The sequence below is a fragment of the Streptomyces lydicamycinicus genome (assembly GCF_000829715.2).
Taxonomy (GTDB): domain Bacteria; phylum Actinomycetota; class Actinomycetes; order Streptomycetales; family Streptomycetaceae; genus Streptomyces; species Streptomyces lydicamycinicus.
The window spans coordinates 313224-370478 of the sequence record NZ_BBNO01000005.1; the positions used below are offsets into that span (position 1 = coordinate 313224).

General features: G+C 71.2%; 49 protein-coding genes and 1 tRNA gene (1 of these 50 cut by a window edge). 24 read left to right on the forward strand and 26 right to left on the reverse strand.

Annotation, left to right across the window (positions count from 1 at the left end):
• Positions 1 to 80: 80 nt before the first annotated feature.
• The 5 genes from lanKC to TU31_RS39185 form a co-directional block, all read right to left on the reverse strand.
• Positions 81 to 2699 carry a class III lanthionine synthetase LanKC gene (gene lanKC, locus TU31_RS19095; protein ID WP_078885854.1) on the reverse strand — a complete coding sequence of 873 codons (2619 nt, stop codon included), beginning with the start codon at positions 2697 to 2699 and terminating at the stop codon, positions 81 to 83.
• Positions 2700 to 2742: 43 nt separating this feature from the next.
• Positions 2743 to 3801 carry an ArsR/SmtB family transcription factor gene (locus TU31_RS35985; protein WP_052718984.1) on the reverse strand — a complete coding sequence of 353 codons (1059 nt, stop codon included), beginning with the start codon at positions 3799 to 3801 and terminating at the stop codon, positions 2743 to 2745.
• 1496 nt (positions 3802 to 5297) lie between these two features.
• A tRNA-Arg gene (locus TU31_RS19105) sits at positions 5298 to 5373 on the reverse strand.
• Positions 5374 to 5492: 119 nt separating this feature from the next.
• Positions 5493 to 5825 carry a hypothetical protein gene (locus TU31_RS19110; protein WP_042156145.1) on the reverse strand — a complete coding sequence of 111 codons (333 nt, stop codon included), beginning with the start codon at positions 5823 to 5825 and terminating at the stop codon, positions 5493 to 5495.
• On the reverse strand, positions 5822 to 5986 hold the full coding sequence (locus tag TU31_RS39185) for a small hydrophobic membrane protein (protein ID WP_042156147.1): 165 nt from the start codon (positions 5984 to 5986) through the stop codon (positions 5822 to 5824). The genes TU31_RS19110 and TU31_RS39185 overlap by 4 nt, the downstream gene beginning before the upstream one ends.
• Before the next feature lie 103 nt (positions 5987 to 6089).
• Here TU31_RS39185 and TU31_RS19120 point away from each other — a divergent pair, with 103 nt between their 5' ends.
• Positions 6090 to 6746 carry a TetR family transcriptional regulator gene (locus TU31_RS19120; protein ID WP_042156648.1) on the forward strand — a complete coding sequence of 219 codons (657 nt, stop codon included), beginning with the start codon at positions 6090 to 6092 and terminating at the stop codon, positions 6744 to 6746.
• On the opposite strand, the gene TU31_RS19125 is transcribed toward TU31_RS19120, so the two are convergent.
• The gene (locus TU31_RS19125) at positions 6743 to 7990 is read right to left on the reverse strand and encodes a M6 family metalloprotease domain-containing protein (protein ID WP_042156149.1); all 1248 of its coding nucleotides are present in this window, start codon (positions 7988 to 7990) and stop codon (positions 6743 to 6745) included. The genes TU31_RS19120 and TU31_RS19125 overlap by 4 nt on opposite strands.
• 260 nt (positions 7991 to 8250) lie before the next feature.
• Between TU31_RS19125 and TU31_RS19130 the strand changes: the two genes are divergently transcribed.
• A complete protein-coding gene (locus tag TU31_RS19130) occupies positions 8251 to 8910 on the forward strand; it encodes a TetR/AcrR family transcriptional regulator (protein WP_078885855.1) in 660 nt (219 codons plus the stop codon).
• An 85-nt stretch (positions 8911 to 8995) separates the two neighbouring features.
• Positions 8996 to 10534 (forward strand): MFS transporter, encoded by a 1539-nt coding sequence (locus tag TU31_RS19135; protein WP_042156152.1) that lies wholly within the window; start codon positions 8996 to 8998, stop codon positions 10532 to 10534.
• 161 nt (positions 10535 to 10695) lie between these two features.
• Here the strand turns inward: TU31_RS19135 and TU31_RS19140 are convergent, their stop codons facing one another.
• Together TU31_RS19140 and TU31_RS19145 are read right to left on the reverse strand one after the other, a co-directional pair.
• Positions 10696 to 11193, reverse strand: a complete 498-nt coding sequence (locus tag TU31_RS19140) for a MarR family winged helix-turn-helix transcriptional regulator (RefSeq protein ID WP_042156153.1) — start codon at positions 11191 to 11193, stop codon at positions 10696 to 10698.
• 203 nt (positions 11194 to 11396) lie between these two features.
• Entirely contained in the window at positions 11397 to 12446 is a 1050-nt protein-coding gene (locus TU31_RS19145) for a questin oxidase family protein (RefSeq protein WP_042156155.1), read from the reverse strand.
• A 259-nt stretch (positions 12447 to 12705) separates the two neighbouring features.
• Between TU31_RS19145 and TU31_RS19150 the strand changes: the two genes are divergently transcribed.
• On the forward strand, positions 12706 to 13260 hold the full coding sequence (locus TU31_RS19150; RefSeq protein ID WP_078885856.1) for a pyridoxamine 5'-phosphate oxidase family protein: 555 nt from the start codon (positions 12706 to 12708) through the stop codon (positions 13258 to 13260).
• Between the two features lie 19 nt (positions 13261 to 13279).
• Here the strand turns inward: TU31_RS19150 and TU31_RS19155 are convergent, their stop codons facing one another.
• The 3 genes from TU31_RS19155 to TU31_RS19165 all read right to left on the reverse strand — a co-directional run bounded on the left by TU31_RS19155 (position 13280) and on the right by TU31_RS19165 (position 15143).
• Positions 13280 to 13801 carry a PPOX class F420-dependent oxidoreductase gene (locus TU31_RS19155; protein WP_078885857.1) on the reverse strand — a complete coding sequence of 174 codons (522 nt, stop codon included), beginning with the start codon at positions 13799 to 13801 and terminating at the stop codon, positions 13280 to 13282.
• A 50-nt stretch (positions 13802 to 13851) separates the two neighbouring features.
• Positions 13852 to 14418, reverse strand: coding sequence for a hypothetical protein (locus TU31_RS19160; RefSeq protein ID WP_042156156.1), 567 nt, complete (start codon positions 14416 to 14418; stop codon positions 13852 to 13854).
• Positions 14419 to 14543: 125 nt separating this feature from the next.
• A complete protein-coding gene (locus TU31_RS19165; RefSeq protein ID WP_042156160.1) occupies positions 14544 to 15143 on the reverse strand; it encodes a GNAT family N-acetyltransferase in 600 nt (199 codons plus the stop codon).
• Between the two features lie 182 nt (positions 15144 to 15325).
• Between TU31_RS19165 and TU31_RS19170 the strand changes: the two genes are divergently transcribed.
• The 7 genes from TU31_RS19170 (at position 15326) to TU31_RS19200 (ending at position 23009) form a co-directional block, all read left to right on the forward strand.
• Positions 15326 to 16327: a sigma-70 family RNA polymerase sigma factor gene (locus TU31_RS19170; protein WP_042156162.1), complete on the forward strand. Its 1002-nt coding sequence runs from the start codon at positions 15326 to 15328 to the stop codon at positions 16325 to 16327.
• A gap of 236 nt (positions 16328 to 16563) precedes the next feature.
• Positions 16564 to 17346 (forward strand): DeoR/GlpR family DNA-binding transcription regulator, encoded by a 783-nt coding sequence (locus tag TU31_RS19175; protein ID WP_042156164.1) that lies wholly within the window; start codon positions 16564 to 16566, stop codon positions 17344 to 17346.
• Positions 17343 to 18290, forward strand: a complete 948-nt coding sequence (gene pfkB / locus TU31_RS19180; RefSeq protein WP_042156166.1) for a 1-phosphofructokinase — start codon at positions 17343 to 17345, stop codon at positions 18288 to 18290. The genes TU31_RS19175 and pfkB overlap by 4 nt, the downstream gene beginning before the upstream one ends.
• Positions 18291 to 18467: 177 nt before the next feature.
• The gene (locus tag TU31_RS19185; protein WP_042156168.1) at positions 18468 to 20663 is read left to right on the forward strand and encodes a PTS fructose transporter subunit IIABC; all 2196 of its coding nucleotides are present in this window, start codon (positions 18468 to 18470) and stop codon (positions 20661 to 20663) included.
• Positions 20664 to 20834: 171 nt separating this feature from the next.
• Positions 20835 to 21686 (forward strand): helix-turn-helix domain-containing protein, encoded by an 852-nt coding sequence (locus TU31_RS19190; protein ID WP_042156170.1) that lies wholly within the window; start codon positions 20835 to 20837, stop codon positions 21684 to 21686.
• On the forward strand, positions 21662 to 21880 hold the full coding sequence (locus TU31_RS19195) for a DUF397 domain-containing protein (RefSeq protein WP_042156172.1): 219 nt from the start codon (positions 21662 to 21664) through the stop codon (positions 21878 to 21880). Before TU31_RS19190 ends, TU31_RS19195 begins: the two co-directional genes overlap by 25 nt.
• Before the next feature lie 220 nt (positions 21881 to 22100).
• The gene (locus tag TU31_RS19200; protein ID WP_042156175.1) at positions 22101 to 23009 is read left to right on the forward strand and encodes an NAD(P)-dependent oxidoreductase; all 909 of its coding nucleotides are present in this window, start codon (positions 22101 to 22103) and stop codon (positions 23007 to 23009) included.
• A gap of 162 nt (positions 23010 to 23171) precedes the next feature.
• Here TU31_RS19200 and TU31_RS19205 read toward each other — a convergent pair whose 3' ends face one another.
• On the reverse strand, positions 23172 to 23954 hold the full coding sequence (locus TU31_RS19205; RefSeq protein WP_052718985.1) for a TetR/AcrR family transcriptional regulator: 783 nt from the start codon (positions 23952 to 23954) through the stop codon (positions 23172 to 23174).
• A gap of 295 nt (positions 23955 to 24249) precedes the next feature.
• Here TU31_RS19205 and TU31_RS19210 point away from each other — a divergent pair, with 295 nt between their 5' ends.
• Complete coding sequence (locus TU31_RS19210; protein WP_042156178.1) at positions 24250 to 24843, forward strand: NADPH-dependent FMN reductase; 594 nt, start codon at positions 24250 to 24252, stop codon at positions 24841 to 24843.
• Between the two features lie 48 nt (positions 24844 to 24891).
• A complete protein-coding gene (locus TU31_RS19215) occupies positions 24892 to 26472 on the forward strand; it encodes an MDR family MFS transporter (RefSeq protein WP_042156656.1) in 1581 nt (526 codons plus the stop codon).
• A 227-nt stretch (positions 26473 to 26699) separates the two neighbouring features.
• Here TU31_RS19215 and TU31_RS19220 read toward each other — a convergent pair whose 3' ends face one another.
• Together TU31_RS19220 and TU31_RS19225 are read right to left on the reverse strand one after the other, a co-directional pair.
• Positions 26700 to 28043, reverse strand: a complete 1344-nt coding sequence (locus tag TU31_RS19220) for a L,D-transpeptidase (protein WP_078885859.1) — start codon at positions 28041 to 28043, stop codon at positions 26700 to 26702.
• An 81-nt stretch (positions 28044 to 28124) separates the two neighbouring features.
• Positions 28125 to 29462, reverse strand: coding sequence for a CaiB/BaiF CoA transferase family protein (locus TU31_RS19225; protein WP_078885860.1), 1338 nt, complete (start codon positions 29460 to 29462; stop codon positions 28125 to 28127).
• Between the two features lie 326 nt (positions 29463 to 29788).
• On the opposite strand from TU31_RS19225, the gene TU31_RS19230 reads away from it, so the two are divergent.
• Positions 29789 to 30154: a hypothetical protein gene (locus tag TU31_RS19230; protein ID WP_042156662.1), complete on the forward strand. Its 366-nt coding sequence runs from the start codon at positions 29789 to 29791 to the stop codon at positions 30152 to 30154.
• 41 nt (positions 30155 to 30195) lie between these two features.
• On the opposite strand, the gene TU31_RS19235 is transcribed toward TU31_RS19230, so the two are convergent.
• On the reverse strand, positions 30196 to 30819 hold the full coding sequence (locus TU31_RS19235) for a YIP1 family protein (RefSeq protein WP_245698602.1): 624 nt from the start codon (positions 30817 to 30819) through the stop codon (positions 30196 to 30198).
• Positions 30820 to 30902: 83 nt separating this feature from the next.
• Here TU31_RS19235 and TU31_RS19240 point away from each other — a divergent pair, with 83 nt between their 5' ends.
• The 3 genes from TU31_RS19240 (at position 30903) to TU31_RS19250 (ending at position 35842) form a co-directional block, all read left to right on the forward strand.
• Positions 30903 to 31619 (forward strand): VIT1/CCC1 transporter family protein, encoded by a 717-nt coding sequence (locus TU31_RS19240; protein ID WP_042156183.1) that lies wholly within the window; start codon positions 30903 to 30905, stop codon positions 31617 to 31619.
• A gap of 746 nt (positions 31620 to 32365) precedes the next feature.
• The gene (locus tag TU31_RS19245; RefSeq protein WP_042156664.1) at positions 32366 to 34849 is read left to right on the forward strand and encodes an SdrD B-like domain-containing protein; all 2484 of its coding nucleotides are present in this window, start codon (positions 32366 to 32368) and stop codon (positions 34847 to 34849) included.
• A gap of 312 nt (positions 34850 to 35161) precedes the next feature.
• Positions 35162 to 35842: a hypothetical protein gene (locus TU31_RS19250; RefSeq protein WP_042156185.1), complete on the forward strand. Its 681-nt coding sequence runs from the start codon at positions 35162 to 35164 to the stop codon at positions 35840 to 35842.
• A 7-nt stretch (positions 35843 to 35849) separates the two neighbouring features.
• On the opposite strand, the gene TU31_RS19255 is transcribed toward TU31_RS19250, so the two are convergent.
• Positions 35850 to 37061 (reverse strand): right-handed parallel beta-helix repeat-containing protein, encoded by a 1212-nt coding sequence (locus tag TU31_RS19255; protein ID WP_042156187.1) that lies wholly within the window; start codon positions 37059 to 37061, stop codon positions 35850 to 35852.
• Between the two features lie 215 nt (positions 37062 to 37276).
• Here TU31_RS19255 and TU31_RS19260 point away from each other — a divergent pair, with 215 nt between their 5' ends.
• Positions 37277 to 38422 (forward strand): Dyp-type peroxidase, encoded by a 1146-nt coding sequence (locus tag TU31_RS19260; protein ID WP_042156190.1) that lies wholly within the window; start codon positions 37277 to 37279, stop codon positions 38420 to 38422.
• A gap of 119 nt (positions 38423 to 38541) precedes the next feature.
• Here the strand turns inward: TU31_RS19260 and TU31_RS19265 are convergent, their stop codons facing one another.
• The 4 genes from TU31_RS19265 to TU31_RS19280 form a co-directional block, all read right to left on the reverse strand.
• A complete protein-coding gene (locus TU31_RS19265; RefSeq protein WP_042156193.1) occupies positions 38542 to 39663 on the reverse strand; it encodes a P1 family peptidase in 1122 nt (373 codons plus the stop codon).
• Positions 39656 to 40492, reverse strand: coding sequence for a L,D-transpeptidase family protein (locus TU31_RS19270; protein WP_042156196.1), 837 nt, complete (start codon positions 40490 to 40492; stop codon positions 39656 to 39658). Before TU31_RS19270 ends, TU31_RS19265 begins: the two co-directional genes overlap by 8 nt.
• 431 nt (positions 40493 to 40923) lie before the next feature.
• Positions 40924 to 42081, reverse strand: coding sequence for a low temperature requirement protein A (locus TU31_RS19275; RefSeq protein ID WP_042156199.1), 1158 nt, complete (start codon positions 42079 to 42081; stop codon positions 40924 to 40926).
• Between the two features lie 106 nt (positions 42082 to 42187).
• Entirely contained in the window at positions 42188 to 43219 is a 1032-nt protein-coding gene (locus TU31_RS19280) for a methyltransferase (RefSeq protein WP_042156200.1), read from the reverse strand.
• A gap of 209 nt (positions 43220 to 43428) precedes the next feature.
• On the opposite strand from TU31_RS19280, the gene TU31_RS19285 reads away from it, so the two are divergent.
• The gene (locus TU31_RS19285; RefSeq protein WP_042156202.1) at positions 43429 to 44727 is read left to right on the forward strand and encodes an amidohydrolase; all 1299 of its coding nucleotides are present in this window, start codon (positions 43429 to 43431) and stop codon (positions 44725 to 44727) included.
• A gap of 175 nt (positions 44728 to 44902) precedes the next feature.
• Complete coding sequence (locus TU31_RS19290; RefSeq protein WP_042156203.1) at positions 44903 to 46033, forward strand: MerR family transcriptional regulator; 1131 nt, start codon at positions 44903 to 44905, stop codon at positions 46031 to 46033.
• Positions 46034 to 46105: 72 nt separating this feature from the next.
• Here TU31_RS19290 and TU31_RS19295 read toward each other — a convergent pair whose 3' ends face one another.
• The 3 genes from TU31_RS19295 to TU31_RS19305 are packed head-to-tail and all read right to left on the reverse strand — an operon-like array spanning position 46106 to position 49296.
• Positions 46106 to 47320 (reverse strand): NAD(P)/FAD-dependent oxidoreductase, encoded by a 1215-nt coding sequence (locus tag TU31_RS19295; protein ID WP_042156205.1) that lies wholly within the window; start codon positions 47318 to 47320, stop codon positions 46106 to 46108.
• 60 nt (positions 47321 to 47380) lie between these two features.
• The gene (locus TU31_RS19300) at positions 47381 to 48511 is read right to left on the reverse strand and encodes a TSUP family transporter (protein WP_042156666.1); all 1131 of its coding nucleotides are present in this window, start codon (positions 48509 to 48511) and stop codon (positions 47381 to 47383) included.
• Positions 48496 to 49296, reverse strand: coding sequence for a GntR family transcriptional regulator (locus tag TU31_RS19305; RefSeq protein ID WP_042156207.1), 801 nt, complete (start codon positions 49294 to 49296; stop codon positions 48496 to 48498). The genes TU31_RS19300 and TU31_RS19305 overlap by 16 nt, the downstream gene beginning before the upstream one ends.
• A gap of 263 nt (positions 49297 to 49559) precedes the next feature.
• Here TU31_RS19305 and TU31_RS19310 point away from each other — a divergent pair, with 263 nt between their 5' ends.
• The 4 genes from TU31_RS19310 to TU31_RS19325 all read left to right on the forward strand — a co-directional run bounded on the left by TU31_RS19310 (position 49560) and on the right by TU31_RS19325 (position 54850).
• Complete coding sequence (locus TU31_RS19310; RefSeq protein WP_042156211.1) at positions 49560 to 51071, forward strand: rhodanese-like domain-containing protein; 1512 nt, start codon at positions 49560 to 49562, stop codon at positions 51069 to 51071.
• A gap of 496 nt (positions 51072 to 51567) precedes the next feature.
• Positions 51568 to 52101, forward strand: coding sequence for an AMP-binding protein (locus TU31_RS19315; RefSeq protein WP_245698603.1), 534 nt, complete (start codon positions 51568 to 51570; stop codon positions 52099 to 52101).
• 1698 nt (positions 52102 to 53799) lie between these two features.
• Positions 53800 to 54330: a MepB family protein gene (locus TU31_RS19320; protein WP_042156669.1), complete on the forward strand. Its 531-nt coding sequence runs from the start codon at positions 53800 to 53802 to the stop codon at positions 54328 to 54330.
• A 337-nt stretch (positions 54331 to 54667) separates the two neighbouring features.
• Positions 54668 to 54850: a hypothetical protein gene (locus tag TU31_RS19325; RefSeq protein ID WP_042156671.1), complete on the forward strand. Its 183-nt coding sequence runs from the start codon at positions 54668 to 54670 to the stop codon at positions 54848 to 54850.
• Positions 54851 to 54890: 40 nt separating this feature from the next.
• Here TU31_RS19325 and mscL read toward each other — a convergent pair whose 3' ends face one another.
• From mscL to TU31_RS19340, 3 genes are all read right to left on the reverse strand, one after another.
• On the reverse strand, positions 54891 to 55397 hold the full coding sequence (gene mscL, locus TU31_RS19330) for a large conductance mechanosensitive channel protein MscL (RefSeq protein WP_181018632.1): 507 nt from the start codon (positions 55395 to 55397) through the stop codon (positions 54891 to 54893).
• A gap of 825 nt (positions 55398 to 56222) precedes the next feature.
• Positions 56223 to 57056, reverse strand: a complete 834-nt coding sequence (locus TU31_RS19335; protein ID WP_042156216.1) for an S-methyl-5'-thioadenosine phosphorylase — start codon at positions 57054 to 57056, stop codon at positions 56223 to 56225.
• Between the two features lie 115 nt (positions 57057 to 57171).
• On the reverse strand, positions 57172 to 57255 hold the 3' end of the coding sequence (locus tag TU31_RS19340; protein ID WP_042156218.1) for an FmdB family zinc ribbon protein. It continues 255 nt past the right edge of the window; 84 of the gene's 339 nt are visible here — the last part of the coding sequence; its start codon lies beyond the right edge, outside the window — the gene reads right to left on this strand; its stop codon occupies positions 57172 to 57174.

The following is a 57255-nucleotide window of genomic DNA, read 5'->3' on the forward strand; positions in this document are numbered from 1 at the left end:
CGCGAGAACGTTCGTCATGGTCGGTCACCTCCTTTCAGACAGTCGGTGATTGGGGGCCGGCGGGCCGCTCCGGCCGGGGCTCACCCCTGGTCAGGGTGAGCCCCGGGGAGCAGGCGGGCGCCGGGGGTCTTGGCTGCCTCCATTGCCAGCAGGACACCAGCGGATCCGGTGGCCAAGTCTATTGACAGGCGCAGGAGTTGGTCACCGAAAAGAGCTTGTCCCCCGTCGTGATCAGCCACATGCAGTGACAGGAGGCGTAGCTGGTTCTCGGCCCACGAGCGCGCTTGCCGGATGTGAGCCGCGGCGTGGGAGAGGAAGTAGATGTTCCCGGCTCGGCCGTTGAACAGACCGCCTTGGGACACGGTGTGGACCGCTGTGGCGTGCGCCGCCCCTGCCACGATGTCGTAGGCGCCGATCGCGGCAGCCTGGGTCTCGGGTAGCGCCATGGCCGCCAGGGCGACTCCGCCCGAGCCCTCGGCCAGGTAGGGGAGCAGCCGATGGGAACTGCTCATCTGGAGTGTTCCGTCCAACTGCCGTGCGTGCTTGAGGTCGGCTCGTACGGCGGTCGCGGCGGCCTCGGCCCACTCCTCGTCGCCGGTCAGCCGGGCGCAGCGGGCGAGCAGAACGGCCGGCCCGGACCAGCCGTACATCAGTCCGGGGCGGTCCAGCACTCCGTCGTCGCCAATGCGTGCACGGATGGCCGCGGCCAGCTTGAGTGCTTCGTCGCGCATGCCGGCGTCCAAGAGGAGGTGGGCGATGCCGGTCAGGCCATTGAACAGCCCGGGAGAGGAGGGAAGTCGGCTGGAGAGGATGCGGTCGATGAGCTCCTCGCCCAGTGGGTTGCCGAGGCGGTGCAGCAGCCATGCCGTGCCGGCCAGCCCGTCGTACAGCCCGAGCGGGGTGCGGGCCGGGGCCCGGCGGGCTGCGTGCTCCAACCACGTGAGGTGTTCGGGGTCCACGGAGGATCCTGCGCTCAGCTGGGCCAGGAGGACCCCAGGAGTTCCGTACGCAAGTCCCAGCGTCGCGCCTTCCCGATGCCCGGCGATGTCGCCGGGGAAGAGGCGGTCGATGCGAGTGGTGTCGGCGGACTTGCTGATACCTCGCAGCAGGGGGGCGGCGCGCGGAGGCGCGAGCGGGGGCACCGCGTCGGCCCGGTGTCCGGGAAGGTGGGGACGCACGTTCGGGGACAGCGCCAGGCGCTTTGCCGTCCGCTCGACGTACGCCGCAGGCAGTGTCGGGAAGGCGGTGGTGGCCATCTCGATCAGGTGGCCGATGACCTCTGGAGTGCGCTGCACCAGGCCGGTGAGCGGCATGAACACGGTGAGTTGGCAACAGCCCAGGGAGTAGAGATCACTGTCGCGGGCGTTGGTGAGCGACAGGTCGATGAAACCGGGGGCGCCGAGCACGGTGGTGCGCTTGGTGTCAACAGCCGTGGCGATCTCGAAGTCCACCAGGGCGACGGTGCCGTCGTCACGGATGAGGATGTTGTGCGGGTGAAGGTCACCGAAGGCCATCCCTGCCTTGTGCAGGGTCTCGATGGCGGCCTCCGCCTGCCCGAGGTAGTCAAGGGCCCGTGCGGTGTACTCGGCGCGTGCCCGCTCGTCCGGTGCGTGGCGGGTGAGGGGATAGTCACGGCCCATCCACGTGCTGAGGGAGTGCCCCTGGATGTGCTCCATGGCCAGGTAGTGATGCTCCCACGCGGCGAAGTACTCGATGGGGCGCGGGACGAATGGCAGGTGGCCGACGGTTTTCAGGGCCGACCATTCGTTGCGCAGCCGGTCCACCGCGTCGGCGCCGGCCGCGTCCAGGCCCGCGTGCGGCCGCGCCTCTTTCAGGACGACCTGAGTGCCGTCGGGGGCCTTGGCCAGGTACACACCTCCACCGTTGGAGAAGTGCAGGGCCTTGAGGACCGTGTAGCCCTTGAGTGTGGCGGCAGGGTCCTCGGCTGCTGCTGCGGCGAGGCTGGTGGTGAGGAAGCCCGGGGTCTCGGCCCACTCCGGAACGGTGAAAGCGGGCCGTCGCCGGTCGGGAACGGCGTTGCCCTGCGGATCGTGCAGTGCCGGCACCCGGGAGCCGTCGGGTAGTTCGCACCACATGAGCGCGAACGCCCCGTACCGGACCGACACCGGCCCCTTGTTCCAGCGGTGGTCGGAGAGGATGTACGGGCCGGGGCGGCCACCGAGTACCGCATCGAGTTCGGTGAGGGCGGTGTGCAGCTCTTCCGCGTCGCGCGGGTAGACCGTGACGACCTTGCCACTGGCGGCGCGGTTGGCGTACTTGCTGTTGAGTACGGTCATGATGCGGCGGCTGCGCAGGAACTTCCAGGGCAGGTTCAACCGTCGGCACACTGCCCAGGTCTGCTCGATAACTTCCTCGGCAGTATCGGGCGTGGCAGTGATATGAATCTTCCAGCCCTGTTGGGGTAACCGTTGCCCACCAACCGGAGCGAGGACTTCCCAGACGCCTTGCCGGCTCCGCTTCCATTCAACGGGGAATTCCCGCTTGGTCAAAGAGAACCGCGAGGCGGCATCGTCACAGCGCTCCAATGGCTCGTACCAGTTGGAATCGGCAACGATATACGGCCCATAATTCGGGTCCACTTCCCCCCCATTTTCCCTTGCCCGTGGGGAGTCCTCGTTCAATGGCGCGCTGGGCGCCAAGTGAGCTCGGACTCCCGTGCCCCTATCGACATAGCTCATGATTTGGGTCGGTCGTGAGGATGACAACCTTTTTAGGGTCAGCTTAAGCGGAACGTCGAATTACGGGTGGTGGCGCACGCAAGGCATCCGGGGTGCGAGGGCGCAAGCCACCACACGCGGGAGCGAAGTCTGCCGTTCGAGGACCGGGTGCCACGTGGCCGCACAGCTCGCCGGAATCCGATCCGTCGCGAAGCAGGTGGCGGCCGAGCGTGGTGACGGTGTGCACGACCTGGCTGCCGCTACGGCGGGTCGATATCAGTCCGGCATTCCGCAGCGTGGCGGTGTGCTGGCTTACCGCTGCGGGGGAGACCCCCAGCTTCTGGGCGAGATCGCCGTTGCTGCAGCCGTCGCGCAAGGCATGGAGGACCGCTGCCCGGGTCCTGCCCACCAGGCCGGCCAGGCTCTCCTGCGGTCGGCGGGCGGCGGCAGGCACGGACGACAGGCCCTCGTCCGGGAATAGACCGCACTGGTCACTGGGACGGTCGGGGAAGATCAGGACTGGACTGCCGTCCGCAATCCCCGGAGGCGACGGGAGCACCGCGCCGGAGTCTTGCAGGAAGAGTGAAGGAGACAGCAGCAGCCCCCGGCCGTTCGGCTTCAGATGCGCGGTGCTTTCGGAGTCGATTTCCAGTACGGGCGCGGCCCACCGTATTCCCGGACCAAGGCTGTTCAGCAGTACCTCGATTCCGTCCCCACACATGATGTCCCGGCGGAAATCCTGGGTCGAGGCGAGATGCTCGTAAATGCGATTCCAATACGGCTGCACGGCCACCTGGCGCATGTCTTCAACGGCGGCTAATAACTGCGATTGCTGCACCCCGAGGATACCGGAGTGGTTCGTATCCGACGTGTCCGCGCCGCCTAACCAGTCGGACAGAATCTCCCGGGACCCACCGCGCACCCTGGCCAGTCTTCGAACCCCATCAAGCCGCTGACCTGCATGCAGGATTCTCGCATTGACCCTTCGGCGCCAGGTCCGGAAGAATTCACTCTTCGTGTTGCGCAAGGCATCCACGGCGAAAATCGCCTCAACTTGCTGCCCGATCGGGTAGGTGATTCTGATACGTGCCAGGTCGTCGGCGCAAAGGGTTATGTGTTGCATGAGTGGCGACTCCGTCCTTCCTTGTGGGAATGAAGTGGAAAAAAGGCGGGAAAAGGTTTTCTTTAACTCCGCCGAAGGGGCGCGGGTGGCGCGCCACTAGTCTTTGTGTCATGTCGCTGAGGTCAAGGCGGAAAGGCTCCATGTGGACGCGAACCTGCACCTGATGTGTTTTCTCGCCGCATGTTGGCCGCGAGAAAGCCGAAAAGGGGAGGTCGCTATCGCGGCTGGCCGGGCTCGGCTGAATCTGCCAGAAAGGTTGCCTCGGGCGTCGCGTTGGTTCCCCGTAATGCGCGTAGCTCTATCCCGTTTGCCCCCGTGCCCTCCTGTTCGGAAGAGCTTTACCTGAGTCTTGAATGCTTCCACAGGAGCAATGTGGTGGTCGGCGCCATGAGGAAAGAAGAGCCTGATCTGATGTGACCTAAAATGGCGTGTGTCAAGGATGCCTGAAAGATGCTTGCAAGCCCATGAGGCGGAGCGGAATGCTCCAGTTCAGTCACTGCTTGCCCGCATTACCCAGAGTGATCAAACCGTTTCGAAGTCTTTCTTTCGTGCCCTCTTGGGCTGGGGTGCGTTCAAGCCACGCGTTCAGGGGGTGTCATTGGGTGTGTGCGGTCAAGGTGGCTCGAAATTCGTTTCAGCCGCATGGATCATGCCTGCGTTGGCTTGAAGGTGCACATTCGCTGGGCGTGTGGGCTGGCTTGCCGTAAGCTCCGCCGTTTGGATCTGCCGCGGACTGGAATGGACTGGCCCTTGGCTGTACTTGGACCTGGGGCTGGACACCCTCGACCCTTCCCAGACCCGATGCCACTCGTGACTGGCCCCGGTCCGGGCTGCGGGAAAACCGCCGTACAGCGTGCGAAGTAATCTCCCGGCGGCAAACCGGTGTTGAGGCTGCATGCCGACGGTTCATGGTCCCGTACCCGCCGAGCCCGGCGAACGCTCCGCCACCGTGCACCAGGGCGGCTCTCGTCGCCTGTGGGCCACGCTCGACGAGATGGTGGCGTTGGCTCGAGCACGGCGAACTACCCGTCTACGGGCCGAGGGTGAGCATCACGATGGTGAACGGATGGGAGGTATGCGAGGACGACCCCAAGGCGTACGGGGAGATCGGGTTTCCACCGGTTCAGCTCCACGATCTGCGCCACAGTGCCGCGACGCTGGCCCACGCCGCCGGGGCCGAGCTGAAGGTCATTCAGCAATGCTCGGCCACGCCTCGATCGCCATCACGGTTCACCACCTACACGAGCCTGCTGCCCGAGGCGGATCTGGTGATCGCCGAGGCTGCGGTCCGGTCGTGCCGCGCGCACGCGCCACCTCCGAGAACACCGCACCCGAAGCGGAGTCTGAACCCGGATGGTGCTGATATCCATCGGGAGAAATATCGGGGTCTGGCGACCCGTCCGCTCATGCACCGCTCACGCAAACGGCCCCGGACGAGGAGTCCGAGGCCGACTAGAGCGCCTCCCTGGGAGAACCCAGGTCAGAGCGGTAATGCATGGTGCCCCCGGCAGGATTCGAACCTGCGACACCCGCTTTAGGAGAGCGGTGCTCTATCCCCTGAGCTACGGAGGCATGGGATGGGACCCCTGACAGGGTAGCTGATGCCTTCGCTGGAGATTGCTTGTGTGGGGGAGAGCGGGGTGGTGGGCGTGGCCCGGGGGCGGTGGTGGTGGGGGCACCGCCGTCGGGGGTCAGCCGCCGATGTGCCAGCTGACTGTGCCGTCCGTGGTGGCGAGGAGGGCGAGGATGAGGAGGTCGGTGGCGCCGAGGGTGAGGCCGAGGAGGGCGCGGCCGCGGCGGGTGGTGCCGCGGGTCAGGGCCAGGGTGCCGAGGACCAGGGCGCAGGGGCCGAGGAGGAGGTTGAGGACCAGGGTGCCGAGCAGGCCGAGGACGAAGGAGGCCACGGCCATGCCGTCCGCGTGGCGGCGGAGGCGGGAGGTGGCCGGGTCGTCGGCCTGGGTCGGTTCGGTGGTCCGGGCCGGCTTGGCCGGAGTGGTCCGTATGGCTTCGCTGAGCGTGGTCATCGGGAGGTCACCTCGTCGTTGTGGCGGCGTTCGCGGAGGAAGAAGACGAGCAGCCAGCCGGCGATGACGGCGGCCGCGACGAGGGTGACCGGGACGGGGAGGTGTGCCGCGGTGCCCAGCAGGATCCCCATCAGGAGGAGGGCTGCGACGAGGAAGAGCATGATCTTCCTTTCCGATTCCAGAGGACAGTTGTTCACTCAGTTCCTTCAGTCTACGACTGCCACCGGGTGGAGTAGTTCAGAGAACGGTTGTTTACTGGATGACATGAGTCACAGTCTTGGGGTCCGGCAGGCCCAGAAACAGAAGACCCGTCAGGCGTTGCTCGACGCGGCGCTCGGGCTGCTGGAGGAGCAGAGCCTGAGCAGCCTGGGGCTGCGGGAGGTCACGCGGTCGGTGGGGGTCGCCCCGACCGCGTTCTACCGGCACTTCCGGGACATGGGGGAGCTGGGCGTCGCCCTGGTCGAGGAGGCGTTGGGGAGTCTGCATGTGATGGTGCGGGCGATCCTCGCCGAGCAGGACGGGGCCGAGGAGCGGATCGACCGTACGGTCGCGGTCGTCCAGCAGCATGTGCGCCACCATCCGCTGCACATCCGGTTCGTGGCGCGCGAGCGGCATGGCGGGGTGCGGGATGTGCGGCTGGCCATCGCGGGGGAGCTGGACCGGTTCGCGGAGGAGGTCGCGGCGGCGCTCAAGTCCCAGCCGGTGTCGGAGGGGTGGCGCGATGACGATGTGCGGATGCTGGCCGAGTTGTATGTGGACCGGTTGGTGACGACGGCCGCGGCGCTGCTCGATGCCGAGGCGGACGGTGCGGAGGGGGCGGCCGAGCAGGTCGTACGGGTGGCGCGGCGTCAGCTGCGGCTGATCAGCGTCGGACGGCGGCACTGGCTGGCGGAGGGGAGGGGGAAGGGGGACACCCCCTAGGCGCGTGCCGGGGTCACCCGTACGCGATAGGTGCCGTCCGGGTTTTCCGTCAGGACCGTGACGGCCGCGCCGGTGGTGCGGTCGGTGTAGGTGTCGCCGGGGCGGAAGGTGGCGTCGGTCAGTTCCGGGTCGACGTATTTGTTGTCCCGGTAGCAGCCGCCGCTGTGCGGGGTGGCGTCCACGATGCGGAGGGGGCCGCGGCCCGAGGGGACGTGGGTGGCGACGCGGTAGATGAGGATGCCGGGGCGGCAGACCGTCGGGTCCAGCAGGCCGCGGGTGCGGGCCTCGGCCACCAGGGCGGTGTGCGGGGAGGTCGGGATGACGACGATCTTTGTGCCGCCGCGGGCGGAGACCGGGGTGAGGGTGTGTTCGCCGGGTGTCCCGCGGTGAGGGACGCAGTGCACCTGATCGGCGGAGAGCCAGCCGAGTTTCCACTTGTGCCAGCCGACGAAGTCATTGCTCGGCCCCCAGTCCTCGTCCATCGGATCCCAGTGCCCTGCGGGGGGCGGGGCGTCGCGGCCGTCCGTGAAGTAGAGGTCGGGCAGGCCGAAGCTGTGGGCGTTCTCGTGGTTGAGGACGCGGAAGGCGCTCGCCCCGGTTTGCCGGCTCCAGATGAACGATGCATTCCGGAACGGCACCCCGTCGGCGGTCCGCAGTCCCATGTCGCCACCGCTGAAGGTGACCGAAAGGACCGTACGGGTGGCGGGCGGCCCCGCGTTGGGGGTCGCGATGATGTTGATGACGTCGTAGTCGCGGAAGTCGACGAGGGGGTCGACGGCGCGTACGACTTCCCGGGAGAGGGCGTGGTAGCCGCCGTCCGAGGCCGGGTCGAAGCCGGCGCCGCGCTGGATGCCGTACGCCGCGAGCGGCCGGGACATACGGATCCATCGGAGCAGCGGCCTGGGGCGGTAGGTCAGCCTGCCGTACGAGCTGGTGCGGAAGTAGTCCGTCGCGGCCGGGAAGAACTCGGCGAAGCGGTCGCGGGGGGACATCGTGGCGCGGGCGTCCGGGAAGTCGATGAAGAGGGTCAGTGCCTCCACGGTGCCGGACGAGCGGGAGAAACCGGCGGGGGTCTCGGCGGATTCGGCGACGTCGTCGCTGATGCCGCGCAGCGCACACGGGCCGCTCGGCGGGGCGCCGGGCACCGAGGGTATGGCCACGGCGCTGGGCGGTGAGCCCAGGGCTATCGCCGCGGCGGCGGTGGCCGCGCCTGCGGCCAGGACCGCGGAGACCTTGTGCTTCATATCGATCACCTTGTGTCGGCGGGTGATCGCTCGCGCGCGGGATTACGTCAACTGGAGTCATGGCGGGGTCGGGTGGGCAGCCGCGGCGGGCCGGGGTGTGGTTCAGGTCACACGAGGGCGTGAAATATCCGGGGAGGGTGTCCCCGTTTAACCAGGCGTCCGGGTGAAACGGGGAGCCTGTCCCCGGTTCGTGCGGGTCGTCGAGACCGCACCAGGACCCAGCCGTCGGATGCGCCGACAGAGGAGAGGAGTGAGCCGCCGTGACCGCCGCCGCACGCGTGAAGTCCGGGAAGCAGGAGCAGCAGCCCCGGCTGCGGGCCGATGCGCTGCGCAACCGGGAGCGGATCATCGCGGCCGCCCGCGAGACGATGGTCGAGTTCGGGGCCGAGGTCCCGCTCGATGAGATCGCCCGGCGCGCGGGTGTCGGTAATGCGACGCTCTATCGTCACTTCGCGGATCGCCTGGAGTTGATCCACCACGTCACGCTGTCCGTCATGTCCCGTACCGCGGACCGCGCGGAGAGCGCCCTTGCCGAGGAGTCCGATGCCTTCCAGGCGCTGAGGCGCTTCGTCCACGCCGCGGTGGAGGAGCGGATCGGGGCGCTGTGCCCGCTGCTCGCCGATGGCGTCGACCGGGACCACCCCGATCTGTGCGCGGCGCGGGACCGGCTGGAGGCGGCCGTCGAGGCCGTCATGGCCGCCGCACGCGACAGCGGCCGGCTGCGCACCGACATCGCCGTCGGTGATCTGATGGTCGCGATCACCCAGCTCACCCGGCCGCTGCCGGGCAGCCGCTGTCCGGACTTCGACCAGTTCGTGCACCGGCATCTGCAACTGTTCCTGGACGGTCTCCAGGCACCCGCCCGCTCCGAACTCCCAGGCGCCGCCGCCACTTTGGATGACTTGAGGCGCCGCTCGTAACCCCGGCGGTCGCCGCACCGCCGACCGTCACTCCGTCCCGTCCTTCGCTCCCTTTCGCTCACTGCACCAGTAGGTGGATCCCGCCATGCCTGAAACCGTCCCGTCCGTCGATCCCCGGCGCTGGAAAGCGCTGATATTCATCGCTCTCGCCCAGCTGATGGTCGTGCTCGACGCGACCATCGTGAACATCGCGCTGCCCTCCGCCCAGCAGGATCTCGGTATCACCGACGCCAACCGGCAGTGGGTGATCACCGCCTACGCACTGGCCTTCGGCGGGCTGCTGCTCTTCGGCGGGCGCGTCGCCGACCTGTGGGGACGGAAGCGGACCTTCATCATCGGGCTCGTCGGATTCGCGGTCGCCTCCGCGCTCGGCGGGGCCGCGGCCAACCAGGGGATGCTGCTGGGTGCGCGTGCCCTCCAGGGCGTCTTCGGTGCGCTGCTGGCGCCGGCCGCGCTGTCACTGCTCGCGGTGACCTTCACCGAGGCCAAGGAGCGGGCCAAGGCGTTCGGCATCTTCGGTGCGATCGCCGGTGGCGGCGGCGCCGTGGGGCTGATCCTCGGCGGGGTGCTGACCGAGTACCTGAACTGGCGCTGGACCTTCTTCGTCAACATCCCGTTCGCCGTGGTCGCCGCGACCGGCGCCTTCCTGGTCATCCGTGAGCCCGCGGAGGGCCGTAACCCGTCCCGGCTGGACATCCCCGGCGTCATCCTGGCCACCCTCGGCCTGGTCTCGCTGGTCTACGGGTTCACCCGCGCCGAGTCGGACGGCTGGCTCGCCGGGCCGACGCTCGGCCTGTTCGCCGCGGCGGCCGTGCTCCTGCTGGCGTTCGTGCTGGTCGAAGCCAGGGTGAAGGCCCCGCTGCTGCCGCTGCGGGTGCTCACCGACCGGAACCGTGCCGGTGTCTACGCCTCGCTGGGCCTGGCCGTGATCGGCATGTTCGGTCTGTTCCTCTTCCTGACGTACTACCTCCAGATCGTGAAGGGCTACACGCCGGTCACCACCGGTCTGGCCTTCCTCCCGATGATCGTCGGCATGGTCACCGGCTCCACGCAGATCGGCGCCCGGCTGATGACCCGCGTCCGGCCGCGGCTGCTGATGGCGCCCGGCTTCACGGTCGCCGCACTCGGCATGCTGGTGCTGACCCGGATCGACCTGGACACGTCCTACCCCGCACTGATCCTGCCCGGCTTCCTGCTGATGGGCCTGGGCATGGGCACGGCATTCATGCCGGCCATGTCGCTGGCCACACACGGTGTCCAGCCGCGCGACGCCGGTGTCGCCTCCGCGATGGTCAACACCTCGCAGCAGGTGGGCGGGGCGATCGGCACGGCCCTGCTGAACACCATCGCGGCCAGTGCCACCACCGCGTACGCCACCTCGCACGCGGCCGGTGCGCACTCGGCCGACCTGCTCAAGCTCCAGGCGATGGTCCACGGCTACACCACCGCCATCTGGTGGGCGGTCGGCATCCTGGCCCTGGCGGGCGTGATCGCCTTCACCTTCATCAACACCGGGCGGCCGGGCGCCGGTTCGCCGGCGGCCTCCTCGGCCGAGGAGGAGCGCACGGTCCTGGGCTCGTCGGAGGGCCGGGACGAGATCCAGGTGCCGGTCATGGCGCACTGAGCGGACGGCTACGGGCCGGACCGTACGGCGTCCCGCGGGGGGCGGGCCCGGCCGTGGCCGGCCCGCCCCGGCCTCGGGGCGCTGCGAGCGCCGCACCTGCGCCGTCCTTGCCCGGCCCTTCGCTCACACGGGCGTCGGCCTCTCCCGGCTCCGCTGATCCGTCAGCGCAGCCAGGGGAGGTCGGCGCCTTTCGGTTGCAGCCCTTCGGTCATCACTTGGCAGATCTCGGCGAGTTGGCCGACCTGCTCCGGGGAGAGGCGGTCGAAGATCGCGGAGCGTACGGCGGCGACATGTCCGGGGGCGGCCTTCTCCAGGACCCGCATCCCCTCATCCGTGAGAAGGGCGTTCTGGCCCCGCTTGTCGGAAGGGCAGTTCTCGCGCCGTACCCAGCCGTTCTTCTCCAGGCGCGCGACCGCATGCGAGAGCCGGGAGCGGGTGATCTTGGCGTTCTGAGCCAGCTCGGTCATCCGCATCCGGCGCCGCGGTGCCCGGGAGAGCTGGACGAGCAGGCCGTAATAGACGTGCGGCATCCCCGCGTCCCGTTGCAGCTGGCGGTCGAGGTGGTCCTCCAGGAGCGTGGTGGCGTGGAGGTAGCACTGCCAAGCGAATTGCTCCTCGTCGCTGAGCCAGCGCGGCTCGGCTGCGGGTTCGTTGCTCATACCATCCACTCTCTCACCACTCGGAGAGTTATTTAAGTTTTAACAACGTCCAATTGTGCCCAAATCCTGACACTTGAAACTTCAAGTATGTGGTTCTGTTGATGCTGCGATCCTCTGCATCCACTACTGCCAAGTGTGACCCCGTGAAGCAGTGATGTCCGTAACGGGCGGCCGACGATCTGTCCGGCACAACGGTCCGTCCGTCAGTCGGCCTTGTCGATCAGTGCCATGGCGTTCAGGGCGGCCGACAGGGCGCGGGAGTCACCGTCCTCGGAGGCCGCCGCGACGTCCAGAGCGGTGTCGGCGAACTTGATCGCATGCTCGTCGCCGTGGGTGACCGCCCGCTCGAAGACCTCCTCGGGTGCGAGTCCCGCGGCGCTCGGTGCCGGGCGCGCGGTGTCCGCGGCGTAGAGCGTGGTGAGCGCGGAGGCCGCCGCCCAGGCCACCGCGAACGAGCCCGCCCAGAGCTCCCGGGGGAGCGCGGGCAGGGTGCGCAGCACCGCGTTGGGCGCGGTGGCGGCGTGTACCAGCAGGATGCCGTGCCCATGACCGTGGTCCGCGTAGTTGAGGGTGGCGGCCCGCACGAGCGCGGTCAGGCCCTCGCGGGCGGCTTCGGGGTCCTCGGGGATGTGCAGCGATTCGGTGGTGCTCAACCAGCCGGATATGTGCGGGAGTTGGGCGTAGCCGTTCAGGGGCATCACGTTCCGCTCGGTGATACGGGGGAGGGCGGCCAGGGCCTCGGCCGGGGTGGCGCCGCCCTGGGGGCGCACGGTGGTGGGCAGAAGCAGATGGCGGGCGGCCCAGTAGCCGAGGGCGTGCGCGAGCTCCGCGATCCGGGCCTCGTCCTCCCCTTCCGTCAGCAGGCTGCGTACGGCATGGCCCACGCGGATGACGGGGTGGGTGGCGGCGCCGGCGATGCCGGGCAGCAGCCGCGGCCACCACTCGGCGAGCAGCGCACGCCAGGGGCGCTCGGCGATCTGCTCGGTGAAGTAGCCGGTCCAGTCGGTGACCCGGCCCGGATCGCCCAGTGCCTGCTGCCAGTTGGTGTCGGTGATACGGCCTTGGGGAGCCGGTACGTCCTCCAGCTTCCGCGCGTAGGTGTCGAGCCAGCGGTGGACGGTCCGGGCCTGGCCGTTGCGGACCATGGCTTCGACGGCCATCGGGCCGTGGTTGCTCAGATAGCCCCCGAACTCGGGGCCGGCGGTGTGCAGGCGTAACAGGGCTTCGTCGAGGGTGCGGTTCGTCGTCTCCATGGCCCGAGGCTAGGTCGGCGCGAAGGCGTCCCGTATCGGGCTTCCGGCCCACACCGCTGGTCTTCGCGGCCTACGCCGCCGGCCTCCACGGCTTACGGCGCCGGTCGTAAGGCCGCTGCTGGGGGCGGTCGCGGGGGAGACGCCGGTGCCGCGGTGCGTCGGTGTCCCGAGCCCGGTGTCCCGAGTCCGTTGTTCCGGCTCCTGGGGCCCGCAGCCAAACCGGACAGGAGATGTCGGGTATTGGGGGGAGGGTGCTGCCATGACGTGTGAGAGCAGAGATGGGGAAGGCATCGGGAGCGGTGCGGGCGGCGAGGGCGACGCGGTCGGCTGGTCGGGGGTGGAGGCGGTGGTTCCGGAACTCGCCCGGCGGGTGCGCGAGCGGTTCGGGGCGCACCGGCACCACGTCCTGGCGACCGTGCGGAAGGACGGCGCACCGCGGCTCACCGGTCTGGAGGCGGACTTCCGCCACGGGGAACTGTGGCTGGGCATGATGACCGGCTCGCGCAAGGTGGCCGATCTGCGGCGCGACCCCCGGTTCTCGCTGCATGCCAATCCGGGGCCGGGCGCCGATCTGGCCGGCGGGGATGTCCGGGTGTCCGGGCGGGCGGTGGAGGTGACCGACCCCGGTCAGGTCGCGCGCTATGCGGCGGCGGTGCGGCCGCCGGAGCCGTTCCATCTCTTCCGGGCGGAGCTGACGGAGGTGGTGCGGACGTCCACCGAGCCCCCGTATCTGGTGGTGGAGACCTGGGCGCCGGGCCGGGGGTTGCGCACCATCCGGCGGACCTCCAACGACCCGGCGCGGCGGGGGGAGTGAGGGGGCAGGCGGGCTGGGCTCAGCCGACGTCGCGGGCCCGGGAGTGGCCGTCGTCCGGTTCGAGGTGCCAGCTGATGACGCGGCGCGGATGGACGCGGATCACGTCGTTGCTGAAGAAGTCGGGGGCCATCGGCGGCGCGTCGAGGGTCAGTAGTTCGGCGCGGCCGCGGATCTCCACGCCGCGGCCCCAGCCGGGCGCGACCGGGTCGTCGGCCGGGGCCATGTCGTCGATGAGCAGGGAGACTTCGGGGCGGGCCTGGGCGTTGCGGTACTTCTGGCTGCGCCGCAGTGTGGGCCCGCCGATGTCGAGGGTGCCGTCGTCGTTCAGTACGAAGCCGACCGGGCGCACCTGGGGCCCGCCGTCCGGCCCGACGGTCGCCAGACGGGCCAGCGGCTGGCCGGCGAGGTAGGCGCGCTCCGTGGGAGTGAAGACCTTCCCGGCGGTGCCGGGGGCGGGCGCCGTCGCGGCGGGCGGGGCGGCGGCGTCCGGTGCCGAGGTGTCCGGGGCGTGCGGCGTCGAGCCGTGGGAGGGCGTGGTCATATCGCTGACGCTAGGACCTCAAGTGCAATTGAGGTCAACGGGCGGGCGCTTCAGTGGGTGGCCACCGGCAGTCGGTGGGCCCGGTCGTCCCGGTGACGGTGGTGCTCGTGCGGCCGGTGGAGGCCGTGGGGCTCGCGGACGCGGTGGGTGCGGAAGACATAGAGGGCGACGACGAACATCACGGCCCCCATGGTGAGGCCGAAGGCGCACGACTTGAGGATGGCTTCGCCGCCGAGGCTGTAGACCCAGCCCAGCGAGCAGCCGAAGAGCCCACCGTAGGCGGCCGCCCGGGTCTCGGTGATCAGAGTCGACTGGAAGTGGGCCAGCACCAGGCCCAGTACGCCCGACACCACCGCCCCGGCCAGCCCGTACAGCATGGCCGGGCCGCCCTTGATGCCGGCGGTGTGCGTGCGGAAGACGATGAAGCAGCCGAAGGCGAGCGCCGTGAGGATCGGCAGCGTCACCGTCGGCGGGATGTGCCTGGCCCGCTCCTTCATCCCGGCCATTCCCGAGGCCCGCGGCAGCGCAGGTGCGTCGGTCGTCGCGCCGTGCTCGGGTTCGACGGTGCCGTGGGAGCGGGCGGCCCTCGCGCCGTGCCGCTGGGCGTGCTGGTCCATGGCGGGCTCCTCTCGGTTTCCCCCGCTGCCCCTTCTGTCCAGGCGACACCCGGGCGCCGCCCGCGGCAACCGGAACGGCGGGCGCCGGAGCCGTGGGGCGGTGCGGGGGACGGTGACGAGCGGGTTCAGCCCAGATCCTTCTGGTACCAGGCCACGTCCCAGTAGCGGCCGAACTTGCGGCCCACCTCCGTGAACGTACCGATGTGCCGGAAGCCGAAACGGGTGTGGAGGCGGTGGGACGCCTCATTCGGCTGAGCTATCCCCGCGTAGGCGCGGTGCACGTCCTCGTCGGCCAGCGCCTCGAACAGGGCCTTGTACAGGAGCGTGCCGATGCCGCGGCCGGCGGCGTGCGGCGCGCAGTAGACGGTGACCTCGACGGACGGGGCGTAGGCGGCCTTCGGGCGGAACGCGCTGCTGGTCGCGTAACCGAGCAGCGCACCCGCCGGCTGACCGGGCCCGGGGGCCGTCGAGCCCGCGGAGGGGCCGTGCGTCGGCCCGTTGTGCGGGTTTTTCATCCGTTCTGTCGTCTCTTGGGCAACCAGAAGGCGGTGCGGGCCGTCTTGGGGGTGGGAGAGCAACCACGGGCGGCGCTGGTCCGGAGTGAAGGGCTCCAGGTCGAACGTGATGGAGGTCTCACGGATGTAGTGATTGTAAAGATCGGTAAGGGCCGGAAGGTCCGCTTCGACGCCCGCCCTGACCTGCACTTCCCCGTGTTGTTGCAGCATGTGGCCTCCTAAATGGTGCCGCAGGGTACTGCATGATCAGAAAAATAGCGGGGCCTCCTGGGAATTCTGTCCGGATTCCAGCCGTTGTTTCCTTCGGACGGGCCTCGCGGCGAGCATCGGCTTCGATGCCACCCGGCCCGCCCACCGTCCCGCGACCGACTCATCGCAAAGGGAGCACACGCATGGCAACCCGTGCCGTCGCCCGCCGTCAGGAAAGCAGCAGCGGTTCTGACGGGGCCAACAGTGTTCGCGCCGTAGGCGGGGAGATCGCCGACCGCGACCTGGTCGGCATGTACCTCGACGAGATCGCGCGTACGCCACTGCTCGACGCGGCCAAGGAGGTGGAGCTGTCCCAGACCATCGAGGCGGGCGTCTACGCCCAGCAGATCCTGAACGGCGAGGTCACCGACGGCAATGCCGCAGGCGCCGGCCGTGAGGAGCTGGCGGCGCTGGTCGAGGAGAGCGCCAAGGCCAAGGACGTCTTCATCCGTTCCAACCTCCGCCTGGTGGTGGCCGTGGCCCGCCGCTACCCGCGCGCCGGGCTCCCCCTGCTGGACCTGATCCAGGAGGGCAACGCCGGTCTGGTGCGTGCCGTGGAGAAGTTCGACTACACCAAGGGCTTCAAGTTCTCGACGTATGCGACGTGGTGGATTCGCCAGGCGATCACCCGCTCCATCGCCGACCAGTCGCGCACGATCCGGCTGCCCGTGCACCTCGTCGAGGAGCTGGGCCGGATACGCAGGGTGCAGCGCGAGTTCAACCGCGAGAACGGCCGGGACCCGGAGCCGGCGGAGGTCGCCGGCGAGCTGGGCTCCACGCCCGCCCGTGTCACCGACGTTCTCGACTGGGCGCGTGACCCGGTCAGCCTCAACATGTCGGTGGACGACGACGGCGACACCCAGTTCGGCGATCTGCTGGAGGACACCTCCGCGGCCTCGCCCGAGCAGTCCGTGCTCACGCTGCTGCGCAGTGAGGAGCTGGAGGACCTGATCGACCGCCTCGATCACCGCACCGCCTCGATCATCAAGGCCCGCTACGGCATCGAGGACGGCCGCGAGCGCACGCTGACCGAGGTCGGCAAGCAGCACGGCCTGACCCGTGAGCGGATCCGCCAGATCGAGAAGCATGCGCTGCTGGAGCTGAAGCGGATGGCGCATGACACGGGATTCGACGCGGCCGCGTAGCGAGCGCGCGGGTGCGCGCGCCGAGATCCCTGGCACGGTCTGTGACGGACGAGCCCCGACGCCCTTCGAGGCGTCGGGGCTCCGTTGCGTCCGGAGCCGTGGAGAGCGCCGACATCGCCGTCGCCGAGTGGATGTCCGTTTGAGTCTGCCTGACGCCCGGATCTGTTTACTTTGCAGAAATCCGGGCGTAGCATCGGGCTGGAACCACAAGCTCGGGCATGAATGGACACACGCTGATGTACGCACCGGAGCGCCAGCAGGAGATTCTGCGGCTCGCCCGTGAGGGCGGCCGGGTCGATGTGCTCTCCCTCGCGGAGGAGTTCCAGGTCACCGCCGAGACGGTGCGGCGCGATCTCAAGGCCCTGGACCGGGCCGGTCTGGTGCGCAGGGTGCACGGCGGAGCCATCCCGGCCGGCCGGCTGGACTTCGAGCCCGACCTCGCCGAACGGGACGCCGTCGCCGCCGACGAGAAACAGCGCATCGCACGGGCCGCGCTCGCCGAGCTCCCCGGCGGCGAGGGCGGCGCCGGCAGCTCCGGGAGCGTGATCCTGGACGCCGGCACCACCGCCGCCCGGCTCGCCGCCGAGATCCCGCTGGAGGCCGAGCTGACCGTCGTCACCCACGGTCTGCCGGTCGCCGCGCGGCTGGCCGACCACCCCGGGCTCACCCTCCACCTCGTGGGCGGCCGCATCCGGCACCGTACGCGGGCCGCGGTCGACGACTGGGCGCTGCGTGCCTACCGCGAGATCAACGCCGATGTGCTGTTCCTCGCGACCAACGGCTTCTCCCCCGACGGCGGCCTGACCACCCCGGACCTCGCGGAGGCCGCCGTCAAGCGGACGCTGATCGCGGCCGCCCGCCGGGTCGTCCTCCTCGCCGACTCCGCCAAGTTCGGGCAGCAGCACTTCGCCCGCTTCGGCGAGCTGTCGGACGTGGACCTGCTCATCACCGACACCGGTCTGAGCCCCGACGACGCCCTCGCCATCGAGCGTGCGGGCACGGAAGTAGTACGCGCATGATCCTCACCGTCACGCCCAACCCCAGCCTGGACCGTACGTACGAGATCCCGGCGCTGGACCGCGGGGCCGTGCTCCGGGCCACCGGCGACCGGATCGACCCCGGCGGCAAGGGCGTCAATGTCTCGCGCGCGGTCGCCGCCGCCGGGCACCGGACCCTCGCCGTGCTTCCGGTCGGCGGACCCGCCGGTGCGGCGCTGGCCGGGCTGCTGAGCGCCGAGGGCATCGAGGTGGCGGGGGTGCCGGTGGCCGGCCAGACCCGCTCCAACATCTCCGTCGCCGAACCCGACGGCACCCTCACCAAGATCAACGCGACCGGCCCCGAACTGTCCGCAGAGGAGTCGGAGGAGCTGCTCGCCACGGTCGGCGAGCGGTCCGTGGGCGCCGACTGGATCGCCTGCTGCGGCAGCCTCCCGCGCGGTCTGGCCCCCGAGTGGTACGCGGAGCTGGTCGCCCGCACCCACCGGGTCGGCGCCCGGATCGCCCTGGACACCTCGGGCCCCTCGCTGACCGCGGCGCTGCGCGAACGCCCCGACGTCGTCAAGCCGAACGCCGAGGAGCTCGGCCAGGCGGTCGGCCGCCCGCTCACCACTCTCGGCGACGTGGTCAAGGCCGCCGAGGAACTGCGCGCCCGGGGTGCCCGCGCCGTACTGGCCTCCCTGGGAGCCGACGGCCAGATCCTGGTCGACGAGGAAGGCGCCTACTACGGCAGCGCCCGGGTCGCCGCCGTCCGCAGCAATGTCGGCGCGGGCGACGCCTCACTGGCGGGCTTCCTCACGGCGGGCGGTACGGGCCCGAGGGCGCTGGCCGTCGCCCTGGCCCACGGCGCGGCCGCCGTCCAACTCCCCGGCAGCCAGATGCCGACCCCGGCCGACCTGGACACCTCCGCGGTCCGCACCACCGACGCGGTGCCGTTCGACCGCCCGCTGACGGAGCCGGTGCCATGAACACCGCGCGCCGGGCCGGCGCCGTGACCGCCGCGTACGGAGCAGGGGTTGCCGGGTCTGCGGCGCATCCCTGCATCCCCTCCGCCGTTCCCCCGGCCCGCACCGGGCGGCGCCCCAGCCACCCCCCGTCCCGTCCCCACCGCCCCCACGGCGGTACCGCGCGCAAGGGAGCCCGCGATGAGTGAGCTGATCACCGCGGAACTGGTCGACCTCGACCTGTCCGCAGAAACGAAGGAAGCCGCCGCACGGTCCCTGGCCGAGCGGATGGCCGCCTCCGGTCGCGTCACCGATCTGGAGGGCTTCCTCGCGGATGTCGCCGCACGCGAGGCCCAGATGCCGACAGGTCTGGACGGCGGGATCGGCATTCCGCACTGCCGCAGCGAGCACGTCACGGAGCCGACGCTGGCCTTCGGACGCAGTGCCTCCGGTATCGACTTCGGTGCGCCGGACGGCCCCGCCGACCTGATCTTCCTCATCGCGGCCCCGGCGGGCGGCGACGCCGACCATCTGTCGATCCTCTCGACCCTCGCGCGGCATCTGATGGACGAGACCTTCACCGGCGCGCTGCGGTCCGCCACCGCCCCGGAGCGTACGGCGGCACTGATCCGGGGGGACGAACCGGGGGCGGCCGAGGCGGATGCGGAGCCGGAGCCGACCGTGTCCGGGGCGGAGCCGGAGCTCTCGGCCCAGGCCCCAGAGCCCTCGGCCCAGGCCCCGCGGCCTGCCGCGACCGACCAGGACGCACAGCGGGCGGCGGTCCCCAAGCCGACGGCAGTCCCCAAGCCGACGGCGTCCCCCGAGCCGACGGCGGCCCCCGAGCCGACGACGCCCCCCGGCCCGACGGCAGAACCCGCCCCCTCCACCGCCACTTCCGCTCCCTCCTCCGCCACTCCCGCCCCCTTCCGCATCGTCGCCATCACCTCCTGCCCGACCGGCATCGCGCACACCTACATGGCCGCGGAGTCGCTGGAGAAGGCCGGGCAGGCCGCCGGTGTCGAGGTGTTCGTCGAGACCCAGGGCTCGGCCGGTTTCCAGCGGCTCGACCCGCAGCTCATCGCGGACGCGGACGGCGTGATCCTCGCGCATGACGTCGAGGTCCGGGAGAAGGAACGCTTCGCCGGGAAGCCCACCGTCGACGTCGGCGTGAAGGCGGGCATCAACCGCCCCGCCGAACTCATCGCCGAGGTACGGGAGAAGGCCGCACACGGCGAGACCAGCGCCCCGGCGCACGCCGCCGCCCCCATGGACAAGGGCGCCGACGCGGGCGACAACTTCGCCACCCGGCTGCGCAAGTGGCTGATGACCGGCGTCAGTTACATGGTGCCGTTCGTCGCCGCGGGCGGCCTGCTCATCGCGCTCGCCTTCGCCATCGGCGGCTACACGATCAACAAGGCCCCGTCCGTCGCCGAGCACTTCCTCTGGACCGAGTCCGCCAGCTGGGCGGCGCTGCTCTTCCAGATAGGCAGCGTCGCGTTCGGCTTCCTCGTCCCGGTCCTGGCCGGCTTCATCGCGTACGGCATGGCGGACCGGCCGGGCCTGGTCCCGGGCTTCGTCGGCGGCGCCATCGCGCTCACCATCAACGCGGGCTTCCTCGGCGGCCTGATCGCCGGCCTGATCGCGGGCGCCGTGGTGATGGCGATTCAGCGGGTCCGTATCCCACCGGTGCTGCGCGGCATCATGCCGGTGGTGGTCATCCCGCTGATCTCGTCGGCGATCGTCGGCTTCCTGATGTTCCTCGTGATCGGCAAGCCGATCGCCGCACTGCAAAAGGGGCTGACGGACTGGCTGTCCGGTCTCACCGGCGCCAACGCGATCATCCTGGGCGTGATCCTCGGCCTGATGATGTGCTTCGACCTCGGCGGCCCGCTCAACAAGGTCGCGTACGCCTTCGCGGTCGGCGGCCTCGCCAACCCCAACGAGGGCAGCCTCAAGGTCATGGCCGCGGTGATGGCGGCCGGCATGGTCCCGCCGCTGGCGATGGCGCTGGCCACCACCGTCCGGGGCCGGCTCTTCACCAAGGCCGAGCGGGAGAACGGCAAGGCGGCCTGGGTGCTCGGCGCCTCCTTCATCACCGAGGGCGCGATCCCCTTCGCCGCCGCCGACCCGCTGCGCGTCATCCCCTCCGCGATGGCCGGCGGCGCGGTCACCGGAGCCCTCTCGATGGCCTTCGGCTGCACCCTCCGCGCCCCGCACGGCGGCATCTTCGTCGTCCCCCTGATCGGCCAGCCCTTCCTCTACCTCCTCGCCATCGCCGCGGGCGTAGGCGTCAGCACAGCCCTGGTCATCCTCCTCAAGGGCCTGCGGAAGCCGTCGCCCGGCCACCCGGCGCCCGCACCGTCCGACGACGAGTCCGCGGTGACGGTCGTCGCCTGACCCCCTGCCGCCTCTGTCTACGGTTTCCCTGCCCGAGCCACTGGCGGACCACTACCGTGCGTATTCCGGCCCTTACGGTAATGGGCCCGGAATTGGGCGCGAATGCCGCTTGTAGGCGGTACTTCGTCGCCACGCACCGTTAGTTCCACACCTTCCACGGAGGAGGTCGCCATGCCGCCGAGGCGAGCGGTCACCGGCCGGAGCCAGGAGCCCCGCCAGCGCTACGTAGAAGAACTGCGATTACTGCGCGCCCAGAAGGGCGACAGCCTCCGTCAGCTCGGTGAGGTGCTGGGCTGGGACTGGTCGCTCTTCGGCAAGATGGAGAAGGGCGAGACGCTAGGCGGCCCAGAGGTCGCGCAGGCGTTGGACCAGCATTACGGGACGGCTGGACTGCTGCTGACACTGTGGGAGTTGGCGGCGGGGGATCCTACGCAGTTCCGGGAGCGGTATCGGCGCTTCATGGCGCTGGAGGCCAAGGCAGTGGGCATTCAGCAGTACTCGCCCGCCGTGGTGCCTGGTCTGCTCCAGACGGAGACGTACGCGTACAGGCTGTTGTTCCGTGGCGGCCTGGCTCCTGGCGCCGAACTCGATCAGCAAGTGGAAGCGCGGATGCACCGCCGCGAGATCCTGTCCGTCGCCGGGGCGCCGCAATTCCGGGCGATCCTCGACGAAACCGTGCTGCGTCGGGGGCTGCTGGACCGTGCGGAATGGCAGGAGCAGCTGAAGCACCTCGCCGACGTTGCCGAGCAGCCCAATGTGACGCTCCAGATTCTCCCGTTCGCCGCTGGGCTTTGCGAGTTGCCAAACACAGACACCGCCCTCCTGCGTATGCCTGAAGGCCGGACTGCGGCCTGGGTGGAGACTGGATACGACGGTCAACTGATCGAGGAAAACGCCAGAGTTGAGCGGCTTCAGTTCAGTTACGATCGGCTGCGCGACCACGCCTTGTCCCCGCGCGATACCGCGGAGTTCATACTGCGCCTCCTGGAGGAAGTCACATGTCCGTCCGCCACCCCGAAGTGAGCGCCGCTCAGTGGCGCAAGTCCAGCTACAGCAACCCGGACGGGGGTAACTGTGTCGAGGTGGCCGACGGCCTCCCCGCCGTCGTCCCCGTCCGTGACAGCAAGGCTCCCCACGGCCCCGCCCTTCTCTTCGGGGCGTCCGCGTGGGCATCCTTCGTCACCGCTGTGAAGAGCGGCGAACTCCCCGGCGCCTGACGCTCCCGGTCCCAGGGGACCGACCCGCAAACCGGCCCCCGCCGCTCGCCCGCGACGGGGGCTGTCGGCGTTGCCGGGCATCCACGCCCGACCACTCCCGACCACGCCCGACCACCCACCCAGAGGTAAGTACGCACCAAAAAGTAGGTACTTGTCCCGTGCTGAGCTCCGTTCAAGACTGATGCGGCGGCCCCCGGAATCCCCGGGCAGCCGCTGAATTATGAGCAATGAGGCGGGAGTTCGGTTCGTGTCGACGGTGAAGAAGAGTGTGGCGGTCCTCGGGCTGGGGAGCATGGGGGCGGCGCTGGCGGATGCGCTGATGGTGGCCGGGCATGAAGTGAGCGTGTGGAACAGGACGCCCGGCCGGGCCGAGGGGCTTGTGGCGCGTGGAGCGCGGCGGGCCGGGTCGGTGGCCGAGGCGGTCACGGCCGGTGAGATCGTGCTCGTCTGCATCCTCGATTACGGCGATATCGGTCCGCTGCTGGAGCAACAGGGCGGCGGGCGGGCGGCGTTGCAGGGGCGGGTGGTGGTCAATGTGACCAACGGGTCGCCCGAGGAGGCCCGTGCGATGGCGGAGCGGGTGACGGCTCTTGGGGCCGCCTACCTCGACGGCGGGATCATGGCCGTGCCCGAGATCATCGGGAGCCCGGATGCCTTCGTGCTCTACAGCGGCTCGCGGGAGGCGTTCGAGGCGCACCGGAGCGTGCTGGACGCGTTCGCCCGCAGCGTCTACCTGGGCGAGGATCCCGGGCTCGCGCCGCTCCACGACCTTGCGCTGCTGAGCGGTATGTATGGAATGTTCGGCGGCTTTCTGCATGCGGCGGCGCTGGTGCGCTCGGCGGGCGGCTCGGTGGCGGAGTTCACCACGACGCTGCTTCAGCCGTGGCTGGGGGCGATGGCCGGCAGTCTGCCCGCGATGGCGGCACAGGTGGACTCCGGCGACTACTCCGTCACCGGGTCCCCCCTTGCCATGCAGGTCGCGCACGACAGCATCGGGGAGGTCAGCCGCGCACAGGGCGTCAGCCCGGAACTCTTCGCGCCGCTGTTCGCGCTGATGGAACGGCGGGTGGCGGACGGCCACGGGAGCGAGGGGCTGGCGGGCCTGGTGGAGTTGGTGCACCCGCGCTGAGGCGGGGCGAGTTGCGGTGCCGGTGCGCGGCGGGGAGCCGGTGCGCGGCCGGGTGCCGGTGACGGACAGGTGCGCGGGAGGCCGCGCCCGCGCACTGGGCGCCGTGCACCGCAGACGCGCAGGTGCACGGGAGGCCCCGCCCGCGCACCTGGCGCCGGTGGCTCAGATGTCCAGTCGGGCCGCGATGCCGTCGAGGACGCTGTCCAGACCGGTCTCGAAGCGCCACTGCGGGTCGTCCTTGTGGACGGCTTCGCGGAGGTAGCGGTGATAGGTGGGGTAGCGGCCGGTGCTCATCAGGTAGCGCATCTGCGGGCCGAGGGCGATCCGCAGATCGTCGGGGCTGTCCCAACCCTGCTCCTGCATCAGGGAGTACTGGGCGCACTCGGCCGACACGGCCCCGTGGACATAGGAGGCGACGGTCCCGACCACGGCCATCATCGTGTCGACGTCGAGTCCCAGGCCGTCCAGGGAGGAGAGCGCCCGCTCGGCCGAGGCCATCCGGCTGGGGGTGAGCGCGCGCAGCGCCTGCGGTGAGGAGATCTGGATGAGCCAGGGGTGGCGCAGCACGATCTCCCGGGTGCGCAGCGCGTGGGCGCGCATGACCTCGCGCCAGTTCTCCAGGTCGTCGGGGAGTTGCAGGTCCGCGTAGACCGCGTCGGTCATCAGGTCCAGGACGTCGCCCTTGCCGGAGACATAGCGGTAGGCCGCCATGGGGGCGACGCCCAGTTCGGTGGCCAGGCGGCGCATGGTGACGGCCTCGATGCCATCGGTGTCGGCGATCCGTACGGCGGCCGCGGCGATCTTCTGCGGGGTCAGAGTGGCCCGCGGGGCCGGCGCCGGACGGTCCAGCCGCTCCCAGAGGGAGACTTCCGCCGGGTCCGGCGCGTCCGCTGCGGACCCGGACGGCCGCCGGCCCTCGGCATCGGCGGTCTTCTTGCTGGCCATGGGCCCCACTTCCTTCCCGGGTCCTCCCGGAGTCGCGTACAACGTATCAGGAGTAGACGTTGTACAGGCTGCTGTGTACGTTGTACTCGCTCGATACGTCGTACACGTCAGGGCGTTCGCGTCAGGGGTGTGCGCGTCAACGTCGTGCGCGTCGGCGCCGTACACGTCGGCGCCGTGCACGTCAGCGTCACGAGCGCCGGCGTTCGTACGCATCGGCGTCGTGCACCGCGACGCCGTACACAGCAGCGGAGCGGCATGCCGTACAGCGGCCTGCGCGCAGTGGGAGGGATGCGTCATGGACAGCGAGAAGGGCCTGCGGGTCGCGGTCATCGTCGGGAGTACGCGGGACGGCCGGTTCGGGCCGACGGTCGCCGCGTGGGTGGCCGAACGGATCGCCCAGCGGGGGGACATGGCCGCGGAGGTGATCGATCTCGTCGAGACGCCGGCGCCCACCGTCTTTCCCGCGTTCGGGCAGCTCCCGGCGCCCGGTACCACCGAGCTGCTCGCCGAGATCTCACCGCGGCTGGCGGCGGCCGACGCGATGGTGATCGTCACGCCCGAGTACAACCACAGCTTCCCGGCGCCCCTGAAGAACGTCATCGACTGGCACCACACCGAGTGGCAGGCCAAACCGGTCGGCTTCGTGTCCTACGGCGGGCTGTCCGGCGGGCTGCGGGCCGTGGAACAGCTGCGCGTGGTGCTGGCGGAGCTGAACGCGATGACGGTCCGGCACACCGTCAGCTTCCACAACTACGGGGACAAGTTCGATGCGGAGGGGCGGCCGACCGACCCGGCGGCCGAGGGCGCGGCCAAGGTCATGCTCGACCAACTTGCCTGGTGGGCACGGGCATTGGCCGAAGCCAAGGCCGTCCGGCCGTACGCCGCCTGACGGCGCACCGGAAGCCGCGGAGAGACGGAGCGAGGGGGCGCAGTGAAGGTGACGGACAGTACGGCGGAAGCGGCCGGTGGGACCGGCCGGGCCGAGGGGGCCGACGGGGCGGCGGGGGACGGGGAGCGGCCGCGGTCGCTGTACCTCGGGGTGTTCGGGCTGCTGCTCGGGATGTTCCTGGCGATGGTGGACGGCATGATCGTCGGGACCGCGCTGCCCACGATCGTGGGGGAGCTCGGGGGCCTGGAACAGCTGTCGTGGGTGGTGACGGCCTATCTGCTCACCACCGCCGTGGCCACACCGATCTGGGGGAAGGCGGGCGATCTCTACGGCCGCAAGGGCACCTTCATGGCGGCGATCGCGCTCTTCCTGGCCGGGTCGATGCTGTCCGGGCTGGCACAGGACATGGGGCAGCTCATCGCGTTCCGGGCCCTCCAGGGGCTGGGCGCGGGCGGGTTGATGGTCGGGGCGCTGGCGATCATCGGGGTGCTGGTGCCGCCCCGGGACAGCGGCCGGATGCAGTCGATGATCGGCGCCATGATGCCGGTCGCGTTCATCGGGGGGCCGTTGCTGGGCGGCTTCCTCACGGATCAGCTGAGCTGGCGGTGGGCGTTCTACGTCAATGTGCCGCTCGGCGCGGTCGCGCTGGTGATCGTCGGGGTGTGCATCCGGCTGGGCCGTACCGAGCGGAGCACGGCGCGGATCGACTACCCGGGCGTCCTGCTGCTGTCCGGCGCGATCCTGGCGCTGACCCTGCTGGCGAGTTGGGGCGGTGTCCGCTACGGGTGGGGATCGCCGCAGATCCTCGGGCTGGCGGCGGTGGGCGTGGTGACGCTGGCCTGGTTCGTACGGGTCGAGCGGCGGGCCGTGGAGCCGGTCATCCCGCCCCGGCTGTTCCGCAGCCGCAACTTCACCCTGGCGCAGATCCTGAGCTTTCTGGTCGGCGCGGTGATGCTCGGCGCGACCAGCTATCTGCCGCAGTACCTCCAGTTCGTGCAGGGCCTGTCGCCGACGGCCGGCGGGCTGCTGTTGCTGCCGCTGATGTTCGGGATGCTCGGTGTGCAGCTCGGCACCGGGGCCCTGATCAGCCGTAACGGCCGCTACCGGATCTATCCGATCCTGGGGGGCGGGGTACTGACCGCGGGTGTCCTGCTCCTGTTGCTGCTCGGTACGGACACCGCGACGGCCCTGGCCTCGGCGCTCACCGTCGTCGCCGGCATGGGCATCGGGTTCGTCATGCAGAGCACCATGATCATCACCATGAACAGCGCCGCACCGCGTGACATGGGCGCCGCCAGCGGCACGGTCACCCTGCTGCGCACGGTCGGCGGCTCGCTCGGTGTCGCCCTGCTGGGCGCCGTCTTCACCGGACGGCTGCACAGCGGGCTCGCCGACCGGGTGGGGGAGGGCACCGCGGACCGGCTGACGGCGGGCGCCGGACAGCTGACGCCACAGGTGCTGGACGGGGTGGCCGCACCGGTACGGGCCGCCTACCGGGCGGCGGTCACCAGCGGGCTGCACGGGGTGCTCATCGGCGCTGCGGTGCTGGCCGCGCTCGGCTTCGCGGCAGCCTGGTTCGTACGGGAGGTGCCGCTGCGGACGGCGGTGGACCCGGTGGAGGTGGACTGACCCGGAGCGGGCGGGGTGGCGCGGCTGGCGGGGGTGGCCCGGCGGGGTGGCCCGGCCGCGGTGGCGGCCCCGGTGATCCGCCGGAGCCATATGCGGCGGCCCCGTCTTACAGCGGCCCCGTAGACAGCAGCCCCGTACGACGCAGCAGCCCCGTACGCACAAAGGCGGTGCCCGCCCCTCTCAGGGACCGGGCACCGCCTTCAGATATGCCGCGCGAACGCCGTCCGTCAGACCGCGCTGCCCTGCTGCCACTCGGACCAGGACATGTTCCAGCCGTTGAGGCCGTTGTCCGGCTTGATGGTGTCGTCCTTCGAGTTCTTCACGACGACGACATCGCCGATCAGCGACTCGTTGAAGAACCACTTGCCCGGGGTGTCGCCCCCGCCGCCCTTGTTGTCCCGCAGGCCGACGCAGCCGTGGCTGGTGCCGGCCTTGCCGAAGATGGACGGGTCGCCCCAGTAGTTGCCGTGGAGGAAGGTGCCGGAGGCCGACAGCCGCATGGCGTGCGGGACGTCAGGGATGTCGTACTCGCCCTTGCCGTCCTTCTTCTTGAAGCCGACCGTCGAGCCGTCCATCCGGGTCTGCTCGAACTTCTCCGAGATCACCATCTGGCCGTTGTAGGTGGGGTTCTCGGGGCTGCCGCCGGAGATCGGGACGGACTTGAGGGTCTTGCCGTCCCGCTTGACCGTCATGGTCTGGGTGTTCATGTCGACGGTGGAGACCTGCGAGCGCCCGATGGTGAAGGACACCGTCTTGGACTGGACACCGGTGATGCCCTGGCCGCCCTTGACCCCGTCCAGGTCGATCTTCATGGTGATCTTGGAGCCGGCCTTCCAGTAGTCCTCGGGCCGGAAGTCCAGGCGCTGGGCGCCGAACCAGTGGCCGACGACCTGCTGGCCGCTGCTGGAGGTCACCTTGATGTGGGACTGGACGTCCTTCTTGTTGGTGATCGCCTTGTCGAAGTTGAACGACACCGGCATGCCGACGCCGACGGTCTTGCCGTCGTCGGGGGTGTAGCTGCCGATGAAGCTGTTGGCGGAGGAGACCGTCGTGAAGGTGGCGTTCTCGGTGGCGGCCCGGCCCTTGGCGTCCTTGGCCTTCGCCACGATCCGGTATTTGGTGCCGCGCTCCAGCTGGGCGCCCGGCTTCCAGGACGTGCCGTCGGACGATATGGCGCCGGCGACGTCCTTGCCGTTCGCGTCGGTGAGCTTCACCTCGGTCAACTTGCCGTCGGTGACCTTCACCCCGGTGTCGTTGATGCTGGCGTTGGTGGCGCCGTCGTCCGACGAGACCTTGATCTTGACGTCGGAGGCGTTCTTGGCGGCCGCGGCGTCCGCGCCGGCCTGGCCGTTCTTGCCGTCGTCGTTGCCCCCGGCCGAGGCGTCCCCGCCACAGGCGGACAGGGTCAGCGCGCCCGCGGCGAACAGGGCCGTCACAGCGAGCGTGCGGCGCATCCGCCGGTTACGGCGCGGCGCGCCCGGCGCCGGCTGCTCGACTGACGGGAGCAGCTGGTGCGGGGTGCGGGACCGAGCGGGCGCGGGGTTGTCCGGCGTTGTCACGAGCTGCTCCATAACAGGGGGTTGTGATTCCGTGCTGGTAAACAGCACGAGCGGGCGGATTTGGTTGCGGGTACGGCTCTCTTGTGATGAAGGTCACATACGTGGCGGCAAGGGGGCGTCGGATGGCCCTGACAGCCAGGTTCGCAGTGCCGTGCCGTGTTCGTCCAGGCGGGGTGGAGCGAAGGGTTGGGCCACCGGCGTCCCCGAAAGCCGGAGTGGGCTGGCGACTTGGGGGACGCGCCCCTCGCCGACCGGTGTCACCGGATCGAGACCGAGACGCGCCGCCAACTCCAGGGCCGCGGAGACGGTGTTGACCGGGCCGCACGGCACGGACACGGCGGTCAGCCGCTCGGTCCAGCCGTGCGGGGTGTCGGAGGCCAGTCGGCTCTCCAGCGCCTTGATGAGATCTGTGCGGTTTTGCACCCGGTCCTCATTGCGGGCGAACCGGAGATCCTCGGCGAGTTCCGGGGCGCCCAGTGCCCGTGCCAGCTCCCGGAACTGACGGTCATTGCCCACCGCCACCGCCAGCAGCTGCCCGTCGCGGCAGGCCAGCGTCTCGTACGGGGCGATGCTCGGATGGCGATTGCCCATCGGGCCCGGATCGCGGCCGGTGGCCAGATGGCCGGACGCCTGATTGACCAGCGAGCCCAGCAGCGACGAGAGCAGATTGACCTCGACCAGCTGGCCCTGACCGGTGCGGTCGCGGTGGCGCAGCGCCGCCAGGATGCCCGTGGTGGCGTCCTTCGCGGTCAGCACGTCCACCAGTGCGACGCCCGCCTTCAGGGGGGTGCCGCCGGGCTCGCCGGTGATGCTCATCAGCCCGCCGACCGCCTGCACGACGAAGTCGTAGCCGGGCAGCCGGGCGCCCGCGCCGGAGCCGAACCCGGTGATGGTGCAGTGCACCAGGCCCGGGTTGGCGGCGCGGGTGGCGGTGTGGTCCAGGCCGTAGCGGGCGAGCGAGCCGGGGCGGAAGTTCTCGATCAGTACGTCGGCCCGGCGCGCCAACTCGCGGGCCGCGGCCGCGTCGTCCGGGTCGGCGAGATCCAGCGCCAGGCCGCGCTTGGAGCGGTTCGCGGCATCGAAGTACGCGGCCGTCCCGCGTCCCGGCGCGCTGTCCTCGCGCGGTCTCGGCTCCGCGCCGTACGGGGGGTCCGCGACGAACGGTGGGCCCCAGGCGCGGGTGTCGTCCCCGGTGCCGGGCCGCTCGACCTTGATCACCTCGGCGCCGAGGTCGGCGAGCGTCGCGGCGGCCAGCGGTCCGGCCAGCACCCGGCTGAAGTCCGCGACGAGGATGCCGTCCAGGGCACGGGCGGGCGGCGCACCGTCGGTCGGGCCGGTGCCGGTGGGCCCGCGGTCGGGCGGCGGCGTGCCGGTCGGCCCGGGGGAGGCGTCGGCGGGCGGCCGGGGCTGCGGCCGGTGCGGCTGCGGCACGTGCGTGCTCCTCACGTCGCGGACGGGTGACGCCATCGTCCGGACGATCTTCGCCGGGCGGAAGCCTCCGGGGTGTCCAACGGGACGGGGGCAATCCTGCCGGGGCGGCCTCATGGGGTGGCGCCTTCACGGGTCGTGCCGGGAATGTGGCGATATGTCATAGGAGATGCGTCACTTCGGGACGTATGGCCCAAGATCTCCTGTCGGAAGTCCCGAAGCGTGGTGTCTACTGGCCTCCGGGCTGTTTCCTTCGGATCGGCCCGGATCAGTCCGCGGCGTCCACCGACAAGTCCTGGCCCAGCGCCTCACCCCTCCGGGAGGACCACATGCTTCCCTCCGCTTCGATTCTCCAGCAGATCGGCTTCGGCGTCCTTGTCGCGGTCGGCGTCGTCTGGGCCATCGGGATCACCAGACTGCTGCGACGGGGCCGGTACGAGGCCGCCCTGCGGCGGGACCAGCGGGAGATGCGGGCACGGTACGCCTCGCGGGGACGCTTTGCACCGGGTGGCTCGTTCGCCGCACCCGGGCCGGAGGAGCTGTCCGGGACGGGGCTGCCCGCACAGCCGGAGCTGCTCGGGTCGGTGCCGCGGCAGACCGGGCCGGGCGGGCCGCCCTCGGAGTGCGTGGAGCTGAGCGCCGCCGAGCGGGCGGCCTTCGAGGGACTCGTACGGCAGCTGACCAGCCGTAGTTGAGCCGCTCGTAGCTGGGCCGGCCGCGCGGGCCGGCCCCGGATTCAGCGGACCGGGCCCAGCCGCAGCAGGGCCAGTGCGGCCAGCATCTGTACGGAGACCGCGGCCGCCGACTTCCACGTCGACAGATGGTGCTGGCCCCGTATGAGCAATATGGCGAGGACATAGCCGAAGCCCCAGGTCGTCCAGGTCGCGGCCTGGACGAAGGTGGCGTCGGTCGGCAGCCAGGCGGCGATCGCCAGCCGCGGCAGATCCGTCACCCAGAAGAGCACGATGAACAGGCTCGCGGTCGGCGCGAAGCGGCCTATGCCGCCCAGTGTGCGGGCGATCGCGTGGGCGACCGCGCCCAGCACGAAGCTGGCGGTCAGCACCCCCGCCTCGGCCAGCCCGATGAGCTGGAGGCCCGCGGTGCGGTCGACGGCCCACTGGGTGTGGAACGCGTCCACCGACAGCACCCCGATGGCGCCGCTGATCAGCGACAGCAGCACCGCCGCACCCCAGGCGCTGCGGTCCCGCGCCTCGTCCAGCACCTCCACCGGGCGGTACCAGAGCCCGAATATCAGCCGGTGCCACCACAGTCGGCGACGAGGGGCAGGCTTGCGGGGGGCCGGCTGGACGAGGGTGGGCGGTGGCGGCTGGGGAGGCGGTGAGGGGGGTGGTGCGGACATAAGCCGTTTCTACCACCGGCCAATCCGGGGCGGCGCGGGGGCGTCGAGCGGGGCACGGCCGGTACGGGTGAGACGCTCTGCCGATGACCTTGCAGACACCGGACCACGACGAGGCGCACGGCGGCGGACTGGGCAGCCGGCTCAACTGGCTGCGGGCGGCGGTCCTCGGGGCCAACGACGGCATCGTCTCCACCGCCGGACTCGTCGTCGGGGTCGCCGGAGCCACCGACGAACGGGGCGCGTTGTTGACGGCCGGGCTGGCGGGGCTGCTGGCCGGTTCCCTGTCGATGGCGGCCGGTGAGTATGTGTCCGTCTCCACTCAGCGCGATTCGGAGAAGGCCGCGCTGGCGCAGGAGAAGCGGGAGCTGGCGACCGAGCCGCAGGCGGAACTCATCGAGCTGACGGAGATGTTGGAAGGGAAGGGGCTGGACGCGCAGCTGGCCCGGGAAGTGGCCGAGCAGCTCACCGAGCACGATGCGCTGCGGGCCCATGCCGAGGTGGAGTTGGGCATCGACCCCGACGAACTCACCAATCCGTGGCATGCGGCGGGGGCGAGCTTTCTCGCCTTCACGGTGGGGGCGTTGCTGCCGTTGCTGGCGATTGTGCTGCCGTCGGCCGCGGATCGGTTGTGGATCACGGTCATTGCCGTGGTCGCGGCGCTGGCGTTGTGCGGGTGGAGCAGCGCGCGGATGGGTTTTGCGCCGGTGGGGCGGGCGATGTTGCGGAATGTGGGGGGTGGGGTGGTGGCGATGGGCGTGACGTATGCGGCGGGGTCGGTATTGGGAGCGGCGGGGGTTTGAGGGGCCTGGGGGCCTGGGGCCGGGTACGAGCTTGCGCTGAAATCGTCTTCCGCAACCGCGTACTCGGCGTGCCCCGCCACAGAATCCGAGCCGGACTCATTTCCCGTGAAAATCCCTGTCCCGTCGATTAACAACTGCCGCACAGGCTCATCGACAAGCGCTGTCCAGAAGTGAACGAAGCAACGCCCAACGGGACCGGATTCGGCCATCGTGCCGTTATCGCACATTCTTCCGGCCGCCATTCTCCGGGGACTTGGGGACTCTCGTGGATCCCGATGGATGTCAGGCGTTCTGCTGGTGATGGCGAGACTCCAGCGGATAGAATTCGCGCGCTGCTCGCGATGGCGGTCGGCGAGGTCGGCGGTGGGGGGCGAGGGCGCCGTGAGTGCGTTGCAGGAACACACCACCCGCGGCCGCCTTACCCGAGGCCCTGAACGCGCGTTCGCTTTTCCTGGCCTGCGAGGCTTACGGCTCGCCCGCAATATCCTCCAGCGATCACCACAAAGCGGTCCACGCAACGGCGTGGGCCGTCTTTTTTCTTTTCCGTGGCGTTCGCACCGGCGTCCGCGTCCGGGGCCACGAAGTCGACGTGCAGCGAGAAGCAGGTACTTCGTTTTCCTGACGAGAAAAGTGTGGAGTGTGATGCCATGAACCGAGTCGGCAGAGACTCTCGCCGTTCGGCCCGTGGGCTCGTGGAGCCGCTGGCACGCATAGGGTTATCCGTTCTGTTGCTGGCAGGCGGTGCCGTGGGAGCGACGGCCGGACCAGCCGCCGCTTCGACCGCCGACGGCACGCTGACGGTTCAGGTGCTGCGCGACTTCTTCGGCACCGGCGTGATCAACGCGACGATGGACGTCCCACAGCGGGGCATGAGGGTGGAGATCTCCGACCCCGCCGGGCACGATGTCACCGGCGTCACGGATGCCACCGGAAAGGTCGTGGTGTCGCGGTCGGCCGTGCTGAGCGGCGGCCGATACCGCGTCGACGTCAGCATCCCGGCACCGTACGGCGACTACCTGCGGGCGGCGCCCGCGTCGACGGCGGAGAACCACTTCGACAGCTTCACGTCGTTCGTGGATGTGTCGGACGGAAAGAACGCCTCGGTGGTGACGGGGGTGTGGGATCCGGCCGACTACACGCTCCCGGACTCGCGGTACTTCGTACCGGTCCACAACGGCGCCAACGGGAACGACAACCGGGCCTTGGTGGCGTTCGGGACGAAGACCCGGGGCACGTGTCCCACCGATGTGGCGTGCCCGGCCACGCTGGCCACGCAGGACCAGGTGGGCACGACGTTCGGGTTGGCGTACGACAAGCACCGGACCCGGCTGTTCCAGAGCGCGTTCGCCCGCCGGTACGCCCCGTACGGGCCGCAGGGCGGGGGCGCGATCTACACGGTGCCGGTCAACGGCTCGGGTGCGCCGGAGCTGTTCGCGCGGGTGCCGGACGCCGCGGTGACGCGGCACGACACCGCCAACATGATCAAGGATCCCGGGTTCACCGACACGCCGGGCAAGGAGAGCATCGGTGGCCTGGCCCTGTCGGAGGACGGCTCCATGCTGTACGCGGTGAACCTGCGGACCCGCAGCCTGGTGAGCTTCGACGCGACAGGGGCCACCGCCGCGGCGCCCGAGTCGACGGTCCCGATCCCGGACCCGGGGTGCGCGAGCCCCCACGACTGGCGGCCGTTCGGTCTCCAGGTCCACAACAACACGCTGTACGTCGGCGGCGTGTGCAGCGCGGAGAGCACGCGGCAGCGCGCGGACCTGAAGGCCTTTGTCTCCACCTACGACGGCAAGCGGTTCACCACGGTGCTGAGCCACCCGCTCACGGACAAACGCGGCAGTGTCTTCGGTTCCGGCGACAAGGCCACGCACTGGAACCCGTGGAACACCGGCCTGGACACGTGGGACGACCGGAAGGCGGGCGGCGTCTTCATCGATCCGCAGCCCGAGCTGGCCTCCCTCGCCTTCGCCCGGGACGGCTCGATGATCCTGGGTTTCCGCGACCGGTTCATGGACGTGCTCAGTTGGGGAGGGCTGGACCCCCGCCCGGGGAACGACACCGCGGAAAGCGGCATGTCCGGTGGTGACATCACCATGGTCTGCGCCACTCCCACTGGTGAATACCAGTGGGAAGGCACCGGGAGCTGCCCCAACCACGCCACCCCCGCCAACAGTGGCGGCCAGGCCGCCGATGTCGTCGAATACTTCCCGGGCGACTATTACGCCAACGCGCACCAGGAGACCGCGCTGGGGTCGGTGGCCTATATCCCGCAGCAACAGTGGGTCGTCAGCACGGAGTTCGACCCGGTCGTCAACGTCGCGACCTCAGGGACCGGGTACCACGACATCACGACCGGTCAGGGCCCGGGCAACAACCCGACCGCCAACGGGTTCCAGTTCGTCAGCGGGGTACAAGGCGGTTTCGGCAAGGCCGGCGGGCTCGGTGACATCGCGTACGCGGCGGCGAACGCGCCGATCCAGATCGGCAACGTCGTGTGGTTCGACGGCGATCACAACGGGATCCAGGACCCGGGGCACGTGCTGCTGCCGGGGGCGACGATCAACCTGCTGGACGCGGACGGCAAACAGGTCGCCACGACCAGGACCAATGCCGCCGGCGAGTACTACTTCGGTGGTGTCGGCGCCGAGTACGAGCTCACACCGGGTGCGAAATACACGGTGCAGTTCGATGTGTGCACCGCGGACACCGGCGAGGTGCCCGGCCGGCCCTCGGCGAGCGAGCTGCGGTTCACGCTCCCGCGAGCCGGTGCCAACCGTGCGCACGACTCCAATGTGACCCCGCCGACCACCGGGAAGTTGTGCAACGGCCACGCGCCTGTCACGGCGCCGGACAAGCCGGGCGGGGTCGATCACACGATTGACGCCGGGGTGTACATCCCGAAGGCAACGCCGAGCCCGACTCCGACCCCGACCCCGACCCCGACCCCGACCTCGACGTCGACTCCGACTCCGCCCTCGACTCCGAGCGCGACCCCGACCTCGTCACTGAGCCCGGCCTTGCCGCCGGCCTCGCCACCGGCCGCCACGCCGCCGGCACCCGAGCCGCCTGCCCACCGCCCGCCCCCGGCCGGTGGGAGCACGGGTTCGCTGGCACAGACCGGTATGTCCGGGCTGCCACAGATGATCGCCCTGGTCGGTCTGCTGGTGGGTGCGGGCCTGGCCATCGCGTTCCTGAGCCGGAAGCGTCGCGCCCGGAAACACTGAGAAACACCGAACGAACCGCACCACAGTGATCTGCCTGCCCGCCGTCCGGATGGCGCGGGCAGGCAGATCACGTCCCGGCCGGTCCACGAGGGCCGGCCTCGGCGTCGTCTGCCACTGGACTGCCGGGTGCCGCCGCGACCGCGCGGCGGCCGAGCAGTGTGGTGATCGAGAGGGTGAATCAGAAGAGTGTCAGCGTCGAGCCGCGTGCGGAGCGGGAGAATCCAGCACGCTCTACCGGGCCGTGCGGCTGAACGGCGGCGATGGCTGCGGCCACACTGGGCAGCAGCCGTCCTCGCCATAGCGGCCCTCGCGGTGGCCGCGTTCCTGGTCGCCGACGGCGGCTCCGGCCCCAGCGGTCCGCGCACACTGACGTCGGATGAGGCGAACCGGCTGGCGATCACGCGGTTCCGCAACTACGCGGCGCACGGCCGCGCGGTGACGATCACTGTGCCGGGCACCGCCGGCGGCCTGACCGTCACCGGGTCCGTCGACTACCAAGGCAAGCTCGGTTACGGCGTGGTGCACGGCACCGGGCGCGACACCTCCAGCGACGGGCTGATCGGCTGGACGGCCACCTCGGTGTTCGTCCACCCGATGGCGAACGCCCCGGCGCACGCACCCGCGTCGCCGCCCCGCTCCGCCTGGCACAGCCGTCCGCTGCTGTCGTCCGGCAGCGCGCTGGACAGTTCGCTGAGCATCGCCCTCAAGCTCGGCAGCGACCGGCCGGACAACGCCGAACTGCTGCCGCAGAACGGCGCCGCCTGGTGGGGACGAGATCAGGTGGACGGGCACCGGGTGGACGTCATGACCGGGCCGTCCTCCCGAGACCGCTCCGGTACGGCGGGCAACGTGCGCTACTGGGTCGGTTCGGACGGCACCATGTACCGGGTCCGCGTCAGCGTGGCTTCCGAGCCGCAGCCGGTGGTCATCGATTTCGACACCCACGAGTACGTTCCGGTCAAGCCGGTACCCGGAGTCACCCCGACCCGGTAGCCGCTGTTCAGGACGTCCGCACCCGCGCGTGCGCGGCGAGCAGGGACGCCGACGGCAGCGGGATGCCTGCCGTCTTCGGCAGGGCCGGAACGGCCGGGACAGCGGTGGCGCCCGTAGTGGTGGCGTGGGGGAACTGCGGCTGTGGACCCGGCGCCGCGACCTCGGTGAACGGGATGCCACGGGGCGCCGCCGGCATCGCCCACCGGCCGGCCGGTGAGGACGACCGGGCCGGCAGCGGGCAGGACGCGGCCGTCGCGAGCCGGGCGGGCACGGTGTTGCGCAGATCATTGCCCCGCAGGCAGTTGCCCCGTCCCCGCGTGGCGGTGGGGAACGTCCAGCCAACGTCGATGCCGTTGCCGGTGAACGTGTTGTCCACGATCTGGTTGCCCATTGGAGGGAGGTCGGCGGTTGCGGTGAGCACCAGCCCGGCGTTGCTGTTGCCGGTGACGCGGTTGCGGAGGAAGTGGTTGCCGCTGCCGCCGTCGATGCCGATCCCGGTGCCCCATCCGCCGTCGGCCTGCTCCGGGGTGGCCGTCTGCTGGTTGGCCGCGATCAGATTGCCCGCGATGACGGCGCCCTGCTGCGGGAGCAGCTTCTCCTGGTGGTCGGAGTCGGTGGTCAGACCGACCCGGTTGCCGACCAGGCGGTTGCGGACCACGTACATGTCTTTGCTGGCGTTGGTGCCTTCGTAACCGACCGCGTTGAGTTCGGCGATGTTGTCCCGCACCACGATGCGACACGGCTTGCACTGTCCGACGTAGATGCCCGAGTCGGCCCCGCCTGACGCGTACGAGTGCTCGATGACACCGTTCTGCGCGGAGAACGCGTAGATGCCGTACAGACCGTTGCGGGTCGCGGTCACGTAGGAGACCAGGAACGACTTCAGGAAGGTGACCGGCTCATCGCCGGTGTCGTAGCCCCCGGAACGCCCCGGTAGCCCGGCGACCGCTTTCGCCGAACCGGTGACCAGGACCCCGTTCTGCGTGTTGTTCCTTACGGTCAGGTTCTCCACGGCCACCCCGGGCGCGCTGACGACGACACCGTTCGGTTGCTGCAACCGCCCGTCGATCACGACCTTGTCCCGGGACTCCCCACGAAGGGTGATACGGGGCGTGGAGACCTTCACCGACTCGTGGTACACGCCCCGCGCGACCAACACCAGGTCACCGGGGCGAGCGAGAGACACCGCAGCCGAGATCGACGGGGCGTCAGCCGGCACTCTGATCGTCACGTGCGCGCCGGGTGGCCGCCGGCCGTGGTTCGACCCGTCATCGCCGGGCCCGCAGCCCGCCAGTACGCATGTCAGTGTGCTCAGTAACGCGACCATCACGCGAAGACGGAGACGAGGCATGGCGTCATCCTGGCATGAAGTCATCCCTGCCCGGAGGCCGATCAACTCGCTTGCCCCATAAGGGATATGGCATTCTGCACGCCGTGAGCCGAGCCGAGTCCCGTCCATCACGCCGCGCGTTCATCGGTGCCACCGGGGCAGCGGCGGCCACCGGGCTCACCGCCGGGTGTGAATCGCCCGCACCTCGGCCGAGCCGGCCCCCTTCCCCCGCGTCACCTACACGGGTGGCGCCGACCGGACGCCATCAGGCAGGCATCACGCTCCCGCAACCGGCCCAGCCGAACCTCCTGGTGGTGGTGGCCGACCTCGGTGACGCCGTGGCCGTCGGCCCGCTGCTGGCCGAACTCGGCCAGGCCGTGCACACGCTCACCGCGGGCACCGATCCACGACTGCTGGGCCTGCCGCCGGGCGATCTCACCGTGACGATCGGGGTGGGCCCACGGCTGGTGCGCATGGCCGACCCCTCCCTGCCCGGCGCGACAGACCTGCCCCGCTTCTCCCGCGAGCAGATCGCCCCGCAGGCGCGCGGCGGGGACCTGTTGCTACAGATCTGCGCCGGCGACCCCTTGCTGTTACCGGTCGTCGCCGCCGCGCTTCTGGAGCAGGCCGGTCACCGGGTATGTGAACGCTGGCGGCAGTCCGGACGCCGCGGCCCGGACATCCCCGTGGACAAGGGCATCTCCGCACCACGAAATCTGCTCGGTTTCATCGACGGCATCGTGGGCCCGCACACGACGGCCGAACACCGGCGCCACCTGTGGCTGGCCGGGCCGGCTGCCGTCGCCGGCGGCACGATCGCCGTCGTACGGCGCATGGAACTCGACCTGCCGCGGTTCTCCGCGCTCTCCGTCGCCGAACAGGAGGCGGTCTTCGGCCGGCGCAGAGCCACCGGCGTGCCCCTCTCCGGCGGGACCGCGGCCTGGGACCCGGACCTCGGCGCCAAAACACCGGACGGGCGCTACCTCGTCCCGGCCGACGCCCACGTCCGCCGGGCCAGCCCCCATGTGGTCGGCGTGGGCCTCATGCTCCGCCGCTCCTACAGCACCGACGACCCCGGCCTGCTCTTCATCAGCTTCCAGAACGACTTACGCACCTTCACCAACACGCTTGCCCGTATGGATGATTCCGACGCACTGCTGCGATTCACCACCACCAAGGCCGGCGCGACCTTCCTCATCCTCCCCGGCTTCGACCAGCAGCACCCGCTCGGGGCCAAGACGTTCCGCTGAACAGGCCGACGAGGTGGGCCGTGGCCGTCAGCCCGATGTCGTTGTCGGTGGTCACGAGAACGGGATACGGCTGAGGTCCGTCCGGGCGGCCCGATGCGGTGGATGACCGGCGTCGCCCGTCAGGCGCTTCCGTACAGGTCCCGGTACGAGGGGAAGACGCCACCGGGGCCGCGCACCGTTTCCGCTGCGAGGGCGGCGTTGACCACGGCGCGGGTCAGGACGTCCGCGCCGGCGGCGAGGAGCTCGTTCAGGGCGCCGGCTTCGGTGTGGATGCCGAAGGCGGGGTCGGTGAGGGGGTCTTCGGGGGTGAGCGGGCGGGTGGCGGTGGACAGGGCGAAGACCGTGTCGCCGTCGGAGAGGAGATGGACGGGGCGGAGGGCGCGGGCCAGGCCGTCGTGGGCGGTGCCGGCGAGTTTGTGGGCCTGGGCGCGGGTGAGGGCGGCGTCGGTGGCGACCACGGCGAGGGTGGTGTTGAGCGGGGGGCCGACGGACGCCGCCGAACGGGCCAGGGAGGTTTCCCGGGCCTCGGCCAGACGGCGCAGGGCGGCGGCGTGCACCTCGGGGGACGGGAGGGCGGTGGGGCACTCGTACAGATGGCCGTAGAGGGCGCCGGTGCGCGGGTCGGTGACGGAGCCCGCGGCGTTGACGGCGGCCAGGGCGGCGACGGTGGCGCCCGAGGGGAGGACGGCGCTCGCGGTGCCGGTGCCGCCCTTGAGGCCGCCGGCCACTGCGCCCGTGCCGGCGCCCGTGTTGCCCCGGGTGACGGGAGCGCCGGGCTCGGTGGCCGCCGCTGCGGCGGCCGCCTCCCGGCCCAGGGCGGCGTCCGGCCGGGCCCGCCACTTGCCGCCGCGGCCCAGGTCGAAGAGGGCCGCGGCCGGGACGACCGGGACGACCTGGGCGGGGTCCGGGCCGACGCGGAAGCCCCGGCCCTGGTCCTCCAGCCAGCCGGCGACACCGGACGCGGCGTCAAGCCCGAAGGCGCTGCCGCCGGTCAGCACGAGCGCCTCGACGCGCTGGACGAGGTTGCGCGGGTCCAGCGCGTCGGTCTCCCGGGTGCCGGGGCCGCCCCCGCGTACGTCGACGGCCGCGACGGCGCCGCCCTCGGGGGCCAGGACGACGGTGGTGCCGGTCAGGTAGCCGTCACCGATGCGCTGGGCGTGGCCGACCCGGAGGCCGAGGACGTCGGTGAGGGCGTCCTGCGGCCCCGTGGGGTACGGCGGGCCCGTCGGCTGCTCAGTAATCGGCCGGTCCCATCACGATGACCGGGTGCAGGTCGGGGTCGAGGGTGCGCAGCAGTTCCCGCATCACCCTGGGCTTGAGGCTGATGCAGCCCTGGGTGGGGCCGTCGTGGTCGACGTGCAGCCAGACGCCGCCGCCCTTGGCGGCGCCCCACGGGCGCTGCTGGTCCAGGGGGGAGGTCCCCGGCTCGCGGTTGTAGTTGATGGCGATGACGTAGTCGAAGGCCCCGGCCAGCGGCTCGCCCTCGACGCCGGTGCCGTCGGCGACGAAGCTGCCGTTGCGGTCGTAGGGGAGTTTGGTGCCCTCGGGCGGGGCCAGCAGGCCGCCCGCGTCGGTGAGGCGGTAGACCCCGATGGGGGAGCGCAGATCGCCGTAGCGGTGGTCGTCGGTCCAGCCGCGGGCGGCGTTGTGCGCGGACCAGGTGGGGCCCGGCTCCCAGTCGTCCGAGCCCTCCTCGCGGGTGTAGAGGACGACACGGGACTGGAAGGAGTCCATGTCCTTGCCCGTGACGACCAGTACCTGCCGGGAGTCGGCCGGTATGCGCTTCCTGGCCGCGTCACTGAGGCCCGGGATCGGCCGTCCGGCCGGGGCGTTCGGTGCGGCGTTCGGGGCGGATTTCGGCGCGGACACGGGCGTACGTGGCGTGTCCGGGCCGGAAGCCGTCGTCGACATGGTGCTCTTGGCGTCGGTCCTGCTGTTGTGGTCGTCGCCCGAGGCCGGCCACGCCCACAGGGCGGTGCCGACCAGGGTGGAGAGGGCGAGACCGCTCACGGCCTTGCTGCGCCGGGACAGTCGTGTCCGCGGGGCGCGGGACTGAGCGTGGCGGGCCATGGCTGGCGTCTCCTCAGGTACGGACGGCGGTCGGTCCCGGGGCTTCCTGCGGGTCTCCCACAAGGACACCCCCTGTCATAAAAAGGGCAATCTGCACCCTACCGCTTCCACGCCCATGCGCCTCCGCTGGCCTGTGTGAACAGTGGGGAACAAGAGCCCGAAGTGGCGGGAAGTGGGGTCCATTGGTGGGTAATTGACGGGCAATGGGGTGGGTTGGGAGCCGTGTCCGTGCTGATGACGGGCCCTCGTCCGGCGGAGGGCGAAGATGGCCGAATCTGATGCGGGATCAGGGTGGGAGCGGGTCTGGACGGGGCGTCAGGTCCGCTGACGGAGGCGGGGAGCGGCGGCTCCGAAGGCTCGCTCGGGCGGGCGGTCGCACCTTCGGCGAGATCGGTGCCGGGGGGATCGTCGAGATGGGTGACGGGGGCCGTTCATTCCGCCGGCGCGGTGGCCTGACGGGAGGTGAGGGTGACGCCGACGGCCACGGTGGCGGAGGCCACCAGCCCGGTCGCCAGGACCGCCCCGTGCCCGGCGAACGTGCACGCGAGGACCAGCAGCGCCGACACCGGCAGCACCAGCTGCTGCGCCGGGCCGCGCTTGTGGTGCCGGGAGTGGATCAGCCACACCGTGAGCATGAACAGCGCCGCCGGCACCGTGACACAGGCGGCCGCCGCGAACGCCGACAGATGCGCCCGGCCGAAGGACTCCGCCACCGCGACCTCGATGCCCGCGCCGACCGCGGCCACCGAGCCGAACACCAGGTAGTGCCCATAGCCCCACAGGAACGCCTGACGGTTCGAGCGGAGATGCAAGTGAATGGGCACCGCGAAATAGATCCAGTACGCGGCGAAGACCAGCAGCAGCCCGCCGGCCGCGATCGGCAGCAGCGTGTTGAGCGCGTCGTTCCTGTCCAGCGCCGCCTGCACGGCCAGGGTGGCCGCCGCGATCGTCTCGCCCAGCACGATGATGGTGAACAGGCCGTAGCGCTCGGAGATGTGCTGCGGATGCCAGGTCGTCTGCCGCTCCCGTTCGGCCAGCGCGGGGACCGCCAGCTCCAGGAGGCCCACGACCACGAACACCCAGGGGATGTCGTGCTCGGGCAGCGCCAGCAGACCCAGCCAGCCGATCTGGCACACCGTCACCCCCAGGGCGTAGCGCAGCGCGGTGCGCCGCTCGGCGCCCGCACTGCCGTGGGCGGCCCGCAGCCACTGGGTGACCATCGCCAGCCGCATCACCAGGTACCCGAACCAGATGACGGTGAAGTCGCTGTGCGCGAAGGCCCGCGGCACGCCCGCGGCCAGGATCAGCACCCCCGCCATCTGGACGAGCGTCACCACGCGATAGAGGGCGTCGTCGGTGTCGTACGCCGAGGCGAACCAGGTGAAGTTCATCCAGGCCCACCAGACGGCGAAGAAGAGCATCAGATAGCCGGAGACGCCGTGCCCCGGGTGCCCCTCGGCGAGCGCATGCGCCAGCTGGCGGCCGGCCTGCGCGACCGCCACCACGAAACAGAGGTCGAAGAGGAGCTCCAGTGGCGTGGCGGCGCGGTGCCGCTCGTCGCGTCGGCGCGCCCGCATGAGAACCGGCACGTCAGCTCCTCTCGTCGGCCGATACGGCCCGCCCTCAGTAGAGCGCGGGCCGGCGGTACCGCCAACGAGGGGAGCGGGGCGCGGCGTGTCGCCCCGGGGCCGGCGGCTACTCGGCGACCGCCTCCACGATCGAGGGAAAGGCCGGGGTCGGCAGCACCCGCGTCAGCCGGAATCCGCCGGCCGACAGCAGCGTCGCGAACTCCTCCGCGGTGCGCTCCTGCCCGTCGAGCACCGCCATCATCGCGACGTCCATGGTCTTGCCGAAGTGCGGGGCGTTGCCCGGCGGCAGCACGGATTCGATGACCAGCAGCCGGCTGCCGGCCGTCATCGCCCGGTGGCAGCTGCGCAGGATCCGCCGGCACGGTTCGTCCGCCCAGTCGTGCAGCACATGCTTGAGGACATAGAGGTCACCGCCCTCCGGTACGGACTCGAAGAAGTCGCCCTCCTGGGTGCGCCAGCGGCCCTTCAACTCGTCGCCGTCCAGGAGATGGTGGGCCAGCGGCGGCGCCTGGTCGAAGAGCACACCGGTCAGCTGCGGGTGGCGGCGCAGCGCGGCGTGCAGCAGCCCGCCGCGGCCGCCGCCGATGTCCACGACCGTGCCGGACGCGGGGAAGGGGTAGGTGGCGGCCACCGCCTCGTCCACCGGGGCGGACACCGACGACATCCCGTCGTCGAAGAGCCGGCGGGCGGCCGGATCCGTCACCAGATGCGCGAAGAGCGGCGCCCCGAAGATCCGCTCGAAGGACGCGCCGCCGTGCTCCACGGCCTCCGGCATGGCGGCCGACGTCCGCAGGAACAGCTCGTCGGTCGCCATCAGTACGGCGGCGTGCAGCGAGTCGGGGACATCCGTACGCAGCGGCTGGGCGGCCGGCGTCAGTTGGTAGGCGCCCGCGGCGTCCTCCCGGAAGATGCCACGGGTGGCGAGATAGCGCAGCACACGACGCAGATGCGGGGCATGGGTGCCGGTCGTCGCGGCCAGTTGCTCGGCGGTGCGCGGCCCCCCGGCGAGGTGGTCGGCGAGGCGGTGGTGCGCCGCCGTGCGCAGGGCGGCGGAGAAGAGATGGCCCAGCGCCAGATCCATCAGATGAGCCGTGAGGTCGCGGGGCTCGCCGGTCGGTCGGTTGGGGGAAGTGGCCAACGTCAGCCTCCAGTCATCGGCTCGGGCTCGCTGATCCCGTTCGCAGGCGGTGATCCACGGTTGCAGCCGCGGGCCCCGGTGTCACGGACGGCGGGAACGGCAACCGCGAAGTCCGGCCAGCGCGGGGCCGGGCCCCTTAAGGGCCCGCTCCGGGGAATGCCGGGGCCATCGCCCGGTGCCGGCGGACGGTTCCATGGTCGAATGCGTGTATGAGCGACAGCGACACGACAGGTACGCCCGCTAACGCCGACCCCCGCGGCAGCTCCGCCCCCGCCACAGTCCTGGCTCCGCTCGACGACCGTCTCGCGGACCTCGTGGCCCTCTACGAAGACCTGCACCGCCACCCCGAACTCGGCTTCCAGGAGACCCGTACGGCCGCCGAGGCCGCCCGCCGGCTGACCGCCTGCGGCTATGACGTCACCACCGGCATCGCGCAAACCGGTGTCGTCGGCGTACTGCGCAACGGCCCCGGGCCCGTGGTCCTGCTGCGCGCCGACATGGACGCGCTGCCCGTCACCGAGAACTCCGGCCTGGACTACGCCTCCACGGTCCCCGGCCGGATGCACGCCTGTGGGCACGACGTCCATGTCACCTGCCTCCTGGGCGCCGCCGACCTGCTCGCGGCGGGCCGTGACCAATGGTCCGGCACCCTGGTCGCGCTCTTCCAGCCCGCCGAGGAGGTCGGCAGCGGCGCCCGCGCCATGCTCGACGCCGGCCTCTACAGCGACAGCCTGGTCCCCACCCCCGATGTGGTGCTGGCCCAGCATGTCGCCCCCTTCGGCGCCGGGATGATCGCGTACTGCCCCGGCCCCTGCATGGCGGCCGCCGACAGCCTGGAGATCACCTTCCACGGCACCGGCGGCCATGGCTCACGCCCCGAGACCACCATCGACCCGATCCTGATGGCGGCGTCCTTCGTCCAGCGGGTGCAGTCCGTAGTGGCCCGCGAGGTCGCCCCGAAGGACCAGGCAGTGGTCACGGTCGGCTCCTTCCACGCCGGGGACACCGCCAATGTGATCCCCGACCGCGCCGTCGTACGGCTCAGCGTCCGCACCTTCGACGAAACGGTCCGCACCGCCGTGCTCGCTGCCATCGACCGCATCGCGCGCGCCGAGGCCGCCGCCTCCGGCGCGGACCGCACGCCCGACACCGAGGTCCTGGACTCCTTCCCCGTCACCGTCAACGACGCCACGACCCTGCGGGAGGTCAACGAGCAGTTCACCGAACTCTTCGGCGCACAGCGGCTGTTCGCCTACGACCCGGCCACCGGCAGCGAGGACGCCGGCCTGCTGGCGACCGCCGCCGGGGCCCCGCTCTACTACTGGTGGCTGGGCGGCTGGGACCCGGAGGAGTTCCGGACGGCGCTGGCGGCCGGCCGGCTCGCCCAGGACATCCCGTCGAACCATTCGCCGCACTTCCTTCCCGTGGTCCGGCCGACGCTCAGCATGGGGGTGGAGGCGCTGACGGTCGCGGCGCTCAGCCGGTTGGGAGGTGGGGGGAAGGGGTGAGGGGGTGATGGGGGTGGTGATGCGACGGGAGTGATGGGCGTGGTGATGCGACGGGTGCGATGGGGGTGGCGGAGCAGGTCCGGGCGGGGCGAGGGCCGTGTTTGACCTTGCCCTTGGGGCAAGCCCCAGCATCGGGCGTGCCGGGCGAGGTGCCCGGTACGAGGAGGACGGACGGGTGGACGGAGACGGGCGCGCGGCGCCGTACGACGACGCTGCGCTGCTGACCATCGGGGCGTTCGCACGGGCCTCCCGGCTCTCGCCGAAGGCGCTGCGCCTCTACGACGAGCTCGGCCTGCTGCCCCCGGCCCATGTCGACCCGCACAGCGGCTACCGCCACTACGCCCCCGCCCAGTTGGAGCGGGCCCGGCTGGTGGCCTGGCTGCGCCGGCTCGGTATGCCGCTGGCCCGTATACGCGAGGTGTGCGAGCTGGCACCGGATGCGGCGGCCGTGGCGGTCGCCGCGTACTGGGCGCAGGTCGAGGCCGACACCGCGGCCCGCCGGGACCTCGCCGCCTTCCTCGTCGACCAGCTGGAGAGGAAGAACACCGCCATGACCACACCACACACGCCCTTGACGATGCGCTACGCCGCCCTGACCGACCAGGGGCTGGTGCGCCCGGCACACCAGGACGCCGCGCACGCCGGCCCACGGCTGCTGGCCGTCGCCGACGGTTACGGCCCCGGCGGCGGCCAGGCCGCGAAGGCCGCCATTGAGGCACTGAAGGGCCTGGAAGACCAGGACCTGACCGCGGCGGACCTGCTGGGCGCCCTGGAGGACGCGGCCCACCGAGCCCACCGGGACCACCGCGCTCACCGGGACCACCGCGCCGCCCCGGCGGCGGACGAGGCGACCGGCAGTACGACCGGCAGCACCCTCACCGCGCTGCTCCGCTCCGGCACACAGCTGGCGCTGCTGCACGTCGGAGACTCCCGCGCCTATGTCCTGCGCGACTCCGGCCTCTTCCAGATCACCCACGACCACAGCCTGGTCCAGTCGCTGATCGACGAGGGCCGGCTCACCCCCGAGGAGGCCGCCTCGCATCCGCAGCGCGCCCAACTGCTGCGGTCCCTCGACGGGGCCACCGAATTCGCCCCCGATCTGCAACTCCTGGAGGCCCGGCCGGGGGAGCGCCATCTGCTGTGCACCGACGGCCTGACCGGGGTGGTGCCGACCGAGACCATCCAGCAGGTGCTGACCGAGGCCGACGACCCCGACCAGGCCGTACACGAACTGATCCGGCTGGCCCGCGAGGCGGGAGCGCCGGACAACGTGGCGTGTGTGGTGGCGGAGATGACGGGGGCTTAGGGCGGGGTGGGGGGCGGTCCCCTAGGGGGGAGATGTGCCCCTTGCGTGAGCCCTGCCCGGTGGGGGGTGTGGTTACGCCAGGCCCTTGAGCATCCCCTTGAAGTAGAGCTGCGGCAGCCCGTAGCGCTTGAGGAACCACATGTCGGTGCGTTCCCGGGTGGTGTCGAGGAAGGGGATCGAAGGAGTGGGCTGAAGGTCGTAGTCGAACTCGGCGAGCAGCATCTTGTGCCGGGCGGTGACCAGCGGACAGGAGGTGTAGCCGTCGTAGCGGGCGGCGGCGGGACGGCCGCGCAGCCCGGCGAGGAGATTGGCCACCGCGACCGGAGCCTGCTTGCGGATCGCGGCGCCCGTCTTGGACGTCGGCAGATTGGCGACATCGCCGATCACGAACACATTCGGGAAATCCGGGTGCTGGAGTGTTTCCCGGTCGGTCTTGACGTACCCGTACGGGGAGTCGGGGTCGGCGAGCGGGCCGTCCGCCAGCCACTGGGGGGCGCGCTGCGGCGGTACGGCGTGCAGCAGGTCGTAGTGGACGGTCTCGGCCGTGCCGGTGGTGTGATCGGTGATCACTGCCTCGCGCGCAGCACCGTCGAGGCGGGTCATCTCCGAACTCAGCCGCACCTCGATGCCGTACCGCCGGGCCGTCTCCGTCAGCGCACGGGAGAACACCGGCACCTTGAACATCGCGGGCTCCGGGAGCACCAGAATCGTACGGATCGCACCCAGCACCCCGCGCTTACGCCAGTGATCCGCCGCCAGATACGCGATCTTCTGCGGCGCGCCGCCGCACTTCACCGGCCCGGACGGCATGGTGAACACCGCCGTCCCGCGCCGCATCCGGCGGATCAACTCCCAGGTCAGCGGCGCGAGATCGGGCCGGTAATTGCTGCTCACCCCGCCGTGGCCGAGGGCCGCGGCGAGACCGGGCACCCCGTCCCAGTCGAGCTGGAGGCCCGGCGCGAGCACCAGCCGCCCGTAGGAGAGGACCCGGCCCGAGGCGGTGGTCACCGTCCGCGCGGTCGGGTCCACGGCGGTGGCCCGCTCCCGCAGCCAGCGCACCCCCGGCGGGATGACATCAGCCTCGGTGCGCAGCGAGGCACGGAGCGGCGCCTGACCGCCGCCGACCAGCGTCCACAACGGCTGGTACCAGTGCGTCTCGGACGGCTCCAGCAGCGCGATGTCCCGCACACCGGCACGGCGTAACCGGGCGGCGACGGTGATGCCGGCGGTGCCGCCGCCGACGATGAGGACCTGGTGATGGGACGGGGCGGCGGGTGCGGGGGCCATGTGCTCCTCCTGGAGGTGGTCGGAATCGGGTGGTCGGTATACGGGGTACGGGGCGTGGGGCTACCAGAGACGGGGCAGGGCAGTGGCCGCCATGAGGACGGCGAGAACGGCGACCAGGCAGGCGAAGGCGGTGGCCAGCACCTGGGGGCGCAGCCGGGTGGTCAGACGGTTGCCGAGGTGACTGCCGAGCGCCGCACAGGCCGCGAAGCCGGCCAGCAGCGGCCAGTCCAGGGCCCCGGTGCCGGCCCGGGTGGCCAGCGCCGTAAGGGAGTTGATGAGGATGACGAGAAGCGAGGTGCCGATGGCGACCGGCATCTCCAGACCCAGCACCAGAGTGAGGGCCGGCACGACGACGAAACCGCCACCGACCCCGAAGAACCCGGTGAGCAGCCCGACGGCGGAGGCGGTCACGGCAAAGCGGACGGGCCGCAGGGGCGCGGGGCGGGCGGAGCCGTTCACCGTGTCGGAGGGGGGCGGAACCATGGTGTCCCGTAAGGGTGCGGGCTCCGACGGCGTCTGTGAGGGGAGCGTCCCTGCGGGCTCTTGTGGGGAGAGCGGCTCCTCGGGCGTCGGTAAGGAGACCGCTTCCGGGAGCTCCTGTGCGGCCCTCGACTCCGCCGGCTCCTGCGAGGGCCGCGTCTCTGCGGGTTCCTGTGAGGACCGCGTCTCTGCCGGCTCCGGTAAGAACAACGCCTCCCCGGGCTCCGCCAAGGAACCCCTCTCCCCCGACCCCCGTAAGGGCACAGCCTCCGGCAAGCCTCGGACCGGTGTCCCCTCCCTTGGCTCCCGTAGGGGACGGGTCTCCGCCGCCGCCCGCTGCTCGCCCCGCCCCCGTAACACCAGCATCGCCGCCACCACGAGCAGCAGCCCCGCGAACGCCGCCATCAGCACCGTCGGGTCCAGGGCCGCGCTCCACCGGGAGCCGAGGTAGCTGCCCGCCGTCCCCAGGGCACCGAACGCCGCACCGGCCGCCCACCGGACCCGCCCGGCCCGGCCGTGACACAGCAGCCCGGTCACCGCGCCGACGGTGACCACGACCAGCGCCCCCGCGGTCGCCTCGTGCGGCGACTGCCCCAGCAGATAGACCAGGGCCGGCACCGCCAGCACCGAACCGCCCCCGCCGAGCGCCCCCAGCAGCAGCCCGATCAGCAACCCGCACGGCAGCGCCGCCAGGGCTACGAGGACGGACACGAGGCCCGCGGCGCAAGGGCGACGGCCCGGCTGTCGCCGGACCACTCCGCGACGAAGGTGAACCGGTCGCCGCGCACCACCGTCTCGCGCCACTCCACCGGCCGCTCCCCGGCCTGCCCGAGCCGCTCGATGGCGAACGCCGCCTCCCGGTCGGCCAGCCCCAGCAGCCACGCCTGCCGGATGTCCGGCAGGAACGGCTGGATCCGCTCCCGGCCACCGGTGACCTTCACCTCGCAGCGCCGCGTCAGCTCGCCGTAGAGCGAGGTGTGCCCGAAGTCGGCCTCCAGCAGCGGCTCGGCAACCTCGGCGGGCAGATACGCGGTGTCGTGCGCGAGCGGCTCACCGTCCGCGAGCCGCAGCCGCTCCAGTACGACCAGCGGCGCCTCCGGGACCAGCCCCAGACGCCCGGCGACCGTCCCGTCCACGGCCCGCTCCAGCCGGAGCACCTCGCTGCGCTGCTCCACCCCTTGGCCCTCCAGCTCGCGGAAGAGGCTGTAGAGCGAGCCCAGCGGCTGCTGGATGCGGCGGGTGTTCAGCCGGCTCGTCCGGCCGCGTTCGGCGATCACCAGGCCCTCGGCACGCAGTTTGCGCAGCGCCTCCCGGACGGTGTGCCGGCTGACCTCGTACTCGCCGGTGAGCCGGTGCTCGGCCGGGAACTCCGCACGGAACGCGCCGGCTTCCATCCGGCGGCGCAGATCGGCGGAGAGCTGCGCCCACAGGGGCAGCGGCGAGCGCCGGTCCAGGGGACGCGGGCCGTGCGCGCCATGCGGCGGCTCGGTCGTCATGGTGGATTCCTCCGCGGGCGTACGGGGGTTGCAGGGGTGCTGCCGGAGCGAGGGCCGCCGAGCGCAGTGCCGGTCGGAAACAGTCGATGCCCGGTCAATTGATCTCGGCTCCCTACGGGGTGACGGGGCGTCCATGCCTGCGCGGCTTGTCGCCCGCCCTCCGGCTACCTAATGTACGTACATCCGTGCATCCGCACAACGCACCCTGCCCGAACGGGCCCCGGCCGCCGGGCACGGGCCCCGCGCACCCCTGGAGGCCGACCGTGCACTTCGCGCAGTACTACCTCGACTGCCTCTCCCAGGCGTCGTATCTGATCGGCGACAAGACCACCGGACGCGCCGTCCTCGTCGACCCGCGCCGCGACATCGACGACTACCTGCACGACGCGGAAGCCGCCGGCCTGCGGATCGAACTCGTCATCGAGACGCACATTCACGCCGACTTCCTCTCCGGCCACCTCGAACTCGCACGGGCCACCGGCGCCACCATCGCCTTCGGTGAGGCCGCCGAAACCGGCTTCCCCATAAGGCGGTTACGGGACGGCGAGCGCCTCTCGCTCGGCGCGGACGACGACCAGGGCGTCACCCTCACCGTTCTCGCCACCCCCGGCCACACCCTCGAATCCATCTGCCTGGTCCTGCGAGAACACCCCGACGACGACGTGCCGTTCGGCGTGCTCACCGGCGACACCCTCTTCGTCGGCGACGTCGGCCGCCCCGACCTGCTCTCCGCCGCCGGGCACACCCCGCAGGACATGGCCGCCCGTCTCCACCGCTCCCTGCACACCAAACTCCTCACCCTCCCGGACGCGACCCGGGTCTTTCCCGCACACGGCGCCGGCTCCGCCTGCGGCCGCAGCCTCTCCAGCGAAACCAGCTCCACCATCGGCGACCAGCGCCGGTTCAACTACGCCCTCCAGCCCATGCCGGTGGACGACTTCATCCGCCTGGTCACCGCGGGACAGCCCGCCACCCCCGGCTACTTCGCCCACGACGCGGCCCTCAACCGCGACGGCCATCCCCTCCTGGAGCCCGGCCCGCCGCCCGCCCTCACCCTGGACGAGGCCCTCGCGGCCCGCGACCAGCAAGGCGCCGTCCTCCTCGACTGCCGCCCACTGGCCGCCTACACCCGCGCGCACCTGACCGGCTCACTCCACACGAGCCTCGACACCCGCTTCGCCGAATACGCCGGCAGCGTGGTCACCCCGGGCACCCCGATCGTGCTGCTCACTGACCCCGGCACCGAACAGGAAGCCCGCCTCCGCCTCGCCCGCATCGGCTACGACCACGTCCTCGGCCACCTGCCCGACCCGGCCGCCGTACTGGACCGCAGCCCGGCCCTCAGCAGCCGCAGCCGACGCATCCGCTATGAGGAACTGGGCCTGAGAGAGCCTCAGTTGGCGGGGGCAGCGGGGACCGATGGGGCCCGGACGGGCGGCACAGAGCCGGCCGATCTCATACCGACGGACTCCCTACCCACCGACTCCCTGACCACCGACTCCCCGCCCACCGACTCCGTACCGGCCGACATCCAGCTGATCGACGTCCGTAACCCGGCCGAGTACGAGGCAGGCGCCCTCCCCGGCGCCCGCAACCTCCCCCTGGCCGGCCTGTCCCACCGCTTAGCCGAACTGGACCCGTCCCGCCCGGTGGTCCTGTACTGCCGCAGCGGCAACCGGTCGGTGATCGCGGCAGCGCTGCTGGAGGCGCGCGGGTTCGCCGACGTCTGCGATGTGATCGGGGGGTACGACGCGGTGGGTACGGGCGCGCAGTAACGCGGAGAGGAGATAGCCACTGACGACCCAGGGGGTGGCCGTCGCGGAATCGTGCAGCGCTTCGCGGACGACGGTTAGCGCCGGATTCCGCGCGAAGGAGTCCAGTTGGACACAGAACGCGCCAAGGACAACGGCGTTCAGCGCTCAACTGGCCTGCGCGTCCAGGTGGGTGCGGTGCGGTTCGGGCTTCGGCATGACGGGCACAGGGGCCGCCTCTCACGGGTCCGCCTCGCGCGCTTGCGGAGGAAAGCGAGAAACGGGAGGGGAGGGAGGGATGAAGAGCACCGGAACGGGGCAGGAACCCGGGAGCGGATTGCGCGCACGGCCGGGGAACCCGGCGAGATGAGCCGGGACGGCCGGTACGGCGACCGGAAGAGGCCGGGCCCGCAGCGCTCTGCTGCCGCGTGGTGCGGGAAGGGGCGGCGTCGGCTCCGTACAACGGACGTTCAGCGATCGTTGATCGGTGATCTCCATGCTGAACCGCATGTTGAGCCGTGTGACTTCAGAGCATGCAGACGACGCCCGGGAAGTGCAAGAGCCGGAGGCGTCGCGGATCGCCCTCACCTGGAGTGGGGAGCCCGGGCGCCAGGAGGAGCTGACGCACGGCATGCTCCTCGACCAGGCCGAACGCGCCGCCGCCGTCCTCAGGCGGCTCGGCGTACGGGCCGGGGACCGGGTCGCGGTGCATCTGCCGCTGGTGCCCGAGTCGGTGATCGCCACGCTCGCCTGTGGGCGTCTGGACGCGATACGCGCCACGCTGCCGGTCTCCCTGACGGTGCCCGAACTGGTCGCGCGGACCCGCGAGTCCTCGGCCCGGGTACTGATCACGGCCGACGCAGCGTTCTGGGACGGCGCCGTACGGCCGGTGAAGCCCCTGCTCGACCACGCACTGGCCCGGAGCGCGGCCGCAGACGGTGCCATGGACCGAACCGTCCTGGTGGTGAACCGCTGCTCCCGCCCGGTCTCCTGGAAACCGGGCCGCGACATGTGGTGGCACGAGGCACTGGGGGTACCGTCCGCGGCCCACTGACGACGTCATCGCGGCAGACGGGCGGCGGCCTGCTTTCTCCACGCAGCGCGGCCTGGCGTCAAGGGGGCTGCCAGGAGCGGGCAAGGCCCTTCAAGGGGCGCGCGGGGCGCGAACTTCGGGGAAATCGTTTCAAGGGGTGGGGGCCCCTCGGCGGAATCCTTCGGGGAGCGTGGTTGGGGGAGCGCGGGTCTTTCGGGGAGCGTGGCCGGGGGCACGGGTCTTTCGGGGGGGTGCGGCTCTTGGGGAAGAGCGGCGCGAGGGGAGCCGGTGGACTGGGGGCCCGGCGGGGGTGCGGCGCTTCGGGGGAGCGCGGTGCGGGGAAAGCCTGGTGGTTCGGGGGAGGGGCGGGGCGTAGCCCTGGACGCGTGGCGCTGGGGGAGCGCGGTGCGGGGGCGCGCGGTGCGGGGCGCGCGGTGCCTCGAAGGGCGTGGTGGTCGGGGGCTCGGTGCGCAGGCCGGGTGCTCCGGGGCGCGGCGCGGGTGTGCGGGGCTCTGGGGGAGCGCGGCGGGGGCCGTGCCTCTTCGGGGCGGCGGGGGGCGTGCCTTTTCGGGGGTGCGGCGGGGGCGCGGCGCTTCGGGAGAGTGCGGCGCGGGGCCTGGAGGTTCGGGGACGCGGCGGGGGTCTAGCCCTTGTAGACGCGGCGCTTGGGGAGTGTTGCGCGGGGGGAGCCTGGGCCCTGAGGGGAGCGGGTCTCGGAGGCTCGGTGGGCAGGCCGAGCGCTCCAGGGCCCTGCGCGGGTGTGGGGTTCCGGGAAAGCACGGCGGGGGGCGTGCCCTTAGGGGCCCGGCTGGGGCATGGCGCGGGGGCCCTGGGGATTCGGGGAACGCGATGCTCAAGGCTCGGCAAGGAAGGTCCCGCGCTCTGGGCGTGGCGCGGAGGGCGGCCCTTGGGGGAAGCCCGGCGCGGGCGAGCCTGGCTTTCCCGGAGAGCTCAGCCCAGCCCCGTATCCCTGAAGAGACGGCCGCACTGAAGAGGCTTGCGTCTCACCGACTGACGAGCTTCACGACGTCACCCACCGACGAGGCACAGCCCGCAGAGCCCGTGCCCGTACAGCCCTCACCCACTCAGGTCACCAAACGGGCCATTCGCCTCATCCGCGCCTAGCGTGGTGCGCGTGGGAAGCGCCGGCCCCGACATCCGGCCCCGACATCCGGCCGAGCACCGGCCCGAGCATCGGCCCAAGCGCTGGTCCCCCACACCACTCCGATCAGCGGCCCCTCCCCCCCGGGGCCCCGGGCCCCCACCCCCACCCCGCCCCCCACCGGAAAGGCCGTCGGCCCATGGCTCGTCATGAGTACGCGCACCCCCGCCACCCCCTGCCCGGCAGTGATCGCAGGTGGCCCCTCAGGCGTAGCCGCGCGTCACAGGGACCGCCGACCCGGCCCCATGACGGACATCGCCCGCACCCCATACCCACCCACGACAAGGGCCGCTAAGGCAGGGGGTGTTCGCCTCCCCTCCCACTCGGCTCACGTCGCTCGCTGGGCGGCCATGTCCGGCCCGTGAGGGTGCGCGGGCTTACCGACGAACCGGTAGAGGTCGTGTTGTTTGGTAGGCGCACCCGACGGGGCGCCCCTGGCTGCCCCCACCGCCCGCCGCGGGCATCGGTATCCCCATCCCGCAGGTATGCCCGACGGGCGGCAATGACACGATGGGGGAATGGTGACAAAGCCCGAAGAATCCTCGGAGTGCCGGTCCATGGGTCCCGAGCCCTGGGTGGATGGGGAATCCCTGCACGCTGAGCTCCTCGCGGCGAAGAAGTGGGTTTACGACCCCTGTGGATTCATCTGCTCTCGGCCAATTCCCGAAGCGGAGAGTGCTGAGTACGCGGCACATGAATTCACTCTCGACGGTTCCTCCGTCCGGTTCCGGGTAGCCAAGACCACCCCGACGAAGGTCGGTCAGTTCGTCACGGTGTGGAAGCGGAGCCCCGGCGGGCCGATTCAGCCGTTCGACGCCGAGGATCCGGTGGATCTTTTCGTCATCAGCACTCGCGAAGGCGGCCACTTCGGGCACTTCGTCTTTCCGCGCGAGGTGCTCTGTGAGCGCGGCATCGTTTCCCGGAACGGCTCCGGCGGTAAGCGGGCGTTTCGCGTCTACCCGCCGTGGGTGGAGACCACCAACCGGCAGGCCCGCACCACCCAGGCGTGGCAGGTGAACCACTACCTCCAGATCCCTGCGGACGGGCCCCTCGACTCCGCGCGCGCCCGGGCGCTCCATCAGCCCTGACCGACAGAGCCGACCACCCCGCGGGACGGCGCGGCCCCCACTCATGCCCAGGGGCCCCGGCACCGGACGGCCCCAGCCCCACGCCGTCCGCTCCGGCCCCAGTCCCAAGCCGTCCGGTCCAAGCCACCCGATCCGGTCCAAGCCGACGCCTGACCCGCTCCCGCCCCGCCCGTACCCTGGACACGTGAGCCCCACCCCCGAATCCGAGCCGGTGCCCGCGCCCCACGAGGGCTCCGACGCCGAGCAGACCCCTTCCGACGCCGAGCAGGCCCCCTCCGAGGCCGAGCAGGCGCCCTCCGCCACCGAGCAGGCGCCTTCCGACGCTGAGCGCACCCCTGTGCCCTCACCCACCGTCCGCCCGGCGACCCCCCGGCCCGCCGCGAAGCTGATCTTCGACGACCCGCTGAACCAGCAGTCCTCGGACGACACCGACCGCGGCTGGGGCGAGCGCCCGGCCGGGGGCGACAGCGCTGCCGACCTGGCTCGTTTTCTGGACGAGAAGCCGCCCCACCACCTCTGAGCGGGGTGAGTGGGCGGCGTCCGCCGGCCGCGGGCGTCTGTTACTCGTGGGTCTTCTGGGTGCCGATCCTGCCCGAGGTGGAAGTGGGCGCGGACGGTGCGGCGGTGCGCTGGGCGAGCAGGGCATCGCGGATTTCGGTGAGCAATTCGATCTCGGTGGGGTCGGCGGGAGCCGCCTCCAGCGCCTGCCGGGCCGCCTGGCGTTCCTTCCACTTGTTGATCGGAAGGATCATGAGGAAGTAAACGACCGCAGCGGTGATCAGGAACGTCAGGGCGGCGCTGAGCACCGAGCCCCAGAGGATGTAGATCCCGTCGGTGAAGGCGCCCGTCTTGGGATCCTTGGCGCAGGTGGCGGTCAGACAGGCCTGGTAGTGATCGAGGTTCTGCGAGCCGAGCGCGCCCACGATGGGGTTGATGATGCCCTTCACCACCGCGTTCACGATGTTGGTGAAGGCAGCACCGACGACGACCGCGACCGCGAGTTCGATGACGTTGCCGCGCATCAGGAATTCCTTGAATCCCTGAAGGACGCCCTTGCTCTCGCTCACCTGACAGCCTCTTTCCATGCTCACTACGGACGGTGCACCAACAATCAGCACCGCAACTTACGGCAGGGCAGGGCAGAGGTGTCCAGTCGTGTGACATGAACCATCCAGCGGCCGGTGCGTCGGCGCGGAATCGGTGGTTCCGGGGGAGAGGGCCGAGCTTGCGGGCCGTATGGACGGAAACCGCGGTACCGGTGCGGTGGGCGCGCCCCCATTGGCGCGCGGCGGGTGCCCCGCCATGCGCAGCAGTCTCGCGTGGGGCGGGCGCGCAGGCCACTCGATCTTGGAGCATGGTCACCGCCCTCCCGGGGCCGCCGCCGACGGGCAGCCGGGGGCCGGGACGTCCCGTACGGCACCGTACGACGCCCCGCCGGCCAGTGCTGCGGCGGTCAGCGCCAGGCCTGCCGCCAGTAAGCGCTGCCGCGCGGGCCGTCCCCATCGGTGCCGGCCGCCGCCCGCCCGGACCGGTGCGAAGTGCGGCACTTCACACGGCGGGGGAGCGGGCAGCGGCGGGGAGAGGTAATCGGGGACGGCCGGGGAAGGGGGAGCGGGAGTGGTCCGGAGCATGGTGGCACCGCCAGAGGGTGAGGGGTCGGGTGAACCGCTGATCACCACCGTGCCGGAAGACTTCGCCCGCCTGCTCCGGGCTGTGGACGGCCCCGCTCCTGTGGACAACTCGGCCACCCGGGAGGGAGAGGGCCAGGGCGTGTCCGCAAGGTCCCGCCCGGCTGCGACGCCTGGCACGAACGCACCAGAAGCCGCGAGCCCCGCCCCCGGCGGACGACGGGACCTTGCGGGCAGGAGACGCCCTGGCGCTCCGCGGGGCGCTTACGGCAGCTCGATGCCCAGGTCCCAGCCGACGTGGGCGCCGGTGCACAGGCAGTCGCGGGCCGCGTTGTCGGGCAGGCCGGCGATCGCGTCGAAGAGGACCTCGCGCAGTCGGCCGACGTTCTCGGCGAAGACCCGGAAGACTTCGTCGTGGGAGACGCCCTCACCGGTCTCGGCGCCCGCGTCCAGGTCGGTGACCAGGGTCAACGAGGTGTAGCAGAGGCCCAGTTCGCGGGCCAGGACGGCTTCGGGATGGCCGGTCATGCCGACCACCGACCAGCCCTGTGCGGCATGCCAGCGCGATTCGGCGCGGGTCGAGAAGCGGGGGCCCTCGATGACGACGAGGGTGCCGCCGTCGACCGGCTCCCAGTCGCGGCCGCGGGCCGCCGAGAGGGCGGCCTGCCGCCCCGTGGGGCAGTACGGGTCGGCGAAGGTCAGATGGACGACGTTGGGGACGCTGCCGTCGGGGAGGGGCTCGCCGTCGAAGTAGGTCTGGGCGCGGGCCTTGGTGCGGTCGACGAGCTGGTCGGGGACCAGGAGCGTGCCGGGGCCGTACTCGGGGCGCAGCCCGCCGACCGCGCACGGGCCGAGGACCTGGCGTACGCCGAGCGAGCGCAGGGCCCAGAGATTGGCGCGGTAGTTGATGCGGTGCGGCGGGAGGTGGTGGCCGCGGCCGTGCCGGGGCAGGAACGCGACCTGGCGGCCGGCGATCTCTCCCAGGAACAGCGAATCGCTCGGGCGCCCGTACGGGGTGTCCACCGTGATCTCGGTCACGTCGTCGAGGAACGAGTAGAAACCCGATCCGCCGATAACGCCAATCTCCGCGTCAGCCATGCCGATCACACTATCGGGGCGCCGCGGCGGGGGAAGGCGGGTGGCGGAAACGAAAGAAAGCCGTAAGGCGACGGACCCCGCCGTCGGTGACGGCGGGGTCCGGGCACGTGCGGGGTCAGGCGGCGGAGCTGGTGCCCGAGCTGCTGCCGGTGGACGAAGCGGCGGCCGGGGCGGAGGACTTGCTGTCGGAGCTGCCGGA

Excerpts from the sequence above, each read along its gene's own strand:
- lanKC (WP_078885854.1), bottom strand. The coding sequence starts at position 2,699 with ATGAGCTATGTCGATAGGGGCACGGGAGTCCGAGCTCACTTGGCGCCC.
- TU31_RS35985 (WP_052718984.1), bottom strand. The coding sequence starts at position 3,801 with ATGCAACACATAACCCTTTGCGCCGACGACCTGGCACGTATCAGAATC.
- TU31_RS19110 (WP_042156145.1), bottom strand. The coding sequence starts at position 5,825 with ATGACCACGCTCAGCGAAGCCATACGGACCACTCCGGCCAAGCCGGCC.
- TU31_RS39185 (WP_042156147.1), bottom strand. The coding sequence starts at position 5,986 with ATGCTCTTCCTCGTCGCAGCCCTCCTCCTGATGGGGATCCTGCTGGGC.
- TU31_RS19120 (WP_042156648.1), top strand. The coding sequence starts at position 6,090 with ATGAGTCACAGTCTTGGGGTCCGGCAGGCCCAGAAACAGAAGACCCGT.
- TU31_RS19125 (WP_042156149.1), bottom strand. The coding sequence starts at position 7,990 with ATGAAGCACAAGGTCTCCGCGGTCCTGGCCGCAGGCGCGGCCACCGCC.
- TU31_RS19135 (WP_042156152.1), top strand. The coding sequence starts at position 8,996 with ATGCCTGAAACCGTCCCGTCCGTCGATCCCCGGCGCTGGAAAGCGCTG.
- TU31_RS19140 (WP_042156153.1), bottom strand. The coding sequence starts at position 11,193 with ATGAGCAACGAACCCGCAGCCGAGCCGCGCTGGCTCAGCGACGAGGAG.
- TU31_RS19145 (WP_042156155.1), bottom strand. The coding sequence starts at position 12,446 with ATGGAGACGACGAACCGCACCCTCGACGAAGCCCTGTTACGCCTGCAC.
- TU31_RS19150 (WP_078885856.1), top strand. The coding sequence starts at position 12,706 with ATGACGTGTGAGAGCAGAGATGGGGAAGGCATCGGGAGCGGTGCGGGC.
- TU31_RS19155 (WP_078885857.1), bottom strand. The coding sequence starts at position 13,801 with ATGACCACGCCCTCCCACGGCTCGACGCCGCACGCCCCGGACACCTCG.
- TU31_RS19160 (WP_042156156.1), bottom strand. The coding sequence starts at position 14,418 with ATGGACCAGCACGCCCAGCGGCACGGCGCGAGGGCCGCCCGCTCCCAC.
- TU31_RS19165 (WP_042156160.1), bottom strand. The coding sequence starts at position 15,143 with ATGCTGCAACAACACGGGGAAGTGCAGGTCAGGGCGGGCGTCGAAGCG.
- TU31_RS19170 (WP_042156162.1), top strand. The coding sequence starts at position 15,326 with ATGGCAACCCGTGCCGTCGCCCGCCGTCAGGAAAGCAGCAGCGGTTCT.
- TU31_RS19175 (WP_042156164.1), top strand. The coding sequence starts at position 16,564 with ATGTACGCACCGGAGCGCCAGCAGGAGATTCTGCGGCTCGCCCGTGAG.
- pfkB (WP_042156166.1), top strand. The coding sequence starts at position 17,343 with ATGATCCTCACCGTCACGCCCAACCCCAGCCTGGACCGTACGTACGAG.
- TU31_RS19185 (WP_042156168.1), top strand. The coding sequence starts at position 18,468 with ATGAGTGAGCTGATCACCGCGGAACTGGTCGACCTCGACCTGTCCGCA.
- TU31_RS19190 (WP_042156170.1), top strand. The coding sequence starts at position 20,835 with ATGCCGCCGAGGCGAGCGGTCACCGGCCGGAGCCAGGAGCCCCGCCAG.
- TU31_RS19195 (WP_042156172.1), top strand. The coding sequence starts at position 21,662 with ATGTCCGTCCGCCACCCCGAAGTGAGCGCCGCTCAGTGGCGCAAGTCC.
- TU31_RS19200 (WP_042156175.1), top strand. The coding sequence starts at position 22,101 with ATGAGCAATGAGGCGGGAGTTCGGTTCGTGTCGACGGTGAAGAAGAGT.
- TU31_RS19205 (WP_052718985.1), bottom strand. The coding sequence starts at position 23,954 with ATGGCCAGCAAGAAGACCGCCGATGCCGAGGGCCGGCGGCCGTCCGGG.
- TU31_RS19210 (WP_042156178.1), top strand. The coding sequence starts at position 24,250 with ATGGACAGCGAGAAGGGCCTGCGGGTCGCGGTCATCGTCGGGAGTACG.
- TU31_RS19220 (WP_078885859.1), bottom strand. The coding sequence starts at position 28,043 with ATGGAGCAGCTCGTGACAACGCCGGACAACCCCGCGCCCGCTCGGTCC.
- TU31_RS19230 (WP_042156662.1), top strand. The coding sequence starts at position 29,789 with ATGCTTCCCTCCGCTTCGATTCTCCAGCAGATCGGCTTCGGCGTCCTT.
- TU31_RS19235 (WP_245698602.1), bottom strand. The coding sequence starts at position 30,819 with ATGTCCGCACCACCCCCCTCACCGCCTCCCCAGCCGCCACCGCCCACC.
- TU31_RS19240 (WP_042156183.1), top strand. The coding sequence starts at position 30,903 with ATGACCTTGCAGACACCGGACCACGACGAGGCGCACGGCGGCGGACTG.
- TU31_RS19270 (WP_042156196.1), bottom strand. The coding sequence starts at position 40,492 with ATGGCCCGCCACGCTCAGTCCCGCGCCCCGCGGACACGACTGTCCCGG.
- TU31_RS19285 (WP_042156202.1), top strand. The coding sequence starts at position 43,429 with ATGAGCGACAGCGACACGACAGGTACGCCCGCTAACGCCGACCCCCGC.
- TU31_RS19295 (WP_042156205.1), bottom strand. The coding sequence starts at position 47,320 with ATGGCCCCCGCACCCGCCGCCCCGTCCCATCACCAGGTCCTCATCGTC.
- TU31_RS19305 (WP_042156207.1), bottom strand. The coding sequence starts at position 49,296 with ATGACGACCGAGCCGCCGCATGGCGCGCACGGCCCGCGTCCCCTGGAC.
- TU31_RS19320 (WP_042156669.1), top strand. The coding sequence starts at position 53,800 with ATGGGTCCCGAGCCCTGGGTGGATGGGGAATCCCTGCACGCTGAGCTC.
- TU31_RS19335 (WP_042156216.1), bottom strand. The coding sequence starts at position 57,056 with ATGGCTGACGCGGAGATTGGCGTTATCGGCGGATCGGGTTTCTACTCG.